At 70.9% G+C, this 56292-nt stretch carries 54 protein-coding genes and 1 pseudogene; 34 read left to right on the forward strand and 21 right to left on the reverse strand.

Features of this window, described 5'->3' with window-relative positions:
- Nucleotides 1-122: 122 nt before the first annotated feature.
- The 7 genes from M3E84_RS04425 to M3E84_RS04455 form a co-directional block, all read right to left on the reverse strand.
- Nucleotides 123-1175, reverse strand: a complete 1053-nt coding sequence (locus M3E84_RS04425) for an intradiol ring-cleavage dioxygenase (RefSeq protein WP_259894808.1) — start codon at nucleotides 1173-1175, stop codon at nucleotides 123-125.
- Between the two features lie 147 nt (nucleotides 1176-1322).
- Complete coding sequence (locus M3E84_RS04430) at nucleotides 1323-1862, reverse strand: TspO/MBR family protein (RefSeq protein ID WP_259894809.1); 540 nt, start codon at nucleotides 1860-1862, stop codon at nucleotides 1323-1325.
- 78 nt (nucleotides 1863-1940) lie between these two features.
- The gene (locus tag M3E84_RS04435; protein WP_259894810.1) at nucleotides 1941-2807 is read right to left on the reverse strand and encodes an SMP-30/gluconolactonase/LRE family protein; all 867 of its coding nucleotides are present in this window, start codon (nucleotides 2805-2807) and stop codon (nucleotides 1941-1943) included.
- A 76-nt stretch (nucleotides 2808-2883) separates the two neighbouring features.
- Nucleotides 2884-3792: an SDR family oxidoreductase gene (locus M3E84_RS04440; RefSeq protein ID WP_259894811.1), complete on the reverse strand. Its 909-nt coding sequence runs from the start codon at nucleotides 3790-3792 to the stop codon at nucleotides 2884-2886.
- Between the two features lie 96 nt (nucleotides 3793-3888).
- Nucleotides 3889-5007 (reverse strand): alkene reductase, encoded by a 1119-nt coding sequence (locus tag M3E84_RS04445; RefSeq protein ID WP_259894812.1) that lies wholly within the window; start codon nucleotides 5005-5007, stop codon nucleotides 3889-3891.
- A gap of 71 nt (nucleotides 5008-5078) precedes the next feature.
- Entirely contained in the window at nucleotides 5079-7052 is a 1974-nt protein-coding gene (locus M3E84_RS04450; protein ID WP_259894813.1) for a VWA domain-containing protein, read from the reverse strand.
- Nucleotides 7053-7121: 69 nt separating this feature from the next.
- Nucleotides 7122-8516, reverse strand: a complete 1395-nt coding sequence (locus tag M3E84_RS04455) for a sigma 54-interacting transcriptional regulator (protein ID WP_259894814.1) — start codon at nucleotides 8514-8516, stop codon at nucleotides 7122-7124.
- A 130-nt stretch (nucleotides 8517-8646) separates the two neighbouring features.
- On the opposite strand from M3E84_RS04455, the gene M3E84_RS04460 reads away from it, so the two are divergent.
- From M3E84_RS04460 to M3E84_RS04470, 3 genes are all read left to right on the forward strand, one after another.
- On the forward strand, nucleotides 8647-9300 hold the full coding sequence (locus M3E84_RS04460) for an MSMEG_4193 family putative phosphomutase (protein ID WP_259894815.1): 654 nt from the start codon (nucleotides 8647-8649) through the stop codon (nucleotides 9298-9300).
- Nucleotides 9301-9310: 10 nt separating this feature from the next.
- Complete coding sequence (locus M3E84_RS04465) at nucleotides 9311-10015, forward strand: SCO1664 family protein (protein ID WP_259894816.1); 705 nt, start codon at nucleotides 9311-9313, stop codon at nucleotides 10013-10015.
- Nucleotides 10016-10088: 73 nt separating this feature from the next.
- Nucleotides 10089-10967 (forward strand): Cof-type HAD-IIB family hydrolase, encoded by an 879-nt coding sequence (locus M3E84_RS04470; protein WP_259894817.1) that lies wholly within the window; start codon nucleotides 10089-10091, stop codon nucleotides 10965-10967.
- Between the two features lie 69 nt (nucleotides 10968-11036).
- Here M3E84_RS04470 and M3E84_RS04475 read toward each other — a convergent pair whose 3' ends face one another.
- On the reverse strand, nucleotides 11037-11261 hold the full coding sequence (locus M3E84_RS04475; RefSeq protein ID WP_259894818.1) for a substrate-binding domain-containing protein: 225 nt from the start codon (nucleotides 11259-11261) through the stop codon (nucleotides 11037-11039).
- Between the two features lie 19 nt (nucleotides 11262-11280).
- Here M3E84_RS04475 and M3E84_RS04480 point away from each other — a divergent pair, with 19 nt between their 5' ends.
- The 7 genes and pseudogenes from M3E84_RS04480 to M3E84_RS12390 all read left to right on the forward strand — a co-directional run bounded on the left by M3E84_RS04480 (nucleotide 11281) and on the right by M3E84_RS12390 (nucleotide 16010).
- Nucleotides 11281-11925 (forward strand): TIGR00366 family protein, encoded by a 645-nt coding sequence (locus tag M3E84_RS04480; RefSeq protein WP_259894819.1) that lies wholly within the window; start codon nucleotides 11281-11283, stop codon nucleotides 11923-11925.
- Nucleotides 11926-12043: 118 nt separating this feature from the next.
- Nucleotides 12044-12370, forward strand: coding sequence for a CHY zinc finger protein (locus tag M3E84_RS04485; protein WP_259894820.1), 327 nt, complete (start codon nucleotides 12044-12046; stop codon nucleotides 12368-12370).
- 13 nt (nucleotides 12371-12383) lie between these two features.
- Nucleotides 12384-13136, forward strand: coding sequence for an energy-coupling factor ABC transporter ATP-binding protein (locus M3E84_RS04490; protein WP_259894821.1), 753 nt, complete (start codon nucleotides 12384-12386; stop codon nucleotides 13134-13136).
- Nucleotides 13133-13762, forward strand: coding sequence for an energy-coupling factor transporter transmembrane protein EcfT (locus M3E84_RS04495; protein WP_259894822.1), 630 nt, complete (start codon nucleotides 13133-13135; stop codon nucleotides 13760-13762). The genes M3E84_RS04490 and M3E84_RS04495 overlap by 4 nt, the downstream gene beginning before the upstream one ends.
- A 79-nt stretch (nucleotides 13763-13841) precedes the next feature.
- Nucleotides 13842-14456 carry a biotin transporter BioY gene (locus M3E84_RS04500; protein ID WP_259894823.1) on the forward strand — a complete coding sequence of 205 codons (615 nt, stop codon included), beginning with the start codon at nucleotides 13842-13844 and terminating at the stop codon, nucleotides 14454-14456.
- Nucleotides 14457-14781: 325 nt separating this feature from the next.
- Nucleotides 14782-15441 (forward strand): annotated as a pseudogene (locus M3E84_RS12385) (AMP-binding protein); the annotation flags it as partial.
- 236 nt (nucleotides 15442-15677) lie between these two features.
- Nucleotides 15678-16010 carry an AMP-binding enzyme gene (locus M3E84_RS12390; protein WP_311200432.1) on the forward strand — a complete coding sequence of 111 codons (333 nt, stop codon included), beginning with the start codon at nucleotides 15678-15680 and terminating at the stop codon, nucleotides 16008-16010.
- Here the strand turns inward: M3E84_RS12390 and M3E84_RS04510 are convergent.
- Nucleotides 15976-18039 carry an NADPH-dependent 2,4-dienoyl-CoA reductase gene (locus tag M3E84_RS04510; RefSeq protein WP_259894824.1) on the reverse strand — a complete coding sequence of 688 codons (2064 nt, stop codon included), beginning with the start codon at nucleotides 18037-18039 and terminating at the stop codon, nucleotides 15976-15978. The two genes, M3E84_RS12390 and M3E84_RS04510, sit on opposite strands and share 35 nt — an antisense overlap.
- 165 nt (nucleotides 18040-18204) lie before the next feature.
- Here M3E84_RS04510 and M3E84_RS04515 point away from each other — a divergent pair, with 165 nt between their 5' ends.
- From M3E84_RS04515 to M3E84_RS04545, 7 genes are all read left to right on the forward strand, one after another.
- Nucleotides 18205-18987 carry a LamB/YcsF family protein gene (locus M3E84_RS04515; RefSeq protein WP_259894825.1) on the forward strand — a complete coding sequence of 261 codons (783 nt, stop codon included), beginning with the start codon at nucleotides 18205-18207 and terminating at the stop codon, nucleotides 18985-18987.
- Nucleotides 18984-20699, forward strand: a complete 1716-nt coding sequence (locus tag M3E84_RS04520) for an urea amidolyase family protein (RefSeq protein ID WP_259894827.1) — start codon at nucleotides 18984-18986, stop codon at nucleotides 20697-20699. Before M3E84_RS04515 ends, M3E84_RS04520 begins: the two co-directional genes overlap by 4 nt.
- Before the next feature lie 10 nt (nucleotides 20700-20709).
- A complete protein-coding gene (locus tag M3E84_RS04525; protein ID WP_259894828.1) occupies nucleotides 20710-22452 on the forward strand; it encodes a biotin carboxylase N-terminal domain-containing protein in 1743 nt (580 codons plus the stop codon).
- A gap of 40 nt (nucleotides 22453-22492) precedes the next feature.
- Nucleotides 22493-23224 (forward strand): GntR family transcriptional regulator, encoded by a 732-nt coding sequence (locus M3E84_RS04530; protein ID WP_259894830.1) that lies wholly within the window; start codon nucleotides 22493-22495, stop codon nucleotides 23222-23224.
- An 82-nt stretch (nucleotides 23225-23306) separates the two neighbouring features.
- Nucleotides 23307-23564, forward strand: a complete 258-nt coding sequence (locus M3E84_RS04535; protein WP_259894832.1) for a type II toxin-antitoxin system Phd/YefM family antitoxin — start codon at nucleotides 23307-23309, stop codon at nucleotides 23562-23564.
- A gap of 2 nt (nucleotides 23565-23566) precedes the next feature.
- Nucleotides 23567-23827: a Txe/YoeB family addiction module toxin gene (locus M3E84_RS04540; RefSeq protein ID WP_259894834.1), complete on the forward strand. Its 261-nt coding sequence runs from the start codon at nucleotides 23567-23569 to the stop codon at nucleotides 23825-23827.
- An 86-nt stretch (nucleotides 23828-23913) separates the two neighbouring features.
- A complete protein-coding gene (locus M3E84_RS04545) occupies nucleotides 23914-24501 on the forward strand; it encodes a phospholipase (RefSeq protein ID WP_259894835.1) in 588 nt (195 codons plus the stop codon).
- Nucleotides 24502-24537: 36 nt separating this feature from the next.
- Here the strand turns inward: M3E84_RS04545 and M3E84_RS04550 are convergent, their stop codons facing one another.
- Nucleotides 24538-25287, reverse strand: coding sequence for a DUF3852 domain-containing protein (locus M3E84_RS04550; RefSeq protein ID WP_259894837.1), 750 nt, complete (start codon nucleotides 25285-25287; stop codon nucleotides 24538-24540).
- Nucleotides 25288-25469: 182 nt separating this feature from the next.
- Between M3E84_RS04550 and M3E84_RS04555 the strand changes: the two genes are divergently transcribed.
- From M3E84_RS04555 to M3E84_RS04565, 3 genes are all read left to right on the forward strand, one after another.
- Complete coding sequence (locus M3E84_RS04555; protein ID WP_259894838.1) at nucleotides 25470-26573, forward strand: DUF1524 domain-containing protein; 1104 nt, start codon at nucleotides 25470-25472, stop codon at nucleotides 26571-26573.
- Between the two features lie 161 nt (nucleotides 26574-26734).
- Nucleotides 26735-28030: an MFS transporter gene (locus tag M3E84_RS04560; protein WP_259894840.1), complete on the forward strand. Its 1296-nt coding sequence runs from the start codon at nucleotides 26735-26737 to the stop codon at nucleotides 28028-28030.
- Nucleotides 28031-28162: 132 nt separating this feature from the next.
- A complete protein-coding gene (locus M3E84_RS04565) occupies nucleotides 28163-28582 on the forward strand; it encodes an organic hydroperoxide resistance protein (protein ID WP_061712560.1) in 420 nt (139 codons plus the stop codon).
- A 9-nt stretch (nucleotides 28583-28591) separates the two neighbouring features.
- On the opposite strand, the gene M3E84_RS04570 is transcribed toward M3E84_RS04565, so the two are convergent.
- Both M3E84_RS04570 and M3E84_RS04575 read right to left on the reverse strand, forming a co-directional pair.
- Nucleotides 28592-29386 (reverse strand): putative hydro-lyase, encoded by a 795-nt coding sequence (locus tag M3E84_RS04570; RefSeq protein WP_259894843.1) that lies wholly within the window; start codon nucleotides 29384-29386, stop codon nucleotides 28592-28594.
- A gap of 49 nt (nucleotides 29387-29435) precedes the next feature.
- Complete coding sequence (locus M3E84_RS04575) at nucleotides 29436-30707, reverse strand: NRAMP family divalent metal transporter (RefSeq protein ID WP_396415562.1); 1272 nt, start codon at nucleotides 30705-30707, stop codon at nucleotides 29436-29438.
- A gap of 243 nt (nucleotides 30708-30950) precedes the next feature.
- Between M3E84_RS04575 and M3E84_RS04580 the strand changes: the two genes are divergently transcribed.
- From M3E84_RS04580 to M3E84_RS04590, 3 genes are all read left to right on the forward strand, one after another.
- Nucleotides 30951-32759, forward strand: a complete 1809-nt coding sequence (locus M3E84_RS04580) for a long-chain fatty acid--CoA ligase (RefSeq protein WP_259894844.1) — start codon at nucleotides 30951-30953, stop codon at nucleotides 32757-32759.
- Nucleotides 32760-32850: 91 nt separating this feature from the next.
- Entirely contained in the window at nucleotides 32851-33831 is a 981-nt protein-coding gene (locus M3E84_RS04585; protein ID WP_259894846.1) for an LLM class flavin-dependent oxidoreductase, read from the forward strand.
- Nucleotides 33832-34083: 252 nt separating this feature from the next.
- Nucleotides 34084-34410: a hypothetical protein gene (locus M3E84_RS04590; RefSeq protein WP_259894879.1), complete on the forward strand. Its 327-nt coding sequence runs from the start codon at nucleotides 34084-34086 to the stop codon at nucleotides 34408-34410.
- Nucleotides 34411-34457: 47 nt separating this feature from the next.
- Here M3E84_RS04590 and M3E84_RS04595 read toward each other — a convergent pair whose 3' ends face one another.
- Complete coding sequence (locus tag M3E84_RS04595) at nucleotides 34458-36392, reverse strand: BCCT family transporter (protein WP_259894847.1); 1935 nt, start codon at nucleotides 36390-36392, stop codon at nucleotides 34458-34460.
- Between the two features lie 195 nt (nucleotides 36393-36587).
- On the opposite strand from M3E84_RS04595, the gene M3E84_RS04600 reads away from it, so the two are divergent.
- On the forward strand, nucleotides 36588-37937 hold the full coding sequence (locus tag M3E84_RS04600) for a sensor histidine kinase (RefSeq protein WP_259894848.1): 1350 nt from the start codon (nucleotides 36588-36590) through the stop codon (nucleotides 37935-37937).
- Entirely contained in the window at nucleotides 37925-38665 is a 741-nt protein-coding gene (locus tag M3E84_RS04605) for a response regulator transcription factor (protein ID WP_259894850.1), read from the forward strand. Before M3E84_RS04600 ends, M3E84_RS04605 begins: the two co-directional genes overlap by 13 nt.
- A 14-nt stretch (nucleotides 38666-38679) precedes the next feature.
- On the opposite strand, the gene M3E84_RS04610 is transcribed toward M3E84_RS04605, so the two are convergent.
- Nucleotides 38680-38988, reverse strand: coding sequence for a 4a-hydroxytetrahydrobiopterin dehydratase (locus M3E84_RS04610; RefSeq protein WP_259894852.1), 309 nt, complete (start codon nucleotides 38986-38988; stop codon nucleotides 38680-38682).
- Between the two features lie 149 nt (nucleotides 38989-39137).
- Here M3E84_RS04610 and M3E84_RS04615 point away from each other — a divergent pair, with 149 nt between their 5' ends.
- Nucleotides 39138-40199 carry a hypothetical protein gene (locus tag M3E84_RS04615; RefSeq protein WP_259894853.1) on the forward strand — a complete coding sequence of 354 codons (1062 nt, stop codon included), beginning with the start codon at nucleotides 39138-39140 and terminating at the stop codon, nucleotides 40197-40199.
- On the opposite strand, the gene M3E84_RS04620 is transcribed toward M3E84_RS04615, so the two are convergent.
- From M3E84_RS04620 to M3E84_RS04635, 4 genes are all read right to left on the reverse strand, one after another.
- Complete coding sequence (locus M3E84_RS04620) at nucleotides 40130-41080, reverse strand: VOC family protein (RefSeq protein WP_259894855.1); 951 nt, start codon at nucleotides 41078-41080, stop codon at nucleotides 40130-40132. The two genes, M3E84_RS04615 and M3E84_RS04620, sit on opposite strands and share 70 nt — an antisense overlap.
- Before the next feature lie 69 nt (nucleotides 41081-41149).
- On the reverse strand, nucleotides 41150-41278 hold the full coding sequence (locus M3E84_RS04625; protein ID WP_259894856.1) for a hypothetical protein: 129 nt from the start codon (nucleotides 41276-41278) through the stop codon (nucleotides 41150-41152).
- Entirely contained in the window at nucleotides 41275-41889 is a 615-nt protein-coding gene (locus M3E84_RS04630) for a DinB family protein (protein WP_259894858.1), read from the reverse strand. Before M3E84_RS04630 ends, M3E84_RS04625 begins: the two co-directional genes overlap by 4 nt.
- Nucleotides 41890-42015: 126 nt before the next feature.
- Nucleotides 42016-42636, reverse strand: coding sequence for a LysM domain-containing protein (locus M3E84_RS04635; protein WP_259894860.1), 621 nt, complete (start codon nucleotides 42634-42636; stop codon nucleotides 42016-42018).
- A gap of 303 nt (nucleotides 42637-42939) precedes the next feature.
- Between M3E84_RS04635 and M3E84_RS04640 the strand changes: the two genes are divergently transcribed.
- The 3 genes from M3E84_RS04640 (at nucleotide 42940) to M3E84_RS04650 (ending at nucleotide 46644) form a co-directional block, all read left to right on the forward strand.
- The gene (locus M3E84_RS04640; RefSeq protein WP_259894861.1) at nucleotides 42940-44670 is read left to right on the forward strand and encodes a glycoside hydrolase family 13 protein; all 1731 of its coding nucleotides are present in this window, start codon (nucleotides 42940-42942) and stop codon (nucleotides 44668-44670) included.
- A 70-nt stretch (nucleotides 44671-44740) separates the two neighbouring features.
- Nucleotides 44741-45103, forward strand: a complete 363-nt coding sequence (locus M3E84_RS04645; RefSeq protein ID WP_259894863.1) for a 5-carboxymethyl-2-hydroxymuconate Delta-isomerase — start codon at nucleotides 44741-44743, stop codon at nucleotides 45101-45103.
- 80 nt (nucleotides 45104-45183) lie between these two features.
- A complete protein-coding gene (locus M3E84_RS04650; RefSeq protein ID WP_259894880.1) occupies nucleotides 45184-46644 on the forward strand; it encodes an NYN domain-containing protein in 1461 nt (486 codons plus the stop codon).
- Between the two features lie 43 nt (nucleotides 46645-46687).
- On the opposite strand, the gene M3E84_RS04655 is transcribed toward M3E84_RS04650, so the two are convergent.
- Nucleotides 46688-47002, reverse strand: a complete 315-nt coding sequence (locus M3E84_RS04655) for a hypothetical protein (RefSeq protein WP_259894864.1) — start codon at nucleotides 47000-47002, stop codon at nucleotides 46688-46690.
- Between the two features lie 34 nt (nucleotides 47003-47036).
- Entirely contained in the window at nucleotides 47037-47606 is a 570-nt protein-coding gene (locus M3E84_RS04660) for a hypothetical protein (protein ID WP_259894865.1), read from the reverse strand.
- 281 nt (nucleotides 47607-47887) lie between these two features.
- Between M3E84_RS04660 and M3E84_RS04665 the strand changes: the two genes are divergently transcribed.
- Nucleotides 47888-48886 carry a PRC and DUF2382 domain-containing protein gene (locus M3E84_RS04665; protein ID WP_259894866.1) on the forward strand — a complete coding sequence of 333 codons (999 nt, stop codon included), beginning with the start codon at nucleotides 47888-47890 and terminating at the stop codon, nucleotides 48884-48886.
- A gap of 163 nt (nucleotides 48887-49049) precedes the next feature.
- Here M3E84_RS04665 and M3E84_RS04670 read toward each other — a convergent pair whose 3' ends face one another.
- Nucleotides 49050-50468, reverse strand: a complete 1419-nt coding sequence (locus M3E84_RS04670) for an amino acid permease (RefSeq protein ID WP_259894868.1) — start codon at nucleotides 50466-50468, stop codon at nucleotides 49050-49052.
- A gap of 111 nt (nucleotides 50469-50579) precedes the next feature.
- Here M3E84_RS04670 and M3E84_RS04675 point away from each other — a divergent pair, with 111 nt between their 5' ends.
- From M3E84_RS04675 to M3E84_RS04690, 4 genes are all read left to right on the forward strand, one after another.
- A complete protein-coding gene (locus M3E84_RS04675) occupies nucleotides 50580-51254 on the forward strand; it encodes a TetR/AcrR family transcriptional regulator (RefSeq protein ID WP_259894870.1) in 675 nt (224 codons plus the stop codon).
- An 83-nt stretch (nucleotides 51255-51337) separates the two neighbouring features.
- Complete coding sequence (locus tag M3E84_RS04680; protein ID WP_259894872.1) at nucleotides 51338-53800, forward strand: MMPL family transporter; 2463 nt, start codon at nucleotides 51338-51340, stop codon at nucleotides 53798-53800.
- A gap of 207 nt (nucleotides 53801-54007) precedes the next feature.
- Complete coding sequence (locus M3E84_RS04685; protein WP_259894874.1) at nucleotides 54008-54577, forward strand: Dps family protein; 570 nt, start codon at nucleotides 54008-54010, stop codon at nucleotides 54575-54577.
- Nucleotides 54578-54853: 276 nt separating this feature from the next.
- A partial coding sequence (locus tag M3E84_RS04690; protein ID WP_259894875.1) for an MDR family MFS transporter occupies nucleotides 54854-56292 on the forward strand: 1439 nt, incomplete at its 3' end.

The raw sequence follows: 56292 nt of genomic DNA on the forward strand, positions 1-56292 counted from the left end.
GCCCGGCTGCGGACCCTGGCATCCTGGCTGGCCGAGAACCAGCCGGGAGCAGGCAGTATGCTGGTCTCGGAATCCATGAGCTGAGGCCGCGGGAGCCGATGGGGCGGGACCTCGCCGGAGGCTCAGGCCGCAGGTGCAGCGCCGGGGGCGTCGGCCCCGCCGCCCATCCCGCCCATCGACGGCTCAGTGTTGGTGTCCACGCCCACGGTGATCGACAGGGTGTATCCGCTCTCGGCATCACCGGTCACGGTCGCCAGCTGGGTCTGGCCGCCGTCGTCGCTGAACACGTTGTCCGTGTCCCGGGACAGCGAGGCCATGTTGGTCACCGAGGACTCGTAGCCCCCGGTCGCGTAGGCCTCATCGCAGGTGGCCTGCGGGATCGCGATCTGCGAGATCGACGCCGCGTTGGACTGATCGGTGATCGATGCCTCATCCGGGAAGACCTCGAAGTGGATGTGCGGCCACCGACCCGTGTAGCAGGCGGGGAAGATGCTGGTGAAGGTGACCTTGCCGCTCGAGTCGGCGATCTGCACGCCGCGCAGGTAGTTCTCATCCTCGATGCCCTCGGAGTACATGGAGTACTCGCCATCGCGGTCGCAGTGCCAGACGTAGACAGCAGCTCCGGCCCAGGGCTTGTAGCTGTCGGCCATGTTCACGATGGTCATCTCCAGGGTCATGGGGATGCCCTCGGCCGTGGCGGAGCCGGAGCCGAAGCTCGAGCGGATGTCGCTGCGCACCACGCCGGACTCCTCCAGGACGTCGGGCCCGTTCGAGCCGTCGCCGGGGTAGGGGCCGGCGGTCTCATCGGGGATCTCGGAGGCCACGTCGATCGAGGCGTCATCGGTGGGGGTCGCCGAGCTCGTGGCGGAGGCCGACGAGGACGCCGAGGAGGAGCTCGAGGTGGGCGCGCAGGCCGCCAGCCCGAAGGCGGTGGCACCCAGGCCCAGCGCCGAGAGCGCGCTGCGACGGGAGACGAGCGTCTGCAGGTCGAAGGACAGCCCCTGGTCCTGGACCTCGTCCTCGGGCCGCTCGAGCGGGCGCCCCTGGTAGTGCGGCATCCCGTCGATCATCTCGACCCGAGGGTCGTTCTCATTGTCGGCGGGCGGCTCGGCAGTGGGCTCCCGAGAGGCGGAGTCCTGGGAAGCGGTGTCGCGGCTGCGGCGCAGGAAGAGCACGGCTGCTCCTTCGTGATCGGGGTCCGCCCGGCGCTGCTGCCGGGCTGTCTGATCACGAAGCTACGAGCGGCCCTTGTGCCGAGGTTCGCCTGGACCTGTGCTGGGGCTGTGAGGTGGCGACGGCAGAGAATTCTTCGATCGAGCGGCTCACCGGCGGGGATTGCGCCGCGCGATCGAAGTGCTCAGCGCCGTTGCGAAGCCGCACCACAGGACGTAGGGGACCAGGGTTGCCCCCGCTCCTCGATGGGCGGAGCCCGCACGGCGGCTCAGGTCTGCGCAGCTGAGGGTCAGCACGGCGGCGTGCACCGAGGCCAGTTCGAACTCGCGGGCCCGGAAGAAGGTCCAGCACCAGCCGGCGTTCAGCGCGAGATTCACGCCCAGAGATCGGCGCAGCCCGGCGCTGCGGCGACGCAGCTGCCGGGACAGCGGGCGGGAGCGTCGTGCGGGGACCCGCGGCCGCTGCGGCGGCACGAGCTCGTGCTCCTCGGTCTGCGCTCGCTCGCGGTGCCGGGCGAGGTTCGTCAGCGCCAGCGCCGACGAGCACGCGATGACCGTGTAGAGGCCCGTCCACACGATCGGGAACGCGACTCCCGGCGGCTGCCATGAGGGCTTGTCCAGCTGGGTGTACTCGGGGGAGCGCACCGCCGGACCCGTGGCGAGCGAGCCGAGCACTGCCGTAGTGGTCACGGCGGCGCCGGTGGCCAGCAGTCGAGGTGCCAGGCGCGGTGCGCGCCTGGAGCGGCTTCTGCGCAGGATCTGCACGACTCAGCCTCCGAAGGCCAGCGGCTGCATACCGCGCACGCCCGGCTCGACGGCGTAGATCGATCCGGCCGCCGGCTCCTCGTCGTCGGGGAGGTTCTCCCGCGACGTCGTGATGAACAGCCGGTCCAGGTCCGGGCCGCCGAAGGTGCAGGCGGTGATCTGGCGGACGGGCAGCTCGATCACCTCGGTGAGCTCGCCCTCGGGGGAGTAGCGGTGCACGGCGCTGCCGCCGTTGAGCGCTGTCCATATGCCGCCCTCGGCATCCACGGTGAGGCCGTCGGGGTGGCCCGCGTCCTCCGGGATCCGCACGAAGGCGCGGGGGTCGACGGGGCCGCGCTCCGGGTCGTGGTCGAAGACCGTGATCTGCCCCGTGGGGGTGTCGTTCCAGTAGGCGAGGTCCCCGTCCGGGCTCCAGCCGATGCCGTTGGCGATGGTCGCGCCATCCCAGGCCGTCTGCGGCTCGCTGCCGGGCCCGTCCCAGCGGTAGACGCTCGAGGCGCCCTCGGTCTTCTCATAGGCCATGTCGCCCAGCCAGAGCCGGCCCTGGGGATCGCAGCCACCCTCGTTCGTGCGCAGCCCGGAGTCCTCGAACAGGGTCACGATCTGCTCGAGATCCGAGAGGTCCTCCTGGCGGGCCAGGCCGATGCCGTTCTCCAGACCGACGACGGCGCCGCCGCCCACCCGCGGGCGCAGCATCGAGGCGATGCGGGAGGGGACCTCGAGGCGCTGGTGGCCGCCGTCGTCGTCGATCTCGATGATCGCCCCGTGGAGCATGTCCACGAACCTCATGCGCCCGGTGGCCGCCCACCAGACAGGGCCCTCGGCGTGATGGGCGATCGAATCGGTGATGCGCTGTGCCTTGATGGTCATGCTCCTCAGCGTAGGACGCCGGGCCGGAGCCTGGGGAGGCTCCGACCCGGCGTGGTCGTGCGGTGGCGTGTGCCGATCAGGCGACGGGCGAGCCTCCGTTGACGTTGAGGACGTCGCCGGTGACGTAGCTGGACTCGGGGGAGGCCAGGTAGACGTAGGCCGGGGCGAGCTCGGTGGGCTGACCGGCGCGCCCGATCGTGGCCTGGCGGCCGAACGAGGTCAGCTGCTCCTCGTTCTTGTTGTCCGTGACCTGCAGCGGCGTCCAGATGGGGCCCGGAGCCACGGCGTTGACGCGGATGCCGCGCTCGACGAGCTGCTGGGCCAGGGCCTGGGTGAAGGCGTTGATGGCGCCGTTCGAGGACGCGTAGTCCACCAGGGTCTCCGAGGGCTTGTAGGCCTGCACGGAGGTGGTGTTGATGATCGACGAGCCCGCCGGCATCACGTTCAGCGCCGCCTGCGTGACGCGGAACATCGAGAACAGCTTGATGTCGAAGGTGTTCTCGAACTGCTCGTCCGTGATCGCCTCGAGGCTCTCCCAGTGGTACTGGCGCCCGGCGTTGTTGACCAGGATATCCAGGGCGCCGAGCTCATCGGCGACCTTGCCGGGCAGCTTGCGGGCGAAGTCCTTGTCGCGCAGATCGCCGGGCAGCAGCAGGGCCTTGCGGCCGGCGCCCTCGATGACCTCCTTGACGTGCTGGGCGTCCTGCTCCTCCTCCGGGAGGTAGCTGATGGCCACGTTCGCTCCCTCGCGGGCGAAGGCGATCGCCACGGCGGCGCCGATGCCGGAGTCGCCGCCGGTGATCAGGGCCGTGCGGCCCTCCAGGCGCCCGGTGCCGCGGTAGGTCTCCTCGCCCAGATCGGCGCGGGGATCCAGGTCGCGGTCCAGGCCGGGGGCCTCCTGGGACTGCACCGGCGGGTCGATCTGCACGTAGCGGGTCGCGGGGTTCTGGAAGGTGAGCTGATCGTGCTTCTCGTTGTTCGTCATGCTTCGAGCCTAGAACATCAGCACGCTGACTGTCTGTGCTGGCCCTGATCCTGACCTGGCTGTTCGCTGACGGCGCGAACCCCCTTTGTGGTTGGCTCAGGGCCGCGTCATGGCGGGGCCTTCCGGTGCGGCGGATCCGCTCACGGCCAGCGGGTAGTCGGTGTAGCCGGCGGCGTCGTGCGTGTAGAAGGTGGAGGGGTCCGGTTCGTTGACCGGCAGGCCCTCGCGCCAGCGCTGCACCAGGTCGGGGTTGGCGATCATGCTGCGGCCCACCACGGCGGCATCGCCGGCGCCGCTGTCCACGATCGCGCGCGAAGCCTCCAGATCGGTGATCTGCGCCCACCCGGTGTTCAGCAGGAGCGGGCCGTCGAACAGCTCGCGGACCAGGGCGACCGAGGGGTCCTGCGGATCCGCTACGAGCAGCGAGACATAGGACAGGCCCAGCCCGCCGATCTCCTGCAGCAGCGCGCGGTAGGTGGCCTCGGTCTCCTGCGGGTCGGTCTCCGCCGTGCCCTGCGCTCCGTTGCCCGGGGACAGGCGAATCGCGGTGCGATCGGCTCCGACCTCCTGGGCCACGGCGCGCACGACCTCCGCCACGAACGACGCCCGCGCCGCAGGCGTCCCGCCGTACTGGTCCGTGCGCTGATTCGACGCCGGAGCCAGGAACTGGTGCAGGAGATAGCCGTTGGCGCTGTGCAGCTCGATCAGATCCACCCCGGCGTCGACGGCCCGGCGTGCGGCGGCCGCGAAGCCGTCGCGGACCTCAGCCAGCTCCTCGGTGCTCAGCTCGCGCGGCACGGGGATCTCGTCCTTGCGCCCGTCCTGCAGGTGCAGGGAGGTGCCGGGGGCGATCGCGCTGGGAGCCACGGGCTGCTCGCCGCCGTTGATCTCCGGATGCGAGATGCGGCCACCGTGCATGACCTGCATGGACAGCCGCCCGCCCTCGGCATGCACCGCCTCGGCCACGCGCTTCCACCCGGCGGCGTGGGCGTCGTCGGCGATGCCGGCCTGGCCCGGGTAAGACCGCCCGACGGCTGCGGGGAAGGTGCCCTCCGTGGTGACCAGGCCCGCCGAGGCGCGCTGGGCGTAGTACTCGACGTTCAGGTCCGACGGCGTGCCGTCGGCCTGAGCGCGCAGGCGGGTCAGGGGTGCCATGACCACGCGGTTGGGGATCTCGAGAGCTCCCAGGGTCAGCTGGTCGAACAGATCGGGCATGAGCGGCCTCCTCGGCGGCGGGACGGAACTGTTCGGTTCAAGACAGGACGAGCCAGACATATTCCGTCGCTTCATTCCTCGCCTTTGGACGAGAGGTACTCGTCCAGTACCGCCGAGCCGAGCTCCTCGGGATCCACGGCCACCACGCGGCCGTCGGCCCGGCGGGCCATGGCGTTGAGGAAGCGGCTCAGGCCGGGGTCGTCGCCGAGTTGGAAGAACGTGGTGTGCGCCCCGGTGCGGGTGACCCGGTCCAGCTCGGAGACGGTCGCCTGCAGCGTGGGGGTGGAGGTGGGCCAGTCGAAGTGAGCGTCGCCGCTGGGCAGCAGATGCGCGGTGGGCTCACCGTCGGTGACGATCAGCAGGATCGGCTGCATCGACGGGTGCCGGCGGAAGAACCTCCCTGCCAGCAGCAGGCCGTGATGCAGATTGGTGCCCTGCTCGTGCACCGGCGGCATGGCGGTCAGCTCGTTCTCGTCCAGGCTGCGCGCCCAGCGTCCGAAGGAGATCAGCTCGAGGGAATCGCCCCGGAACCGGGTGCTGATCAGGTGATGCAGGGCCAGGGCGGTCTGCTTCATGGGCAGCCACCGGCCCTCGGCGGCCATGGAGAACGACGTGTCCACGAGCAGCGCCACCGCCGCCTGCGTGCGGTCCTCGGTCTCCTGGACCTCGACATCCTCCACGCGCAGTCGCATGCCGCGGGACGGATCGCCGCCCTCCCCGACGGTGCGCTGGATCGCGTTGGTGATCGTGCGGGTCACATCCCAGGACTCCAGGTCCCCGAACTGCCAGGCCCGGGTGGAGCCGGTGAGCTCTCCCGAGGTTCCGGTGCGGCGGGTGTCCCGTGAGCCGGGGCGGCCGGAGAGCTGCTCGGCGGTGTCGCGCAGCAGCGCCCGCCCGAGCTGGCGCACCGCGCGCGGGGAGAGCCGCAGCGCGCCGTCCGATCCGCGGTGCAGCAGCCCGGAGTCGCGCAGGGCCTTCTCGAGCTCGCTGAGCGTGCGGGCATCCACGGCGGCGTCCTGGCCGAGCTGCCGGCCCAGGGCGTCGAGGTCGATGTCATCCAGGGCCGCGCCCTGATGGCTCTGGGAGAGCTGATCGGCCAGGGCATCCAAGTCCGCGATGTCCTGCAGCACCCCGGTGCCGTCGCCGAGTCCCAGGCCCTCCTGGCCCTCGAAGCGCTCGGAGCCGCTCCAGTCCTCGCCGGGGCGCAGGGCCTGGAGGTTGGCGTCGAGCTGACTGAGCTGCTCCATGAGCTGCGGGGAGCCGAAGGCCTGGGCCGACAGCTCCATGAGCTCCTGGCGCTGCTCCGGCGTCATGGAGTTCATCATGCGGGCGGCTGCCGCCGAGCGCTGGGCCAGGGCGTCGATCAGCTCGTCGATGTCCTGCGGATCCTCCGGGAAGTGCTCCCCGTGCTCCTCCATGAACTGCTCGAAATCCTCAGGGGTGTCCTCCCCGCGGGCGTGCTTGGCCAGCAGCTCGTTGAGATCGGCGAGCATCTGCGAGATCGCCTGGCGGTCCTCCTCCGTGGCGCCCTCCAGGGCCTGCTTCATGCCGGCGAAGCGCTGATCCAGCACCTCGCGGCCGAGCTTGTCCTTGATCTGCTCATAGGTCTGCCGGGCCTGCTGAGAGGCCCAGTCGTAGTCCGCCAGCTCGGACACGGCCGCGGCCGTGGACGACGGCAGCGCACCGAGCTGCATCTCCCGCAGCTGCCGGTCCGTGGGATCCATCCGGGCATCGCGCAGCAGCTGCTCGCGCTCCAGCCGCACGGCCTGCTCGAGCAGGCTCTTCACCTCATCGAGCGTGCCGCCCAGGCTGTGCTTGCCGAGCAGCTCGCGGCGGCGCTGGTTCACCCGCCGGGAGAGGTCGTCCAGGCCGCGCTGGCCGCGACCGCCGCGGCGCAGGAACTCGCGCAGCGCATCCTGCGGCGAGTACCCCTCCATGACATCGCGGCCGATCGCGTCCAGGGCCTCCGTGAGGTCCGGCGGCGGCGCCAGGGGATCGGGCCCCCCGCGGTAGCGGCCGTAGCGGCTGTTGCGATACGCAGGCACTGCGCACCTTCTTTCCGTGGTGCAGGGACGACGAGCGCGGACCCGGTCAGCGGCGCCGGGAGCCCTTGCTCAGCCGTAGATGGTGCCGTCGTCGTCGGCGTCCTTGGAGATCTTCTGGGCCAGGAACAGCCACTCGAGGGCCAGCTCGACGGCCGCGGCGCGCTCGCCGGCGGACTCGGCGCCGAAGGCCTGGGCGATCCGGTCGTAGAGCCCCTGGCTCTCCTCCGGCAGCTCGGGCAGCTCCTCCAGCAGCTCGTGGGCGGGGATGTCCGCGCCGGTGGTCACGGTGACGGTGCCGTCCAGGGCCTCGATCAGCGGGTCCAGGTCCACCCCGCGCAGCCGTGCCGCCAGGGTCTCGGCGGTGGCCCGGCGCAGAAGGTGGTCCAGGACGGCCTGCTCGCGGCCCTCCTCCCCGGCCTCGAACTCGATCTTGCCTGCCAGCACATCCACGGCGGCGTCGATGTCCACGAGCCGCGCGACGGCGGCGTCCTCCCGGTAGACCGTGGCCCGGCGCAGGGCCGCCGCGGCCGTGGTCTCGGCACCGGCGATCGAGAAGCGGGCCGAGACGCCGGAGCGCTGATCCACCGCAGGGGACTCGCGCAGCAGCCGGGTGTAGCGGGCCAGGATCTCCAGCAGGGCCTCCGGGACCTGCGCGGTCAGCTCCGCCTCCTGCGAGATCACGGCCATCTCATCCGCGAGCTCGATCGGGTAGTGGGTGCGGATCTCCGCGCCGAAGCGGTCCTGCAGCGGCGTGATGATCCGACCGCGGTTGGTGTAGTCCTCCGGGTTGGCCGAGGCCACCACGAGCACGTCCAGGGGCAGGCGCAGCACGTAGCCGCGGATCTGGACGTCGCGCTCCTCCATGACGTTGAGCATGGCCACCTGGATGCGCTCGGCCAGATCGGGGAGCTCGTTGATGGCCACGATCCCGCGGTGCGCGCGGGGGATGAGGCCGTAGTGGATGGTCTCCGGGTCGCCCAGGCGGCGGCCCTCGGCCACGCGAACGGGGTCGACGTCGCCGATGAGATCCGCGACCGACGTGTCCGGGGTGGCCAGCTTCTCCACATAGCGCTCGTCCCGGTGCCGCCAGGTGATGGGCAGCGAGTCGCCCTCTGCGGCGATGCGGGCCCGGGAGGCGTCGGTGATCGGATCCAGGGGGTGCTCGTGCAACTCGGAGCCCTCGATCTCCGGGGACCATTCGTCCAGCAGGCCCACCATGGTGCGCAGCAGACGGGTCTTGCCCTGCCCGCGCTCGCCGAGCAGGACGATGTCGTGCCCGGCGATCAGGGCGCGCTCGACCTGCGGCAGGACCGTGCGGGTCAGACCGTGCAGACCGGGCCAGGGGTCGCGGCCCTCCGCCAGGGCGTCGAGCAGGTTGGCCCGCAGCTCCTCACGGAGGGTGCGGACGGGGAGATCGGCGGCGCGCAGCTCGCCCAGGGTGCTGATGTCAGGGTGATCGGTCACACCTTCACGCTAGCCCTGCACCGCGACAGCACAAGTGGCCTGGCAGTACCCGGCTGGGGGTTTTCGCGGTGAGCGCACTCGGTGCCTCCGCCCCTCTTCCGCAGTCGGCCGCGGGCGGTACGGTGAGCGCGTGAGCGACAGACAGACCGAGACCACTGACCGCCCCACGCTGATCCTGCTGGTCCGCCACGGACTCACCCCCACCACGGGCAAGGTCCTGCCGGGCCGCGCGCCGGGGCTGCACCTGTCCGAGAAGGGCCTGGCCCAGGCCGAGCGGCTGGCCGAGCGCTTCCAGGGCCTGGCCGTCGACGCCCTGTACACCTCCCCGCTGGAGCGCACGCGAGAGACCGCCGAGCCGATCGAGAAGGCCACGGGTCTCACCGCAGAGGCGCAGACCGACCTGCTCGAGTGCGACTTCGGCGAGTGGACCGGCGAGAAGCTCGAGCACCTGACCAAGCTGCCCGAGTGGAACGCCGTGCAGCAGGCACCTTCGACCTTTCGCTTCCCGGATGGGGAGAGCTTCGCGGAGATGCAGTACCGGATGGTCGAGGGCATCCAGCGACTCCGCGACCGGCACCCGGGTCAGACGGTCGTGTGCTTCTCCCACGCGGATCCGATCAAGGTGCTGCTCAATCACGCGCTGGGCTCGCATCTGGATCACTTCCAGAGGATCTCCGTGGACCCCTGCTCCGTCTCGGCGATCTCGTATATGCCGCAGCGGGCACCTTCGGTCCTGCGGATGAACACCACCGACGGCTTCCTGGCCGACCTGCTCGAGGACTGAGCCTGCGCCCATGACCGCTGACGAGCACGTCCTTCAGCACGGGGAGATCCAGCTCGTGGGGCTGTTCCGCGAGTCCTCCAACTCCGCCCTGCTGGTGGATGTGACCGACGACGACGGCTGCACCGTCCGCGGCGTCTACAAGGCGGAGGAGGGGGAGAGGCCCCTGCGGGACTTCCCGCCGCGGATCTACCGCCGGGAGCGGGCCGCCTACGTGCTGTCCGAGACCCTGGGGTGGGGGCTGATCCCCACCACGGTGCTGCGCGAGGAGGGGCCGTTCGGCCCCGGGTCGATCCAGCGCTTCGTGGACCACGATCCGCAGGAGCACTACTTCACGCTCTACGACTCCCACCCCGAGACCCACGACGACCTGCGCCGGATGGCGGTCTTCGATCTTCTGGCCAACAACACCGACCGCAAGGGAGGCCATGTCCTGCGCGGGACGGACGGCCGCATCTGGGGGATCGATCAGGGCCTGTGCTTCTCCGCACCGGACAAGCTGCGCACCGTGATCTGGGAGTTCGCGGGGGAGCCGGTGCCCTCGGAGCTGCTCGGCGCCGTGGAGCAGCTGGCCGAACAGCTGCCTGACGAGCTGGCGGAGCTGCTCTTCCCGGTCGAGCAGATGGCGCTGCAACTGCGCGCACAGATGCTGCTGGCCGAACCGTACCTGCCGCACGATGAGACCGGCGGTTACCGAATCCCCTGGCCGCCGCTGTAAGGCCCGTCGTCCCGGTCGCTGAGCTGGCATGCTGGGGGCAGGAATGCTTGCCCGCCCCAGCACAGGAGACCCCATGACCTTCCGCCTCGTCGCCTTCGACATCGACGGCACCCTGCTGGGCAGCGACCGCCAGCTCCAGCCCGGCACCCGCCTGGGGCTGCAGGCCATCCGGGAGGCCGGCGCTCAGATCATGCTGGCCTCCGGCCGTCCGATCCCCGGGCTGAAGCAGCTGGCCGAGAAGCTGGAGATCGGCGGGGATCTGATCCTGGCCGGCATGAACGGGTCGATCATCGTGGACCAGGCCTCCGGGGAGGTCATCGCCCGCCGGGAGATCGACGCCCAGACCGCGCAGGAGATCATCGACCACGTGCTCTCGCGCGGCCTGATCGTGATGATCCCGCTGGGGGAGGAGCTCTTCGCCTCGGAGCCCGAGCACCCTCAGGTCCGCCATGAGGCCGAGGGCAACGCGCTGAGCATCCGCCCGCTGCCGCAGGCCGCCGATCTGCCGGAGCCGGCCACCAAGCTGCTGTTCACCGGGGAGCGACCCGAGCTGCTCGAGCTGCAGAAGGAGCTCGACCGGGATTTCGCCGACCGCGCCGAGTGCACGTTCTCCTCGCCGATCTACTTCGAGGCCACCGCCCGCGGTGTGGACAAGTCCTCGGCCATCACCGACTACTGCGCGGCCAAGGGCATCCCGCTGGAGGCCGTCATGGCCTTCGGCGACAACGGCAACGACATCACCATGCTCTCCGCGGCAGGTCTGGGCGTGGCCATGGGCAACGGCATCCCGGAGGCCAAGGAGGCCGCCGATGTCGTCACCGCCACGAACGACGACGAGGGCATCGCGCGGATCCTGGAGCAGCACTTCCCGTTCTCGCTGTCCGAGGTCGACGCCGCCGACGAGCGCCGCGAGGACCGCACCGAGACCCCGGAGCCGACGGCCCGCGATTGAGCCGCCTCGACCCCGGCGCGGTGGGGAGCACCCCGATCAGCGCAGGGGCGTGCAGGCGACCGGCGGCGTTCACGTCGGGCTGTCGCCTGTGGAGCCCCGGAGGGTCAGCTTGGTCGGGAAGCGCTTCTGCACGACCTCGGCGTCGGGATCCTCGATCCGGGCGCGGAGGATCTCGAGCGCCAGCCGGGCCATCTCGTCTATGGGCTGGCGCACCGACGAGAGTCCCAGGAGCTTCCATGACGACATCGGGATGTCGTCGTAGCCGACGACCCACAGATCCTCGGGCACGCGCATGCCGCGCTCCTGGGCTGCCTTGATCACGCCGAAGACCCCGACCGAGCGCGTGGAGCAGCTGCGGATCTTCACCCTGACCCTGGGTGTGCTGCTGGGCCTCTATCTGGTGCTCTACTTCGGCAAGAACGGCTTCGATCTGACCCTGGACATCGTCAACTGGACGTTTCTGTGCCTGATCATGCTCCTGGTCGGCAACGCTCGCGAGCTGGCCGGGCTGATCTCCCGCGGCGGGCGGACCGTGGGCGAGGTGCTGCTGCAGTACCCGCTCTACGCGGGGATCATCGGCATGCTGAGCGTCAGCGGGCTGGTGGACACCTTCAGCCAGTTCTTCATCGACATCTCCACGCCCGGGACCCTGGGCCTGTGGACGTTCCTGGCCGCCGGCTTCCTCAGCATCTTCGTGCCCTCCGGCGGCGGGCAGTTCGCCGTGATGGCGCCGATGTTCGCCAACGCGGCGGACGCGCTGCATGTCGATCAGTCCGTGGTGATCATGGCGATCGCCTACGGCGACCAGTGGACCAACATGATCCAGCCGTTCTGGGCGATCCCGCTGCTGGCCGTGGCCGGGCTGAAGATCTGTGACATCCTCGGGTACACGTTCGTCACCCTGGTTCTGAGCGGCATCACCTTCGGCGGGACGATGCTCATCGTCGGCGCTGGCTGAGCCAGGAGCACCGGGCGGGTCCCTGTCCTCGCGGAGGACAGGGACCGGCCCGGCCCGCGATCGACGCCCCCGACGCGTGCCCGCAGCGGCTGCGTCCCCACCGGAGCGAGGAGAAGACATGGGGCCACGAGTCCTGGGGAGCCCTGTCGACGAGCAGACGCGATGCGTCCACTACCGCACAGCGCTCGATGTGGTCGCCATCAGGTTCCGCTGCTGCGACCAGTACTATCCATGCCACCTCTGCCACCAGGAGAACGCGGGGCACGAGGCCGTGCAGTGGCCGGTTGAGGAGCACGACACCGCGGCCGTCCTCTGCGGGGTCTGCCGCAGCGAGCTCGCGATCCGCGAGTACCTGGGGTCGGACGGCTGCCCGCGCTGCACGGCGCCGTTCAACCCGAGATGCGCCCTGCACTCCCACCTGTACTTCGACCCAGCGACCCGCTAGGAGCCCCCGCACGATGTCGCACAAGACACCTCCCTGGAGCCTGTCGCGCCGCAGTCGGCCGGACGAGGCGCCGGCCTCCCGGATCCCGGGCATCCGGCTCAGCGACGTGGCCGTCACCCGGGAGGGCGTCGACGTCCTGACGGACGTGAATCTCTGCCTGGACGAGCACCGCATCGCGGTGATCGGGCTCAACGGCTCGGGCAAGTCCACGCTGCTGCGCCTGCTCAACGGCCTGCTGCTGCCCACCCGCGGCACGGTCCAGGTGGACGGGATGTCCACCGCGAAGGACCCCAAGCTCATCCGGCGCCAGGTCGGGTTCGTGTTCCAGAACCCGGAGAACCAGATCGTGATGCCCCTGGTGGAGGAGGACCTCGCCTTCGGGGCCAAGAACCTGGGCCTGCGCGGCGCCGAGCTCACGGCCCGGGTGGAGGCGGTCCTCGACCGGCTGGGCATCGGCCAGCTGCGCGAGCGGGAGTCACACGCCCTGTCCGGGGGCGAGAAGCAGATGGTGGCCCTGGCCTCGGTGCTGGTCATGGAGCCGTCCACGATCGTCTTCGACGAGCCCACGACCATGCTCGACCGGCGCAATCGGCGCCGGCTGCAGACCACCATCGACGGCCTGGATCAGCGGGTGATCATGGTCACCCATGACCTCGACATGATCGAGGACTACGAGAGGGTCCTGGTGGTGCACGAGGGCCGGATCGCCTTCGACAGCGCCCCGGGCCCGGCCGTGGAGTTCTACTGCCGGGTCAGCGACCAGTGACCGGCGCGCAGCGCAGGGGGCCGCTGACCCGGATCCCGGCCGGATGGAAGTTCGCGTTCCTGTTCATAGCAAGCCTTGGCATCTACGCCGTGACCCATCTGGGCGTCCTGCTCGCGGTGCTCGCCCTGGCCGTGACCGCCGCGGTGCTCACCCGCACACCGCTGCTGCGCCTGGCCCGGATGCTGGCGGGGCTTATGCTCATCATCGGGATCGTCTTCGTCACCCTGGGCCTCTCCGCGGGCTGGGAGGCCGCGTCGGTCTCGGCCCTGCGGCTGCTGAGCCTCTGCCTGCTGGCCTATTCCGTGAGCCTGTCCACCTCGTTCGCGGAGATGCTCTCCCTGTTCGAGCGGCTCCTGGCTCCCACCTGGCGCCTCGGGCTGAACCCGGCCCAGATGAGCCTGGCCCTGTCCATGACCATCCGCTTCATCCCGCAGATCCGCAGCCAGTACCTGGAGGTCCGCGAGGCGCAGCACGCCCGCGGCCTGCACAACAGCCCGGTCGCCGTGCTGGTGCCCCTGCTCGTGCGCACGCTGGAATCGGCCCAGCAGATCGCAGCGGCTCTGGACGCCCGCTGCTACGACTCGCAGCCGCCGCCGCGCAGCGCACCCCGGACCCCGTCCGACTGAGTCCGCCTCCATCCCCTTCCCGTTCACATCGCTTCCATCCATCCGAGCCCCTCGGCTCCTCACCATTCGAAAGGACACCATGACCAGCAGGACTGCTTCCCGGACCACCGACTCCTCGACTGCCACGGAGAACACCGTTCTCGTGGCGGTCTTCGCCGCCCTCATCGCCGCCCTGGGGCTGGTGCCCCCGATCACGATCGGGATCCTTCCAGTGCCCATCACGCTGCAGACCCTGGGGGTGATGCTCGCCGGCGCGCTGCTCGGGCCGGTGCGCGGCATGCTCTCCGTCGTCGTCCTTGAGGTCCTGGTCCTGGCCGGGCTGCCGCTGCTGGCCGGCGGCCGGGGCGGGCTGGGTGTGTTCCTGGGGCCGACCGGCGGCTACCTGGTGGGATGGATCTTCGCGGCCCTGATTATCGGGGCGCTGGTGAAGAACTGGGCGATCCGCCGCACCGGCAGCGCCGCCCGCTTCGCAGCCGTGCTGCTGAGCGTGGCCCTGGGCGGCATCGTGGTCATCTACCTCTGCGGCGTGCCGTGGACGGCCGTGGTCACCGGCCTGCCCCTGGGCACCTCGGCTCTGGGATCCCTCGTGTTCCTCCCGGGTGACCTCCTGAAGGCGGTCGTGGCGACCCTGGCCGCGATCAACGTGCACCGCAGCTACCGTCGGCTCCTGGGCGGGACGCCCACTGTCTCCTGAGCCCGGGGACGCTGCCCGACGGCGGCGTCGACACCTGACCCGCTGCCGCGCTGAGGCGCGGGAGCACCGCCGAGGACGGTGATATGCCCTTTCTGGACCGATTGAACCGCTGGGCCGCGCAGCGCCCTGGCGAGCTCGCCGTCGCCTGCGGCGACGATCGACTGAGCTGGGGCGAGCTGCGCGCCAGGGCCGCGGCTCTGGCCGCGTCGGGCGAGCCCACGGGGATCCTGCGACACGCCAATGGCACGGACTTCGCCGTCCGGTGGGCCGCCGGGGTGGCCGAGGACCGGGTGTGCGCCGTCCTGGATCGGCCTGGCCGGAGGACATGGTCGAGCAGGTGCGGGAGCGCTGCGCGTCGAGCCTGCCGGCCGATTCCGCCTCTGCGCAGCTGCGTGACGGCGAGCCCGATTCGACCTTCCTGATCGGGCTGACCTCGGGCACCACGGCCCTGCCCAAGGGCTTCCGCCGCAGCCGCGACTCGTGGCGGCGATTCTTCGAGGCGTCCGCCGCGCACTTCGGCCTGGTGCCGCAGGACCGAGTGCTGGCCCCCGGGCCGCTGGCGGGGAGCCTGAACCTCTATGCCCTCTCCGAGTGCCTTCATGCGGGCGCCGGATTCGTGACGCTGCCGGAGTTCGACGTCACCGGCGCCCACGCCACGATCGCCCGGCACGGGATCACGCGCCTGGTGCTCGTGCCCACGATGCTGCGCGTCCTCGCCGAACGCGGCCTGGCCGCCGGCGTCGACGCGAGTGGCGTCACGGCGATCGTGTGCGCCGGGCAGAAGCTGGATCCCACCACGTTCGAGACCGCCCGGCGCTGGGCCCCGCACGCCGCGATCTGGGAGTACTGCGGTGCCGCCGAGCTCGGCTTCATCGCGGCGCAGTGCCACCGCCCCGGCGAGCCCGCCGACGATCCCGGCACCTCTGTGGGCACCGCGTTCCCCGGGGTGGAGCTCGCGGTCCTTGACGACGCCGGGCACCCCGTGCCCGAGGGGGTGCCGGGCACGATCGGCGTCCGCTCGGACCTGGTCTGCGGCGGCTACCTGTGGGGCGATGACGGCCAGGGCTTCGGCCGGCTCGGCGGGATGCACACGGTGAGGGACCGGGGCGTCCTGCGCCGCGGGCGGCTGCACATGATGGGACGGGCCGCGGAGATGATCAACACCGGCGGGCTCACGTGTATCCGCAGGAGATCGAGGCTGTCCTGGCCCTGCTGCCCGGAGTGGCCGACGTCGTCGTCACGGGCGTTCCCGACCCGGTCCGCGGCCAGCGCGTGGTGGCGGGGGTGCTGCCGTCCCCGGAAGGCGTGGACCGGCTCCGGCTCCGGGCCGGACTGGCAGGGCGGCTGGCGCTCGCCAAGCGGCCGCAGCAGTACCTGGAGCTGCAGGAGCTGCCGCTGACCGGCAATGGCAAGCTGAGCCGCCAGCTGCTCTGCAAGTGGATCCTGGAGGGGGACAATCGTGTCCGCGGCCTGGCTGATCCCGCCGCCCCGTGCTGGTGCCGGGCCAGCACCTGCGTGTTCACAGCGCGGCAGCGACCTCCACGCCCTGCTTGATCGCTCGCTTGGCATCGAGCTCAGCGGCCACATCCGCCCCACCGATGATGTGCAGGCTGATGCCGGACTGCTCCAGGGGCTCCACGAGCTCGCGCTGGGAGACCTGGCCAGCGCACAGGATCACCGAGTCCACGGGCAGCACCAGGGGCTCGCACGGGGCGTCGGCGGCATCGGTGTCGGAGGAGTCCTCGGCGGGCACCGTGAGATGCAGGCCGTCGTCGTCGATGCGCACGTACTGTGCGCCGGTGATCTGGTGGACGCCGCGTGCCCGCAGGGCAGCGCGGTGCACCCAGCCGGTGGTGACGCCCAGGTCCTTGCCGATCGAGGACGTGCGGCGCTGGATGAGGTGCACCTGACGCGGCGAGGGCTCCGGGTCGGGCTTGCGCAGCGCGCCGATCTGGGCGTCGGGGCCTGTCAGCGGGGCCACGCCCCACTCCTTCTGCCAGTCCTCCACGGGCGTGGGCTGCGGGCCGGTGTGGGTCAGCAACTCGCACACGTCCACGCCGATGCCGCCGGCGCCGATCACGGCCACGCGCTGGCCGGCCTGGCGACGTCCGCTGACCAGGTCCGGGTAGGTGATGACCGAGGGATGCTCGAGCCCGTCGATCTCGGGGACCCGCGGCTCCACACCCGTGGCCAGGATGACGTGGTCCCAGCCGCCATCGATCAGCTCCTGGGCCCTCACCCGGTGCCCCGTGCGCACCGCCACCCCCAGGTCCTCGAGCCGCTGCGTGAAGTAGCGCAGGGTCTCGGCGAACTCCTCCTTGCCGGGGATGCGCTGGGCCAGGGCGAACTGCCCGCCCAGGTGGTCCTGGGCCTCGAAGAGCTCCACCCGATGACCGCGCTCGGCGGCGGCCACCGCGGTGGACAGGCCTGCCGGGCCGGCGCCGATCACGGCCACCCGCTGCGCGGTGCGCGTGGGCTCGAGCACCAGGGTCGTCTCCCGGCCCGCCCGCGGGTTCACCAGGCAGGAGGCCCGCTTCTGGGAGAACGTGTGGTCCAGGCAGGCCTGGTTGCAGGCGATGCACGTGTTGATCTGCTCGTCGCGGCCCTCGACGGCCTTGCGGACCCAGGCGGGATCGGCCAGGAAGGGCCGCGCCATGGACACCAGATCGGCCTGTCCCTCGGCCAGGATCGTCTCCGCGTCCTCCGGCATGGAGATGCGGTTGGACGCCGCGACCGGCACCGAGACCTCGGCCTTCAGCGCGGCGGTCGCCTCCGTGAAGGCAGCGCGCGGGACGCTCGTGACGATCGTGGGCACGCGGGCCTCGTGCCAGCCGATGCCGGTGTTGAAGACGTCGACGCCTGCGTCCTCGAGCTCATGGGCCAGGACGACGACGTCCTCCCAGGCCTGGCCGCCGTCGACCAGGTCCATCAGGGAGATCCGGTAGATGATCGGCAGCCCCGGGGCCGCGGCGCGCACCGCGCGCACGACCTCCACCGGGAAGCGACGACGGCGCTGGGCGTCGCCGCCCCAGTCGTCCTCGCGCTGATTCGTGCGCTGGGCCAGGAACTGGTTGAGCAGGTAGCCCTCCGAGCCCATGATCTCGACGGCGCCGTAGCCGGCCTCCTGGGCGAGCACGGCGCAGCGGGCGAAGTCCTGGATCGCGGCCCGGACCTGCTCGTCGGTCAGCTCTCGGGCGGGGAAAGGGCTGATGGGGGACTGCGTGGCCGAGGCGGAGACGGCCTTGGGGTGATAGGCGTAGCGCCCCGCGTGCAGGATCTGCAGGGCCAGCAGGCCGCCGGCGTCGTGCACGGCGTCGGTGAGGATCCGGTGATGGGCCGCCTGGGCGGGATCCGAGAGCTGGCCGCCTCCGGGGGTGAGGCGGCCTTCGCCGTTGGGGCTGAATCCGCCGGTGATCATCAGCCCGGCTCCGCCGCGGGCGCGCTCGGCGAAGTACGCGGCGAGCTCGGGGAACTGCTCGGGATCGTCCTCCATGCCGGTGTGCATGGAGCCCATGAGGATGCGGTGGGGCAGCTCCAGTGCGCCGATGCTCAGCGGGGCGGAGAGGCGGGGGTGCTCGGTCATGCTGCTCCTGGGTGCGACGACTCTCAGCAGGTCGATGCAGTGGGGTATGTGATCTGCGCCATCATAGTGACGAAGCGCCAGTAGTAGCGAACATCACATTCGATTGTTGAACAATCGCCCTCGATGGTCCATCCTGTTCCAACCACAGCAAGGAGGCCGACTTCCATGAGCGCCATCACTTCCGGGCAGCCCCGGATCGATCTCAACGCAGACTGCGGGGAGTCGCTGACCTCCTGGTCCATGCCGGACGGAGCCGAGATCCTCGAAGTCGTCTCCAGCGCCAATGTGGCCTGCGGCTTCCACGCCGGCGACCCGACCGTGGCGCGCGAGACCTGTCGCATCGCCGCCCAGCGCGGGGCCGCGATCGGCGCGCACGTCAGCTACGACGACCTCAAGGGCTTCGGCCGCCGCTTCATCGATGTGGTGCCCGCCGAGCTCACGGATCAGGTGATCTACCAGATCGGCGCCCTGCAGGCCTGCGCCCGCTCGGTGGGCGCGCAGGTCCGCTACGTGAAGCCCCACGGCGCGCTCTACAACACGATCGTCCACCACGAGGCCCATGCCGGGGCCGTCGTGCAGGCGCTCGCGGAGCTCGGCGACGAGCTGCCGATCCTGGTCCTGCCGGACTCCGAGATCGAGCGCCAGGGCGCAGCCGCCGGCATCCCCACGGTGCGCGAGGCCTTCGCCGACCGCGCCTACACCCCCGAGGGTCGTCTCGTCTCGCGCCGCGAGGGGGGCTCGGTGCTGCACGACCCGGCCGAGATCTCCGCCCGCGTGGTGCAGATGGCCACCCAGCGCACCGTCACCGCGATCGACGGCTCCACCATCTCCGTGGATGCCGAGTCGATCTGCGTCCACGGCGACACCCCCGGAGCGCTCGAGATCGCCCGGCAGGTCTCGGCGGCGCTGGCCGCGGCCGGCGTCGAGCAGCGGTCGTTCCTCTCATGAGTCCCTCCGCCGCCCCGTTTCGCGCCCTGCGCCCGGTCGCCGATCACTCGCTGCACATCGAGTGCGCCGACCTGGCCGACGCCGTGGCCGTGCACGCCGCGCTGTCCGAGCAGGGCTTCAGCGGGGTGGGCGGGGCCTCGACCGTGCTGATCCGCACGAGCGATCGTCCTGCGCTGGAGGCCGCGCTCGCGCGCATCCCTCGTGGCTCCCTGGCCGATCAGCCGGGCCGGGAGCTGACCCTGGACGTGGTCTACGACGGCGAGGACCTCCAGGAGCTCGCCGAATCGCTGGGGGTCTCGGCCGACGGGCTGATCACCTGGCACACCGCTGAACCGTGGATCGCCGCGTTCGCGGGCTTCGCCCCGGGCTTCCTCTACTGCGCCCGATCGCTGGATGCGGTCGACGGCCTCGAGCTGCCCGATGCCCTGCGCGGCACCCCGGAGATCCCGCGCCGCAGCTCGCCGCGCACCGCCGTGCCGGCAGGCTCCGTGGCGCTGGCCGGGCAGTTCTCGGCCGTCTACCCGCGCAGCTCCCCGGGCGGGTGGCAGCTGCTGGGGCGCACCACGACACCCATGGTCGATCTGAACCAGGATCCGCCGGCGCTGCTGGCCCCGGGCGATCGCCTGACCTATCGAGCGGTGCGCGAGGCCGTGGAGGTCCAGGCCCCCGCGCAGCCCGAGCAGACGGAGGCCGATCCCGGGCATCACCTGGTGGTCGAGACCGCCGGACTGCAGGCGCTGATCCAGGACCGCGGTCGACCGGGTCGCGCCGACGTGGGGATCTCCTCCTCCGGCGCGCTCGATCGCGCCGCCGCCGACCGAGCCGCCCGGCTGGTCGGCAATATGCCGGGCACGGCATGCGTGGAGAGCGTGCTCGGCGGGCTGAGCCTGCGGGCCGCGGGCGATCAGGTCCTTGCCGTGACCGGCGCTGCTGTGGAGCTGGAGGTCGTCCCGGCGCCGATGTCGGACTCGGCTGACAGGTCTGCGATCGAGCAGTCAGAGCCGGCCGAGCAGGCGGTGAGCGCTCCGACGCCCGAGCGGGGCTGGCGCCCGCGCCCCGGTCTGCCCTTCGCCCTCAAGGACGGCCAGACGCTGCGGGTGGGCGCCCCCACCGACGGGCTGCGCGTGTACGTGGCGGTGCGCGGCGGCATCGAGACCCCTGCGGTCATCGGCAGCCGCGCGACCGACACCCTGGCGGGCCTCGGCCCGGCTGCGCTGTCCGACGGCGACCGACTGGCTGTGGGCCGTGACCCCGGCACCGCCGTGGACTGGCCGCTCGAGGTCGCCGGCGCTCCGGTTGCCCAGCCGACTCCGCCGAGCGGGCCGCTGGAGGTCCGCGTGGTCCTGGGCCCGCGCGACGACTGGTTCACGCCTGAGGCCCTGGAGTCCTTCCAGGAGCAGGAGTGGGCTGTCGCGGCGGCCTCCGATCGCGTGGGCGCCCGACTCGAGGGCCGCGAGCTGGCTCGCAGCATCGAGCGCGAGCTGCCCAGCGAGGGCACCGTGCCCGGCAGCATCCAGGTGCCGGCCTCCGGCCTGCCCGTCGTGTTCCTGAGAGACCACCCCGTGACCGGCGGCTACCCGGTCATCGCCTGCGTGCTCGAGGCCGATCTGGACCTCATGGCCCAGGCCGCTCCCGGCAGGACGGTGCGCTTCATCGCCGTCGAGCCCGCCACCACCGACACCGTCGCAGCGCCTGCTGCCGAGAACCACTGAGGAGACCATCGTGCAGAAGGTCCTGATCGCCAACCGCGGCGAGATCGCCGTGCGCATCATCCACGCCTGCGCCGAGGCCGGCCTGAGCTCGGTGGCCGTCTACGCCGACCCGGACGCCGACGCCCCGCATGTCCACCTGGCCGACGAGGCCTATGCGCTCGAGGGCACCAGCCCGACCGAGACGTACCTGGACCAGGAGGCGATCCTGGCGATCGCCCAGCGCGCCGGCGCCGATGCCGTGCACCCCGGCTACGGCTTCCTGTCGGAGAACGCGTCCTTCGCCCGCGGGGTCATCGAGGCGGGCCTGACCTGGATCGGGCCGCGCCCCGAGACCATCGAGAAGCTCGGCGACAAGGTCCAGGCCCGCGACATCGCCCGCACCGTGGGCGCTCCGCTGGTCCCGGGCACCGACGGTCCCGTTGCCTCCGGCGCGGAGGCAACGGCCTTCGCCGAGGAGCACGGGCTGCCCGTGATCATCAAGGCCGCTCACGGCGGCGGCGGGCGAGGCATGCGCGTGGTCCGCGAGCTCTCCGAGGTCGAGGATGCCTTCGCCTCGGCGGCGCGCGAGGCCCAGAGCGCGTTCGGTCGCCCCGAGTGCTTCGTGGAGCGCTTCCTCGATGAGCCGCGCCACGTCGAGGCCCAGGTGGTCTGCGACTCCCACGGCGGCGTGGCCGTGCTCGGCACCCGCGACTGCTCGCTGCAGCGCCGCCACCAGAAGCTCGTGGAGGAGGCCCCGGCGCCGTTCCTCACCGACGAGCAGCGCGAGCGGATCCACACCGCCGCCGCCGAGATCTGCCGCGAGGCCGGGTATGTGGGCGTGGGCACCGCCGAGTTCCTGGTGGGACGCGACGGGCTGATCTCCTTCCTGGAGGTCAACACCCGCCTGCAGGTCGAGCACCCGATCACCGAGGAGGTCTACGGCGCGGATCTGGTCCAGCTGCAGCTGCTCGTGGCGGACGGCGGGCACCTGCCCGAGGGCCTGGGCGCGCAGACGCAGGGCCACGCCTTCGAGTTCCGCATCAACGCGGAGGACCCGGGTCGCGGCTTCCTGCCCGGCGGCGGTCGCATCGAGGCGATCGACGCCCCCACCGGCCCCGGCATCCGCCTGGACTCCGGCGTGCGCGCCGGCCAGGAGGTCGCTACGACCTTCGACTCGATGCTGCTCAAGCTGATCGTGCACGGCGCGGATCGGCAGTCCGCGCTGCGACGGGCCCGTCGTGCCTTGGCCGAGATCCGCATCCACGGCGTGGCCACCACGGTCCCGTTCCACCGGGCCGCGATCGAGGCGCCCGAGTTCACGGCCGAGGAGGCCCAGGACTTCACCGTCCACACGGCCTGGATCGAGACCGAGTTCGCCGAGCGCCTCAGCGCCGACGACGGCTACGCGGCCGACTACCTGCGCGCCGCCGAGCTGGGCCGCTCACGGTTCAGCGTGGACATCGACGGTCGCCGCGTGATGCTCGGCGTGCCCAAGGCGCTGGCTGCGGCGCTCGAGTCCGGCGGGCAGGCGTCGTCGGAGACCGCTGAGGGCGACGACGACGGCGCGGTGAAGGCCGGCGTGGGCGGCACTGTGCTGAAGTGGCTCGTCGAGGAGGGCGCACAGGTCCAGGCCGGTGACGACCTGCTGGTGCTCGAGGTCATGAAGACCGAGTCGAAGGTGGCTGCGCCGTGCGCGGGCACCCTGTCCGAGAGGGGCGTGTCCGAGGGCGATGCCGTGACGGCCGGTCAGGTGCTCGGCCGCATCACGTCATGAAACGGGAGGTCATCCTGACGCCGACTGGCACGATGAACTCATGACCATCGAGATCGAGGTGCCGCTGCCTGACATGACCGTGCTCGGGCCTGTGCGCGAAGCGGTGGACTCGGAGCATGAGGGGTGGGGCGCGGTCGCGCGCGGAGCCGAGGTCCTGCGCCGCGGCGTCGTCACGGGCCTCCTGCGACCGGGCGCCCGGCTGCCCGAGGAACGCCTGGCGGCCGTGCTGGGCATCTCCCGCAACTCCCTGCGCGCGGCTTTCGACGAGGTCGAGCAGGAGCACCTGGTCGAGCGCGAGCGCCACCGCGGCATCCGTGTGTGCCTGCCGGATGAGACCACGGTCCATCAGCTCTTCCGCGCACGGCTGGCCCTGGAGGGGGCGGCGCTGCGCTGGCCGGAGGCGGGGACGCGTGGTCGTGCGGTCGAGCAGATGACCGCCGCTGTGGAGACCGGTCGCTGGGCCGGCGATGCGGGGCAGGTCGCGGCCATGGCCGAGGCCAACGACGCCTTCCATCGGGCCGTCGTCTCGCTGTCCGACTCGCACCGGCAGCTCGAGCTCATGAAGCAGGTGCAGTCCGAGCTGCGCCTGCTCTTCCACACGCTCGATGACACTCCGGCGTTCCACCAGCCGTGGGTCGAGCGCAACGCGGCGCTCGTGGAGCTCGTGGCGCAGGAGCGCGATGCCGAGGCCGCCGACCGGATCGGCGATTACCTCCGCGACTCCCGGCGCACGATCCTGGAGCTGTGGGGCCGCTCCTCCAGTCGCAGCTGACCAGCCCTGCAGGTCGCCAGGTCGTGGCCCGCCTTCCTATGCCTCGTAGCAAGACGTACAATTTGTTGTACAAGGAGGCATCATGAGGACGATGACCTATTCCGAATCGCGCCAGCGGTACGCCGAGGTGCTGGATTCCGTCGTGGATGACCGTGAGGGTGTCGTCATCACCCGCTCGGGTCGCGAGTCCGCCGTCATCCTCTCGCTGGAGGACTACGAGTCTCTGCGGGAGACGGCCTACCTCATGCGCTCGCCCGCCAATGCCCGCCGTCTTCTAGATGCCATGGAGCGGCTGGAAGCTGGTCAGTCGCAGGCTCACGAGCTGCTCCCGGAGGACTGAGAGTGCAGCTGCTCTGGGACGAGGCCGCCTGGGAGGACTACCTGTGGTGGCAGGCCCAGGACCGGAAGATCCTCAAGCGCATCAACAGGCTTCTCGAGGACGTCCAGCGCAACGGGAATGAGGGCATCGGCAAGCCCGAAGCGCTCAAGCACGGCTTCGGCGGCTTCTGGTTGCGGCGGATCACCGACGAGCACCGACTGGTCTACAAGGTCCTCGAGGATCGTGTGCTGATTGCCCAGTGCCGCTACCACTACGGCCGCTGACATGGATCCGCGCGTGGTGACCTGCGCTGCAGTCTGAGACTGTATCCCCTAGTGGGACTGCATATCCTCCTCCGAAGGGGCACGCCATGAAGACTGCTGTGCGCAGGTTGATCACTCTCATCGCAGCCGTGCTGCTGCTGGCGTCGACCACGGCGGGGGCATCCGCCGCCCCGGCCGCATCCCATGCCTCGTCGATAGGCGGGGACATCACCAAGAAGCAGTACGACGTCCTGCTGCGGAACTTCAGCCCCCAGGAGATCCTCGAGCTCGAGGAGATCTCGAGTCAGGCAGAGATCCAGCATCTCGTCAGGATCATCGGAGGAGCCTCACCTCGGCGTGCGGCTCAGGGCTCCGCCATTTCTCGGGCCACCGTCGTCCCACTGGCCGCGGCGGCCGATGAGACCAACGGCTGCAACTATTCCCCGGATCAGTGGGGTCGCGCTGATTTCAAGCCCACCTGCGACGATCACGATCGGTGCTACTCGTCTACGAGCTACGTCAATCGCCTGGACTGCGACACGGTGTTCCTCTCCGGGCTCAGGGCCAGCTGCACCGGGGCCTACCCGACCGAGGCGTTCCGACGCAGCGCCTGCCTCGGAGTGGCCGATCTCTACTACTTCGCGGTGCGAAATGCAGGTGAAGCCTTCTACGAAGGACGAGGTCTGAACAACTAGGCGCAGGCGCGGCGACGTCCGTCGCGCAGATCCAGCTCAGAGCACCGCGATCTTCTGCCAGACCTTGCGGGCCATGTCGGAGGTCAGGGTCTCCAGGCCCTCCACGCCGTCGATGATCTCGCCGTCCGTCGTGTCCTCGGCGAACAGGGCAGCGGTCTTGCCCACGAGCGAGAGCATCTCCGTGCAGTAGTCGAGGTAGTGACGCAGCTGCTCGCGGCTGAGATCCAGGCCGCCGTCGGCGCGCGAGCCCCGCTCCAGGCGCTCGGGCACCTTGGTGAGCTGATGCATGTCGATCACGTGGGCCAGGGAGCGCAGGCGGTGCAGCAGCCGCATCACGCGCGCCCGCTCCATCCGCTCCGGCACGGCGATCAGGAAGAACACCGCCAGCCCCGCGAACACCACGTTGTTGACGACGGTCTCCAGCAGCGGCAGGAAGTCGATCGGGCTGATGGCCTCCGGATCGGCCCAGATATCGGCTGCGGCCAGCACGATCGTCAGCGTCACGAACACGACGATCAGCACCACCGCCAGCCGCGACAGCACACGCGCCGCTCGGATGCGACGAAGGCTGATGCCGCCCTCGGAGCCGACCTCGTCCACCAGGGCCGCCAGCTCGCCGCAGACCTCCCACAGCCCGCGGTCCGGGAAGCGGGAGCGGATGCGCTGCTGCAGCGCGCGCGTGGAATCGCGCACCGCCTCGTGCTTGAGACTCTGGTACCGGCTGCCGTCGGGAGGGCTGTCGTCGTGGTCGTCGGGCCGCTCGGCCAGCTCATCGAGATAGGACACCAGGAGAGGGTACGGCCCTGCCCTCGCTGCGGGGTCTCGTGAGGGGGCTCATCCGCCGGCTTTCGGGCCGCGATGGCCTGCGGAGGCGTCCCCTCGGCGCGCTCCGCGCGGCGCCGTCGTCGCCAGGGTGCTGATCAGTAGGCTGGTGGGCCTCCCCGCGACCCCCCGACGACGAGGCTGATGTGACCCCTGCGCGCTCCCGGATGACGACCCCCGCCAAGATCGGCATCGGCTGCGGAGGCTGCCTGGGGCTGCTGGTGCTGGCCTTCGCGGCCCTGGTGGTCATCGGGCTGATCGTGGGTCCGCTGCCCGAGGGGGCCGACGATCCGCAGACGGCATCCTCCGCATCAGCACCGAGCTCGGCTGCTCCGTCGTCGTCGAGCCCGGCCGCGGCGCAGCCCTCGTCGGAGGCGCCGGCCGTCGAGTCCGATGAGCCGTCGGAGGCCCCGGAGTCGTCTGCGCATCCACAGGCAGCGGAGGCGTCGCAGCCCGAGGGCTCGTCCGTGCCGGTCGACGACGGCGCCAACTCCGACTCCGCCGAGGCCCTGGCCCTGCTGGAGACCCTCGACATCAAGGGCCGGGCGCCGAAGACCGGCTACGGCCGCGACCTCTTCGGCCCCACTTGGGAGGATGTCGACGGCAACGGGTGCAGCACCCGCAATGACATCCTGGCCCGCGACCTCACGGGCATCGCGCGCGAGGACGGCTGCTCCGTGACCTCCGGGCTGCTGCGCGACCCCTACACGGACACCGCGATCGACTTCACCGCGGGGATCGACACCTCCGCCGAGGTGCAGATCGATCACGTGGTGGCGCTGTCCGACGCCTGGCAGAAGGGCGCCCAGCAGCTGTCCGAGCAGCACCGGCTGGCCTTCGCCAACGACCCGCTGAACCTCCTGGCCGTCGACGGTCCGACCAATCAGTCCAAGGGCGACGGCGACGCCGCGACCTGGCTGCCGCCGAACCGCGCCTACTGGTGCCCCTACGTCTCGCGGCAGATCGAGGTGAAGGCCGAGTACGAGCTGTGGGTCACCCAGCCCGAGCACGACCGGATGGAGGACGTGCTGCAGGACTGCGACGGTCCGGCGTCGTCGGATCCGGAGCCAAGCTCGACGCAGGCGCCGGAGGAGAGCGCACCGCAGCCCGCCCCGGCACCGGCAGCCCCGGGCGGATCCTTCGCGAACTGCTCCGAGGCCCGGGCCGCCGGTGCCGCGCCCCTGTACCGCGGCATGCCCGGCTACGCGCCGCGCATGGATGGCGACGGCGACGGGGTCGCCTGCGAGTGACCGGCGTCGCGGGGGTGTGACGCTTCTCGCGGGTCGGATGGCCCCGGAGGCCTGGCAGGCAGAGCGAGCCGGGGTCTAGCGTTGAGGGTTCTGCCGCGAGCGTGAGGCCTCCGCCGCGGTGATGCTGTTCTTCATCGATCCATCATCCCGGGAGGTGTCCTGTGACTGCTGTGCCTGAGACCCAGGGCGGCGCTGCGCTGTCGCCGACGCGCCGCCGCATCGCGCTGATGGCCCTGGCCCTGGGCGGCTTCGGCATCGGCTCCGCCGAGTTCGTCTCCATGGGGCTGCTCCCGCAGATCGCCCAGGGGCTGCTGCCGGAGATGATGGCCGCGAACCCGGATCAGGGTCTGGCCCGCGCCGGATGGGCCATCACCGCCTACGCACTCGGCGTGGTGGTCGGCGCCCCGCTGCTGTCCCTGCTGGCCGTGCGCCTGAGCCGCACCCGCCTGATCGTGGTGTTCGCGGGACTGCTGTGCGTGTCCACCCTGGCCTCCGGGCTGATGCCGAGCTTCGAGCTGACGCTGCTGGCCCGCTTCATCGCAGGGCTGCCGCACGGCGCCTACCTGGGGGTGGCCTCGCTGCTGGCGGCCTCCCTCATGGGCCCCGGTTCGCAGGGCAAGGGCGCGGCCGTCGCCCTATCCGGGCTGACCGTGGCCAATCTGGTGGGCGTGCCCATGCTCACGGCTCTGGGGCAGACGGCCGGATGGCGCGCGGCCTTCCTGACGATCGCCGCGGTCTTCGCGCTGACCGCCGTCCTGGTGGCCACCACGATCCCGTCCCAGCCCGCCCCGCAGGGCCGACGCATCCAGGACGAGCTGCGCGCCTTCTCCCGAGTACAGCTGTGGGTGGTCATGCTGATCGCCGCGGTGGGCTTCGCGGGGTCCTTCGCCGTGTTCAGCTACATCGCCGACATCGGCCAGCAGGTTGCCGGCATGAGCGCCGGATTCATCCCCGTGCTGCTGGCGGTGGCCGGGCTGGGCATGACCATCGGCAACGCGATCGGCGGCTTCACGACGGATCGCTCCCTGGAGCGGACGCTGCTGATCGCCTTCCCGTTCTACATCGCGGCCATGGCGCTGATGATCACCGTGGTGACGAACCCGGTCGGGCTGACCATCGCGTTCTTCCTCACCAACATGGGCCACGCGACGCTGGGCCCGGCCATGCAGACCTGGCTCATGCGCATCGCCGGGCCCTCCGAGATGCTGGGCGCCTCGCTGCACCACGCGGCGTTCAACGTGGCGAACGCGCTGGGCGCGCTGCTGGGCGGCATGGTGATCTCCGCGGGCCTCGGCCTGGCGGCCCCCACAGTGGTCGGGCTGGTCGTGGCGAGCCTGGGCTTCACGATGCTGCTGGGCAGCTTCGCCCTGCTGCGCCTGCGCTCGCGGCGCTTCCGCCGCGAGCTCGACACCGCGCAGGTCCCGGTGCAGTCCCCCGAGGCCGCCTCGGCCCGCTGAGCTCGCCCGGCCCGTCCTGGCCGCGCGGCTCGCAGGTGCTCGCGCAGCCGATGCACCCCCGTCTTGACGGGCGTCCTACGATGAGATCACCGCGCGCCGGAGACGCCGGTCGCGGATCGCGAGGAGGATGACATGGATCCCCTGTACACCACCGAGGCGCTCGCCACCGGAGCAGGACGCAACGGCAGCGTGACCGTCCCCGACGGAGGCCTGGAATTCGATCTGGCTTCACCCCGGGCCATGGGCGGCAGCGGCAACGGGAGCAACCCGGAGCAGCTCTTCGCCGCGGGCTACGCGGCCTGCTTCCACTCCGCGCTGCAGCTCACCGCCAAGCAGCGCGGCAAGGACCTGGGCGACTCCTCCGTGGGCGCCAAGGTCTCCATCGGCAAGGAGGGCGAGGGGTTCGGCCTGGCGGTCGAGCTCGAGGTCGTCATCCCGGGCATGCCGCACGACGAGGCGCAGGAGCTGGCCGATGCGGCGCATCAGGTCTGCCCGTACTCCAATGCCACGCGCGGCAACATCCCGGTGGAGGTCACGGTCTCGGACGACTGATCCGCGGCCTCACGGCACCTGGTACGACGCGTTCGGGGCATCTGTGATGAGCATGTGCCCCGGCGCGTGGCCGATCGCGAAGGGGACGCCGCTGGCCGCGATGGCCGCCTGGGGCGTGACGCCGCAGGCCCAGAAGACCGGCAGCCAGCCATCGGGGATCTCCACGGCGTCGCCATAGTCCGGGCGGGAGAGGTCCCCGATGCCGATCGCGGCCGGATCGCCCACGTGCAGGGGCGCACCGTGCACGGCCGGGTAGCGCGAGGTGATGCGCACGGCGTCGGCGACCATGGAGCCTGGCAGCGGCCGCATGGAGACCACGGTGGGCCCGTGCAGTCGGCCTGCGGAGACGGCCGAGATCGACGTGCGGTACATCGGCACGTTGACGCCCTGGTCCTGATGCGCCAGCGGCAGCCCGGCCTCCAGCAGCGCGGCCTCGAACGTGAAGCTGCACCCGATCAGGAAGGCCACCAGGTCATCGCGCCACAGCTCGGTGACGTCGGCGGGGGAGTCCACGAGCTCGCCGTCTCGGTGGACGGTGTAGCGCGGGATGTCGGTGCGGATGTCGCCGCCGGGCAGCAGGTCGCTGCTGAGCTGACCGGCCTCGAGCACGCCCAGCAGCGGGCAGGACTTGGGGTTGCGGTGGGCGAAGAGCAGGACGTCGTACGCCCAGTCCTGCGGCACAGCGATGAGATTGGCCTGGGCGAAGCCGTCCGACCACCCGGAGGTGAGGACGGCCCGCCCGGCGCGGAACAGCTCCCGCGCGGCGGCAGGGCTCAGCTGGGAGACGGGTGCGTCGTCGTTCATCGGAGCTCCTGTCGTCGCGCGGGTCATGGCCTTCAGGATGCCAGAGGCGTCACGCCCAGAGGGCCGCGATGCCGGACAGGGACTTCCAGCCGAGGATGTAGGTCAGGATCAGCACCAGGGCGCCGATGATGGCCAGCCACTTGGGGTAGCTGTAGCCGTGCAGCAGGTCCCGGCGGAACCAGGCCACGATCATGATCACCGTGAAGCCGATCGGCAGGATCAGCCCGTTGACCGCGCCGGCCACGATCAGCAGGGTCGATGGCGCCTGGCCGAGCAGCAGGAAGATGATGGCCGAGAAGACGATGAACGCGACCGTGAGGATGTTGCGGGCGCCGGCCTTGGTCTTGTCCGAGGTGAGGAACGAGACCGAGGTGTAGGCCGCGCCGATCACCGAGGACACGGCGGCCGCCCAGAGGATGAGGCCGAACAGGCGCAGGCCCACAGCACCGGCGGCCTGCTCGAAAGCCTGAGCCGCGAGGTTGTCGCCGACCAGCTCCGCGCCGCCGGCCACAACGCCCAGGATCGCCAGGAACAGCAGGAAGCGCATGATGCCCGTGATGATGATGCCGACCACGGAGGAGCTGGAGATCCGCTTGGCGTTCTCCGGTCCGGTGATCCCGGAGTCGACCATGCGGTGCGCGCCGGCGTAAGTGATGTAACCGCCGATGGTGCCGCCGATCAGGGTGACGATCACGACGTAGCTGATCTGCTCGGGGAGGACCATGTTCTTCATGGCCTCGCCCACAGGCGGGTCCGAGACGATGGCCACGTAGCCGGTCACCAGGATCATCACGACGCCGAGCGCGACCACGATCTTGTCCAGGGCCATGCCGGCCTTGCGGGACAGGAACACGCCGATGGCCAGCGCGGCGGTGATCAGGCCGCCCCACTTGGCGTCCAGGCCGGTCATGGCGTTGAGGCCCAGGCCGCCGCCGGCGGTGTTGCCGATGTTGAACACCAGGCCGCCCAGCGCCACGAGCGCGGCGACGAGCCAGCCGACGCCGGGAAGCACTGCGTTGCCCAGCTGCTGGGCCTTGAGCCCGGAGACGCCGATGACGCGCCACACGTTCAGCTGCACGGCGATGTCCACCAGGATCGAGACCAGGATCGCGAAGGCGAAGGCCGCGCCCATCTGGACGGTGAAGTTGGCGGTCTGGGTGATGAAGCCCGGTCCGATGGCGCTGGTGGCCATCAGGAAGAGGGCGCCCAGGATGGCCTGACGGGACGAACTCGAGACCATGCCGGGGGCGGCCTTGGGGGTCTGCGCGTCGGTGGAGCCGGCGTCCTGCACGGGAGCCTGCTCGGGGTGCTGCTGGGTCATGGTCTGCCTCGAGACGATCAGCGGGGCGGCGTGGTGCGGCCCCGGGTGGTGCGCGCCGGGCGGTGCGGTTCACCGTCGGCGTGGAGCCCTTCGCAGAGGGGAGTCCGGGTCAGTGGAGGACACAGTACAGATTGTTCAACAAATTGACGAGACCTGCGCCACATCCGGGTCGATCTCCTTTTTGTGACCCGTCTCACGGTCGCCTACCGTAGAGTCACTGACCCCGATCCACCAGGAGCCCCCATGCGCGAGATCAGCATTCCGCCTGCTGTCGAAACCCCCCGAGACACGAACGTGACAGAGCTGCTGCTGCGCAATGAGCGAAAGCCCTCCGACCCGGCGATCTTCGCCCATCGAGAAGGTGAGCAGTGGGTCGATCTGCGGGCCAGCGAGGTGGTGCAGCAGGTCACCGCCCTGGCCAAGGGGCTGGTGGCCGCCGGCATCGAGCCGGGGGACCGTGTGGGGCTGATGTCGCGCAATCGCCTGGAGTGGAGCCTGATCGACTTCGCGATCTGGTTTGCCGGTGCGGTCTCCGTGCCGGTGTACGAGTCGTCGGCACCGTCGCAGCTGCACTGGAACCTGGCGGACTCGGGCGCCACGGCGCTCGTCGTCGAGACCCCGGAGCACAGGTCCGTGTTCGAGCGGGCGGCCCAGGACAAGGATCTCTCCGCCGTGCACAGCGTGTGGTGCCTCGATGAGGGCGCGCTCGATCATCTGCGCGAGGGTGGCAAGGACGTCCCGGAGGAGGAGATCGAGCGCCGCCGCGATCTCGCCGGCCTCGACGATCTCGCCACGATCATCTACACCTCCGGCACCACCGGGAAGCCCAAGGGCTGCGAGATCACCCACGGCAACTTCGTGGAGCTGGCCGAGGCCGCCCGGCTGTCCATCCCGGAGCTCCTGCACGAAGGCTCCCGCACGGTGATGTTCCTGCCGCTGGCGCACGTGTTCGCCCGCTACATCTCGGTGCTGTCGGTGGCCTCGGGGTGCACCATGGCCTACACCGCGGATATGAAGAACCTGCTGCCGGACCTGCAGAGCTTCCATCCCGACTTCCTGCTCGTGGTCCCGCGCGTGTTCGAGAAGGTCTACAACTCCGCGCAGCAGAAGGCCGAAGCCGGCGGCCGCGGGAAGATTTTCGACCGCGCCGCGGCCGTCTCGATCGCCTGGTCGCGCGCCGAGCAGGAGGGGAAGGTGCCGCTGGGGCTGAAGCTCCAACACGCGATCTTCGACCGCCTGGTCTACGCCAAGCTGCGCGAGGCCATGGGCGGGAAGGTCACGCACGCGGTCTCCGGCGGCGGGCCGCTGGGCGAGCGGCTGGCGCACTTCTTCCACGGCGTGGGCCTCACCGTGCTCGAGGGCTACGGCCTGACCGAGACCACCGCCCCGCAGACCGTGAACACCCCGTCCGCGCTGCGCATCGGCAGCGTCGGGCGGCCCCTGCCCGGCAACGCGGTGCGGATCTCGGACATGGGCGAGGTCCAGGTCAAGGGCATCGCCGTGATGCGCGGCTACTGGAACAACCCGGAGAAGACCGAGGAGGCCTTCGAGGACGGCTGGTTCCGCACCGGGGATCTGGGCGAGCTCGACGAGGACGGCTACCTGCGCATCACCGGGCGCATCAAGGAGCTGATCGTGACCGCCGGCGGCAAGAACGTCAGCCCCGTGGTCCTGGAGGATCAGATCCGCGCGCACACGCTGGTCTCGCAGTGCATCGCCGTGGGCGACAACCGCCCGTTCATCGCCGCGCTGATCACCTTGGACGAGGAGGCCCTGCCGGGCTGGCTCGAGGCTCACGGCCTGGATCCCCAGATGTCGATCGACGATGCCCGCCAGAACGACAAGGTGCGCGCAGCGATCGCCGAGGCCATCGACAAGGCGAATCAGGCGGTCTCGCGCGTCGAACAGATCAAGGAGCACCGGATCCTGTCCTCGGACTTCTCGGAGAACGATGGCACCCTGACCCCCTCGCTGAAGCTCAAGCGGGCGCAGGTGCTGCGCACCTACGAGGAGGTCGTGGACGAGATCTACGGAGGCCCGCGCCAGGACTGAGGGGGTCGGCGTCGCGGGGGAATCAAGCAGGGCCGGATTCCGCTGTACGGGGCAGAGACCTCTGCACCTGCGATCCCGAAAGGCCCGCGCCATGCCCCTTCCCCTGTCCGTCCTCGACTTCGCCTCCGTCCGCAGCGGCAAGACGGTGGGGGAGGCGTTCCAGGAGTCCGTCGAGCTTGCCCAGGCCGCCGAGCGGCTGGGCTACGAGCGCGTCTGGTACACCGAGCACCACAACATGGGCTCGATCGCCTCGGCCGCCCCGGCGGTGCTCATCGCGCACATCGCCGCCCAGACCGAGTCCATCCGGCTCGGCTCGGGCGGCGTGATGCTGCCCAACCACGCGCCGCTGATCATCGCCGAGCAGTTCGGCACGCTCGCCGAGCTGCACCCCGGACGCATCGATCTGGGCCTGGGCCGCGCGCCCGGCACGGATCAGGCGGCCGTGCGTGCCATGCGCCGCGATCCCCGCGCCGCCGAGGAGTTCCCGCAGGACGTCAAGGAGCTGCAGGCCTTCCTTCGCGACGAGTCCGTGGTGCCCGGCCTGCGTGCGGTCCCCGGTGCCGGCACGAACGTGCCGCTCTACATCCTGGGCTCGTCGATGTTCGGCGCCACCCTGGCGGCCGCCTACGGGCTGCCGTACTCGTTCGCCTCGCACTTCGCCCCTGAGGCGCTCGAGCAGGCCACCCAGGCCTACCGCGCCCAGTTCCAGCCGTCCGAGGTGCTGGACGAGCCCTACGTGATCGCCGCGGTCAATGTGGTGGGTCGCGAGAACCCCGACGACGCCGCGCAGGAGCTCGAGTGGTACCGCCGCTCGCGGGTGCGTCAGATGGCCGGACGCGGCCGGGAGCTCTCCGAGGAGGAGCTCGACCTGGTCATGCACTCCCCGGCCGGGCAGCAGATCCTCAACATGATCCGCTACACGGCCGTGGGCGACGGCGCCCAGGTCAAGCAGTACGTGGAGGACTTCGCGGCCCGCGCCAGCGCCGACGAGATCATGGTCGCTCCGGTGGGCTCCACCTCCGAGGGTGCCATCGACTCCCTGCGCGTGCTGCGCGAGGCCTGGGGCCGCTGAGGCTCGTCGCGCACGGATCACGCGGTGCTCGAGCGCAACTGATCGCCGCAGACGCCGTCGTGCGCGTCGAGGGGACGCACCCGACGCCCTCCAGCGGCAGGAGCGCGTCGGACGGGTCCCCTCGACGACGGATGCGGCGGCGCTGTCCGAGCCGTGAGTCAGGATGGATCCATGACGAGATCCGATCAGCCGAAGGCCACCCCCGCGCAGCGCCGGCGCCGCGCCGACGCCCTGGCCCGCCGCCAGGCGCGCATGTATGCCGTCACGGGCATGCTGCATCTGGCAGTTCCCGGGGTCTACGAGCGGATCATCCCCGAGGCTCTGCCCGGCACACCGCGGCAGTGGGCGGTGTGGTCGGGCGTCGCCGAGCTCGGCGTCGCCGGGCTGCTGGCCATGCCGCGCACACGACGGCTCGGCGGGGCCGCTTCCGCCGCCCTGCTCGTGGGCGTCTGGCCGGGCAACCTCAAGATGGCGCTCGACTGGCGGGACAAGCCCTGGCCGGCGCAGGCCGTCGCGATCGGGCGGCTCCCGCTGCAGATCCCGCTGATCCGCTCGGCGGTGGCCATCGCCCGCGACTGAAGCGGCGCGGCGCGTCCAGCAGGCATCCTCGTGCGGGAGACGCAGGCTCAGCGCGTCCAGGGAGCCGGGTCGCGACCAGGCTCGTCGTGCTCGGCCTCGGACCGCGTCTCGGAGCCGGACTCGGCGGAGGCCTCCACGGAGGACATCTCGCCGGTGGCCTCGTCGGCCCAGCGGTCCTTCTCGTAGTCGTAGTCGGCCGGCTCGCCGTTCTCATCCGTGCGCCGGTACCACTCGGTGTACTCGGGGGAGGCCGAGTCGAAGTCGCGCCCGGCCGAGGAGCCCTCGGTCTCGTGCTTGACGGCCAGCGCGAAGTCGTCGCCGTGCTCGGACATGCCGGCGCGCATGGCGTCGTCGATCGCCACGCGCGCGTACTGGACGCGCAGCATCATGGGATCGGTCGACAGCAGCCGGAAGAACGCGGGCATGATGCACACCAGGATCACGGCGAACGGGAGCGCCGCCACCGTCACGAGATCCTGCAGACCCTGCAGCGCATCGGCTCCGCCCACGAGCAGCATTACGGAGGACACCCCGGCCAGGGCCAGCGCCCAGAAGGCCACGACGGGCTTGGTGGGCACCGGATTGCCGCGCTGGGACATCGAGGCCATGACCACGGAGGCCGAGTCGGCCGAGGTGATGAAGAAGATCGCGAGCAGGATCATCACAGCAGCCGAGCTGATCTGCGTCATCGGCAGGGCGTCGAGCATCTGGAAGAGCATGTTCTCCGGGGAGCCCGCTCCGGCGATGTCCGTCCCCGACCGCTGCAGCCAGATCGCGGTGCCTCCGAAGATCGAGAAGGCCAGCACGCAGATGGCCGTGGGCGCCAGCAGGACCACGGTCACGTACTGCCGCAGGGTGCGCCCGCGCGAGATCTGGGCGACGAACGCGCCCACGAACGGCGCCCACGAGACCCACCAGGCCCAGTAGAACAGGGTCCAGTAGCGCATGAACTCCTCGGCGTCCTCGCCCTTGGAGGCGGACATCGCGAGCATGTCGAACATCTCGCCGAAGTACGTGGCCACCACGGAGGGTATGAAGTTCAGCAGGAAGACCGTGGGTCCGACCACGAACAGGAAGAACGCCACGGCGGCGGCCAGGACCATGTTGACGTTCGACAGCACTCGGATGCCCTTGGCGATCCCGGAGACTGCCGAGATGAGGAAGCACGCGGTGAGCACGGCGATGATCCCGATCAGGGCGGCGTTGGACACCGGGCCGATGCCCGCCACGACCTCCATGCCGCGGCCGATCTGCAGGGTGCCCAGGCCCAGGGAAGCTGCCGTCGCGAAGAGGATGCCGATCACGGCGAACGCGTCGATCAGCCGTCCCCAGACGCTGCCCGGCGCGCTCTGGCCGAAGATCGCCGAGATCAGCAGCGGACGCCCGCGGCGGTAGGCGGCATAGCCCATGGCCGCGCCGACCATGGCGTAGATCGCCCAGGCCTGCAGCCCCCAGTGGAAGATCGTCTGCGCCATGGCCGAGTGCATGGCCTGCAGCGACTCGGGTTCCGCGCGCCCCGGAGGCGGCGTCATGTAGTACGTCACCGGCTCGTAGGCGCCGAAGAAGATCAGGCCCACGCCCATGCCGGCCGCGAAGAGCATCGCGATCCAGGAGCGCATGGAGTAGGCGGGGGCCTCCCCGTCCTTGCCGAGCGGGATGCGCCCGAAGCGCGAGAAGCCGATGAACAGCAGGAACAGCAGGACGACGGCCGCCAGCGCGGTGAAGATCCAGCCGCCGTAGGTCACGGTGAAGCTCAGGGCGCTTGTGGAGGCCGTGGTCAGGGAATCCGTGGACAGCGCGCCCCACAGGATGAACGCCACGATGAGCCCCCCGGCCACGCCGAAGGTGATCTTGTCGGTGCGGTAGCGCACCCGCTGCTCGTCGACGGCCACACCGGGGACGAGCCCCGGGTGGGTGCCGTGGGGGTACTCGGCATCGCCGGAATCGGGAGCCTGTTCGGAAGCCGGACGGGAGGAGGGCATAGGAGAGCTCGGGTTTCGGTGGAAGGAGTGGCCCGAGGGGGCCGGTGAGCGCTCCACCGTATACCGACGACGGAGCGTCCCCGGTGTGATTCCGCTCGCGAGCAGCCTCCGGTGGGACCCTCATCGGAAGGTACGAGCCGTGATTCATGCTCCGGGACGGCGACCCGACGGGTGCCCGCTCCTACGCTGAGACGCATGTCAGACGTGCCGTCCCCGATCACCTCCCCGTGGGCCTCTCCAGCGCACGAGCAGCCCCGTCGCCTCCGTGGATCGCGCAGGCTGCAGCGCCCGTGGTTCACCTCGATCCTCACGCTGCTGGCCTTCGTGCTCGGGCCGTTGGCCTGGGGACTGATCCTGCTCGTGGTGCTGACCCAGGGTGATCCGCTCGATGTCTTCGACGTGTACGGCCCCGGGCGGCCGGTGGTCCTGCTGTCGATCCTGGACGTGGTCCTGGGGCTGGTCGCCGTGGGCCTGCTTCCTGCGGCACTGCGCCACGGCGTGGCCGACACGCAGGCGTTCGCCGACTCCACGGCCGATCCCTCCGAGCTGGTGGACCGGCCCGAACCCCGTTCCGCGCTGATCGCTGCCCTGGTCATCGGGGGGCTCGTGTCCATCTCGGCCTCGGCCTGGGCGGCTTCGCTGGTCAGCATGATCTCGATCGCCTCACGCGGGCGCCGATCGTGGGCGGTGCTGATCTATGCAGTCACCGTGGTCTCGAGCATCGTCGGGTACTTCGTCCTGGACTCGGCCGAGACCTGGATCGACGCGCTGCTGGTGTGCGGGATCTCGGCCGTGATGCTGCTGGTGCCCGTGCTGATCGGCATGTACCGCTGGTCCCGCCGCCGTCGCATCCGCGCGCTGGAGGCGGAGGCCCTGACGGCCCGCCGCGAGGCGGCCGCCCTGGTGCGCGAGGAGCACGCCCGTTCCGAGCAGTCCCGGGCCCAGGAGCGCACGCGGATCGCCCGCGAGATGCACGACACCCTCTCCCACCGCCTGGCGCTGATCAGCACGTACGCAGGCGCGCTGGACTACCGCGAGGACCTGGACCGCGAGACGGTCCGCTCGACCGCCCGGCTGGTGCAGCAGACCGCGGCCACCGCCTCCGCGGAGCTGCGCACCGTGCTCGACATCCTGCGCGACGATCCCGGGGACACCCGCCCCGAGCCGGGTCTGCGCTCCGTGTCGGAGCTGCTCGAGCAGTTCCGCGCGGCAGGTGCCCGCATCGAGGTGATCGGCCAGGAGGATTTCGACGCGCACGACCTCCCCGACACCGCCGCGCGCACGCTCTACCGGATCCTGCAGGAGGCGCTGACCAACGCGGTGAAGCACGCGCCCGGGGCTCCGTTGACCGTGCGGTGGTGGCGGCTTCCTCAGGCGGTGTCGCTGGTCGTCAGCAATCCGCTGGTGGCTCACGCGCATCCGGAGCCCAGCGGCTTCGGCCTGGTGGGCCTCGACGAGCGCGCTCGCGGCCTGGGTGGCACCATCAGCACTGAGCGCACCGAGACCCTGTTCCGATTGGAGGCGTGCATCCCATGCCGCAGCTAGACCGCGATCCCGTCCGCATCCTGCTGGTCGACGACGAGTCCCTCATGCGGGCCGGTCTGAAGCTGCTGCTGGACGGCGCTGAGAACCTCCAGGTCGTGGGCGAGGCCGGCGACGGCGGGGAGGCCGCCGAGCTGGCTGCTGAGCTGGCCCCGGACGTGGTCCTCATGGACATCCGCATGCCCCGCGTCGACGGGATCGACGGCTGCCGGCTCGTGCGCGCACTGCCGCAGCCGCCGGAGGTTCTGATGCTCACGGCCTTCGACACCGACTCGTTCATCCTGGACGCCCTCGAGGCCGGAGCACTTGGCTTCATGCTCAAGGACACCCCGCCGCGCCAGCTCGTGGAAGCCGTCCAGGCGACGGCCGCCGGCCGCTCCACGGTCTCTTCGCAGGTGCTCTCGCGGCTGATCGCCGTGGCCACGGCGCAGGGCAGGCAGCTCGGCGCCCCTGAGGCGAGGCCGGGCTCCGTGTCCGTCTCGGACGGGGAGCAGTCCTCGTCGCAGGGCGCTGCATCCCGTCCCGAGGTCGGGTCCGGACCGGGGCTGGACGTCCTGAGCGCCCGGGAGCGCGAGATCGCCGAGGCCGTGGCCCGGGGGCTGACGAACTCGGAGATCGCCGAGGAGATGTTCCTGTCGATCACCACGGTCAAGACGCACGTGGCCAGCATCTTCGCCAAGCTCGAGGTCACCAATCGCGTGCAGGTGGCCATTCGCGTGCTGGGCGCCTGAGGCGACCGGGGGTCTCAGGCGGCGGAGACGCCGAGCTGCTCGGCGAGCTCCGAGAGCCGCCGCGCCATGTTGACGTCCTTCTGCGTGATGGCCTCGACGTCGTGGCTGATCAGCGAGAGCTGCACGGAGGGGTAGGTCAGCAGGACGTCGGGGTGATGTCCGGCCTCCTCCGCGATCTCCGCCAGCGCGGTGACGAACTTGAGGCCGCTGAGGAAGTCGCCGGTGTCGAACGACGCGCGCAGCACGCCGTCCTCCACGCTCCAGTCGGCGAGCTGAGCCTCGGCGATCTCCTGGTCGGTGAGCTGTCCGGTGCTGTGATCCATGCGCCCAGCGTAGGACGGCGAGGAGCATTCGGACAGGGGCTGATGATCCGCGGCGAAGAGAGGCCCAGGACCCCTCCGGAAGGATGAGCGCCCGAAGTCGTCCTGGGGGCCGATGACCGGAGATGGTCGTCCTCAGTAGCTTCTGGAGCATGACGAGAGAGCAGCAGAACCAGGACGGGACTCAGGCCCCGCAGGACGTCGTGCAGCCTGCGCCGGGGCGGCCTCAGCCGGAGATCTGGCGCCTGCAGCACCCGCAGCTCGGGCCGTTCAGCGTGGCGGTGGGCAATCGGGCTCAGCTCACCGAGGTCGATCCGCAGTTCCGCAGCGACGACATGGAGGGCCCTCGGAAGGGCTGCGTGTTCTTCCGCGGGACCCGCGTGCTCGCACGGGCCTCGCAGCTCGGATCGCATCGCGTGGCCGTGCACCCGGAGGTCGACGACGCCCGCACCGGATCCTCCGACGAGCAGCCCGACCAGGCGCCGGCCCCGGAGGCCGAGTCCCTGCTGCACTCGTTCGCCGACCCCCGCATCGTGGTCAAGGCGGTCGGCGGCGGGACCCGGGTCGCCCACATCCGCTTCAAGGACGGCAGCCAGGTGGCCGGGTTCGCACCGCCGGAAGGATCGTGGGCCGCTCGTCGCCAGGCGGCCATGGACGCCTCGCCCTGGAAGCGCGCGGTCTACCCGCTCATGGAGGGGCTGGGGCGAGCGGGGGCGGCGATCGCGGGCATCGTGCTGCTGCCGCTGATCCTTCGTCTGCTCGATCCGGTGTGGAGCTTCCTGGGCCGGCTGCTGCCCGACCTCGGCATCCCGTGGCCGCAGATCAGCCTGCCCCGCATCCCCTGGCCGGAGATCGACCTCCCGTCGATCCGCTGGCCCAGCCTCGAGCTGCCCGAGTGGGTCGGCTTCCTGCTGGAGTACTCCAAGGTGTGGGTGCCGCTGCTGATCGGCATCGCGGTGGCCGTGGGAGCGCTGCGCACAGCTCGGTGGACTCGGCGCACGCGCCGCGACTGGCAGGCTCAGCCGTCGTCACCTGCGACGGCCGCAGACCACCGGACGCCGTCCTCCGGCGACGAGGCGACGACGGAGGCCGACCGCCCCTCTGCGCTGCCGGGCGCCGACGCCGCGTCAGCGCCGACCGAGGATCAGGAGCCGTCGAGGGCCGAGCGCAGCGCTCGCAGCTCCAGGCACCAGCCGCCTGCCTGGTCGTCGTAGGTCGGCCGCAGCGCGGCTTCGGAGGCCCCGCCGTCGCGGAAGCCGGATTCCAGCATCCGGACCATGCACGAACCGTCGTCCAGGGGGTCGACCCAGAACTGCGTGAGGGTGCGGGGATCGTCGGAGCCCTCGAAGCCCTCCCAGCGGTAGGCGATGAACTCGCCGTCGAGCCTGTCCTCGACCGTGAGCGCGAAGGTGCCGTGCACGGGGTCGGTCACCGTGTGGCGGTCGCCGTCCGAGGTGATCTCGTGATCGCGGATCCGGCCGTCGTTGACCCACCACCCCGGGCGTGAGATCAGCTCCCAGAGCTTGTCCGCCGGAGCCCCGATGCGCACGGCGCCCTCGAGGTGGTTCGGCACCCGTCCCTGCTCGGGTGCCGGTGCGGGCATCCGGTCCTCGTCCTCGGTGCGCAGCGCGATGCGGCGCAGAGTCTCCACGTCCAGTCGGTGCATGGCCAGCATGGCCTGCGTAGAGCGCCGCGCGGCGACGGGGTCGGAGTCGGCCTGCAGGCGCATCATCTCCCGCGGGACGATCTGCCAGCTCATGCCGTAGCGGTCCTTGCACCACCCGCACATGGACTCGCTGCCCTCGCGGGTCAGCTCCTCCCAGTACCGGTCGACCTCGGCCTGGTCATCGCACATCAGCGAGATGGAGACGGTCTCGTCGAGCTCGAAGTGCGGGCCGCCGTTGACGGCGCCGTAGCGCTGGCCGCCCAGTTCGAAGACCACGTAGAGGACGGAGCCGTCGCCTGCGCTGTACGGGTTGCCGCCGTGGTCGTGGAACACCTCCAGGATCCGCGAGCCGGGGACCAGTGAGGTCCAGTACTCGGCGGCCTCGAGGGCCTGGGTGTCGAACCAGAGATCGGTCTGCACGGCGGGCATGGGGTCCTCGTTCCACGACGACGGGCGCGCACCGGCGGTGCCGGTGACGGCGCGGGCGCCGGGGCGTCCTCAGCTCAGGGTGCCCGGGACGGCGCGGAAGCCGCCCATGGGCGGCTGCTCGGGCACGGAGGCGCCCGCGCGTTCGAGCGTACCGGCGTCCAGCAGCGCGCGCACGAGCTCGCGCAGGGGCGCGGTCACTGCGACGCTCCTGCGTCCTGATCGTGGGCCTGCTCGGCGGCCTCCGCAGCGGCCTCCTGGACGCCCTCGCGAGGCGCCTGGATACCGACGTCGTGCAGGTGGTGGCGCACCTCGTGCAGGAGGTAGTCGATCAGCCCGGCCACGGTGAAGGGGCGGCCGTCGGCCCGGGAGCCCGTGCGGGTGAGCTGCTGATCGTCCAGGCCGTCCAGCAGGGCTGCCGTCTCATCGGCGGCCCGCGCGTACTCGGCCGCGACGACGGCCGGGTCCTGGGCTGCATAGTCGGAGTCCACGGCAGTCTGCTCCCCGTCCCAGGAGCCGAACTGCGGATCGTCCTGCTCGAGCAGCAGCGAGATCCGCTCGTGGAACAGCCCCACCACATCGCGGGTGTGCGCGGCGTACTCCAGCGGCGACCAGACCTCCGGCGACGGGCGCTCGCGGACGTCGCCGCGCTCGATCGTCTCCTGCCACGAGGCGGCGGAGGCGCGCAGGGTCTCGGCGGCGGAGAGATCGCGCCGTCCCGGGGCGAAGCCGCACTCGGCGCAGGGGCCCTCGGTCACGAAGGCCCAGTCGACGGTGTCGGGAGGGGTCGGGGTGGTGCTGTGAGTGCTCATGTCCTGACCGTAGGCAGGCTGGAACCGTGATGACCAGGAGATGCCGTGGGTTCGGCGCACCAGCAGAAGGACGGGCCTCCCACTCGTGAGAGGGAGGCCCGTCGAACGAGTCGGCTCAGCTGGTGATCAGCCGGCCTCGGGGATGGTGATCGTCTGACCGACCTCGAGCTGGTCGACGTTCGAGAGGCCGTTGGCCGCCGCGATGTCAGCGACCGTGATGCCCGACAGGGTCGAGATGTAGCCCAGCGTGTCGCCCTGGGCGACCGTGTACGGGCCGGGCTGGATCGACGGGGCCGCACCGGGGGGGACGCCGACGGACTCCGGCACGCCGCCGTTGTACGGATCGGCCGCACCCGCCGCGGCACCGCCCTCAGCGCCTGCGCCGCCCTCGGCGCCGGCAGCGCCTCCGGCTGCAGCGTCGCCCTCAGCGCCGGCACCCTCACCGGCAGCCGCGTCGCCGCCAGCGGCACCTTCGCCGCTGGCCGCCGCGTCGCCGCCGCCTTCAGCGCCTGCGGCCCCGCCGGCGGCTGCATCGCCCTCGGCGCCGGCGGAGGCGCCGCTCGACGCGCTGTCGGAGGCCCCGCCCGAGGCCGCCGAGCCGGACTCGGAGGAGCCGGACTCGGAGGCGGACGAGTCGGAGGAGGCATCGTCACCGCCGCCGCAGGCGGACAGCGTGAGCCCGGTGGCCAGCAGGAGGCCCAGGGGAGCGAGGCGCAGATGCTTCTTCTCGGGGAACTGGAGAGCCATGGGGGTGCCTTTCGATGAGATCGTGCCTGTCGCCACCCGCAAGAGCACCGTGGCCTGCGCTGATGGCGGCACGCGGCTCTCCAGGCGTCGGACTGTCGGTCCGAGGTCCAGAGTAGGCCTGATCGGTGATGGGGGCCACACCATGGTTTCCCGGGCATGTTCCTCTGCCCGTGCGCGTCGCTGTTCCCGGACAGTCGTGGAGCCTCGATAGCCTGGTGGGATTGCGCCTCGGGTCCGCGTGCGGGCCCGTCGTCGTCCGATCTCAGCGCATCCGCGCGCGTCCCCTGCAGAAGGAGATATCCCGTGAGCATCCCCGCCTCCGAGGCGCCGCAGCCGAACCCCCTCTGGAGCTCGCCGGACTGGTGGCGGCAGGCGGTCGTCTACCAGGTCTATCCGCGCAGCTTCCAGGACGCCGACGGCGACGGCCTGGGGGACCTGCGCGGTGTGACCCGCCGCGCGGACTACCTGCGGGATCTGGGCGTGGACGCCGTGTGGCTGAGCCCGTTCTATCCCTCGGAGCTGGCCGACGGCGGCTACGACGTCGCCGACTACCGCGACGTCGACCCCCGCCTGGGCACCCTCGAGGACTTCGACGAGCTCGTGGCGGCTCTGCACGAGCGGCAGATCAAGGTCGTCGTCGACATCGTGCCCAACCACAGCTCGGATCAGCACGTGTGGTTCCAGGAGGCGCTGGCCGCGGAACCGGGCAGTCCCGAGCGCGCCCGCTACATCTTCCGGGAGGGCCGCGGCGAGCACGGCGAGCTGCCGCCGGCGGACTGGACCTCCATTTTCGGCGGCCCGGCCTGGACGCGCGTCACCGAGCCGGACGGCACACCGGGGCAGTGGTACCTGCACCTGTTCGCCAGCGAGCAGCCGGACTTCGACTGGTCCAACCCGGAGGTGCACCAGGAGTTCCTGACCACGCTGCGCTTCTGGTCGGACCGCGGGGTGGACGGCTTCCGGATCGACGTTGCCCACGGACTGGCCAAGGACCTGCCGGAGCAGCTGCCGGCCAGCGCCGAGCTGCCGGACGAGTTCGAGTCCCTGGGGGCCCACCCCTTCTGGGACCGCGACGAGGTCCACGAGATCTACCGCGAGTGGCGCCAGGTCTTCGACGAGTACGACCCTCCCCGCACCGCCGTGGCCGAGGCCTGGGTCCACCCGGACCGTCTGGCCCGCTACGCCAGCTCGGAGGGGCTCGGTCAGGCCTTCAGCTTCGACCTGCTGGAGGTCCCGTTCGACGCCTCCGAGTTCCGCCGCGCCATCCGCAAGAACCTGGCGGAGGCCGCACGTTCGGGGGCCTCGAGCACCTGGGTGCTGTCCAACCACGACGTCGTCCGCCACGCCACGCGCTACGGGCTGGACCTCGACGGGCTGCGTCAGGCCCTGGGCGAGTTCCCGCGCAACTCCGCAGGCGGCGAGAACCTCAAGGTCGCCTCGCAGCAGTGGCTGCTGCTGGAGGACGGCGTGCCGCTGCTCGACCGCGAGCTCGGGGAGCGCCGGGCGCGTGCGGCTGTCATGCTCCTGCTGGCCCTGCCCGGATCGGCCTACCTCTACCAGGGCGAGGAGCTCGGACTGCACGAGGTCGTGGAGATCGCCGAGCACGAGCGCCAGGACCCCTCCTTCTTCCGCAACCCCGGGGTGGACCAGGGCCGCGACGGCTGCCGGGTCCCGCTGCCGTGGGATGCCGAGCAGCCGCACTACGGCTTCGGCGGCACGCCCCACCTGCCGCAGCCGGAGTGGTTCTCCCGGTACGCGGCCGCCCAGGAGGCTCAGGACCCGGAGTCGTTCCTGTCGCTGTACCGCCAGGCGCTGAGCCTGCGCAGGCAGCTGCAGGGCGATGAGGTGCTCGAGTGGGGCGGCCAGGACGCCGACGACGTCCTTCACCTGGCGCGCCCCGGCGGCTGGGAGTCCGTGACGAACTTCGGTTCCGAGCCCGTGGACCTGCCCGAGGGCGAGGTCCTGCTGACCAGCGCCCCGCTGGAGGACGGTCGCCTGGGCGGGAGGTCCACCGCCTGGATCCGCCGCGGCTGAGCACCTGCCGGGCGCCGCACCGGCGCGGCAGCTCTGGTCCGGCGCCGGGCCCCGGTGGCATGCTCACCTCATGCCGCACCTGATCATCGAGACCACCGCAGACATCGCCGCCGCACCGGGCTACGACGCCCAGGAGCTGATCCGGGCGGGGCTCGGCGCCCTGCAGGTGATCGGCGAGTACGACATGACCGCCGCCAAGGCCCGGGCGCGCGTGCTCGAGGACTTCGCCGTGGACCACCCCCACGACGGCACGGGCTTCGTGGCCGTCCAGCTGCGCATCCTGCCCGGCCGCAGCCAGGAGCTGAAGACGCGCACCGCGGAGGCGATCCTGGAGGCGATCGCCGGGGCCGTGCCGGAGGGGCCGGCGGGCAGCGTCTCCGTCGAGGTCGTGGAGATGGTGCGCGAGAGCTACGTGAAGCAGAGTCTGGGCTGAGGTCGCAGGCCCGCATGCCCTCCCTCCGGGACGGCATGCGGGCCTGCGCCGTCGTCGTCGCCGCGTAGGGTGCTCGAGTGATGACCAACCCCCCGGAGGCACCTGTGGACCAGCGCCGCTCTGCCCTGTACATCGACTTCGACAACTTCTTCGGCGGGCTCCTGCGCTCCGACCCGCAGGCCGCCGTGCGCATCGCCGAGCGCCCGCAGGTGTGGATCGAGGGGCTGACGCATCCGGATGGCGCCCCCTCGCGGCGCTGGCTGCAGCTGCGCTGCTACCTGAACCCGGGCGGCAGCGTCCCGCATCCCACCGAACCCGGGCAGCGCATCCGCTTCGATGCTTTCCGCCCGTACTTCACCCAGGCCGGCATCGAGGTCGTGGACTGCCCCGCGCTGACCAAGCAGGCCAAGAACGGCGCGGACATCCGCATCGTCGTGGACGTCATGGCCGCGCTGAACCAGGGGGCCCTGTTCGAGGAGTTCGTCCTGGCGTCGTCGGATTCGGACTTCACGCCGCTGCTGCAGGTCCTGCGCGCCGCCGATCTGCGCACCTGCGTGATCGCCACCGGCTCGACCGCGATCGCCTACGAGGCCCTGGCGGACGAGTACCTCGACGAGCAGGACATCTTCGATCTGCTCGCGGCCACGGAGGGCGCCGAGCAGGCCGAGGAGGAGGCGGACGCAGAGACCCCGCAGGATGACGACTCCGAGGACTGGGACGGCGATGACCCCGCAGTGCTCGACGAGGACGACGACCTTGAGGTCGACTACGACGACGAGGACGACGACGAGCCCCGCCTGCTCCCGGAGCGCGAGGCGCGCGATTCCGGCGGCGAGAGGTCGCAGGGCGCGGACTGGGAGGACTTCCGCACGTTCGTGACGCGGGCCTACCGCCGTTCGACCGCGCCGCTGACCTACACGCACCTGTCCCGACTGGCGCTGGAGGAGCTCGGCGACGGCCTCAAGGCCAGCCGCTGGTTCGGCGCGGGCTCCTTCAAGAAGGCACTGGAGCGGGTCGGGCTGCCGCACGCGCGCTTCGATGACCGCTGCGTCTGGGACGACACTCGGCACAAAGCGCCCAAGGGCGAGTCGTCGTCCTCCAGCGGGCGCCGCGGCGACGAGACCGTGAACTCGACCGTGGAGTCCAAGGCGCAGCACCAGGTGCGCGTCCCGGAGCCGGTCGGCCGGTTCTGCACGGTGGCCAAGGCGCCGCGGCTGTCGCGCAAGCAGTGGAACGCCGTGTTCACCGTGCTGGAGGAGTACTCGCGCACCGCCGAGGGCTTCAGCCTCTCCGAGGCCACCACGTGGTGCCAGCAGCGGGCCAAGCAGCTCGGCCATCATCAGATCTCCCGCGAGGACCTGCTCTACGCGATCCGCGGCTGCACCGACGCCGGCATCGATCTGGCCGGCGACGACCAGCCGAGCAAGGACGTGATGCGCAGCGCCGTGCATGCCTCGATCGTGGAGCAGGCCCGCCGCGTGGGCTTCAACGCCAGCGTCAAGGACACCCGGGCGCTGGCCGACTGGATCGGCCTGGACTGAGCCCTTCCCCCTCCGATGCCCTGTGAGGCATCGGAGCGGGGTCTCACCAGAGGCCGGTGCGGCTCAGGACCGGAAGCAGGACCACCAGCAGCACGCCGGCGGCCGTGACACCCAGCAGGATCCGCAGGGCCGCCCTGTCCTTGGGCAGCGAGCCGCGCAGGGGCGGGTCCAGGAGCAGCCCGATGCCCGCGCCGAAGGCCGCCGCGCAGCCGATGAGCAGGAGCAGGTTCGCGGCGGGGCTGAGGATCGTCGCGATGCCCAGGACCACCGCCAGGACGGCCGCGATCGCCGCGGACCCGGGGCGGGATCCCGACGCCCGGGAGCGGCTGCTGCGGTTCTCGGATGCTGGTTCGTGCATGTGCTCTCCTTCTTGACGGCCGGCTGCCGTGGACTCATAGGCCGGCGAGCTGGTCCTTCCAGACCGTCCGCCAGCGCTCGAGCTGCTCGGCGGAGGGCAGCTTGGTGTGTGTGGCTGTCAGGAACGCCCTGCCCTCGCCCTTGCCCTCCGCGGACACGACGGCGCGCGTGCCGTCGGCAAGGCCGATCCGCCAGTGGCGCCGCTTGGGCGTGCCGGTCTCCCGGGGGCCGTCGACGATCTCCGTGCCATCGATCTCGGTGAGCTCCTGGGCTCGGGCCAGCCAGGCATCGAAGACCTCATCCATGGTCCCGGGAAGCGTGCGGGTCGCGGAGACCTGGAAGCTGCCGTCCGAGGCCTGGCCCTTCACACGGCGGCCCGTGTCCTGCTCGTAGGCCACGGCCACGGACTGCGCCCACCAGCCCGGATTCTCCAGGCGCTCGTCCATGGCATCGTGCGCGATCCGGGCCAGGCCGGCGTGATCGGCGTCCGCGGCACCGCCGTCCGCCATGATCCGCCGCCACTCCGGCCACGAGGTCCCCGTGGCTCGCTCGATGGCGCCTGCCTTCTCCGGCTCGCCGCCATGCGGGGCATCTGTCCGACTCATGGCACCAGGGTAGCCATCGGCCTTTACTCGGGTCGGTCGGAGCCGTCCAGATCTGTGACGCGGCTCTCAGCAGATCATCAGCGAACTTCGTGACGGTGCGAAGCGAATTCCTCGGAAAAATCGATGCACACGGATGACAACCCTGCTTAGGGTTTACGCAGGCAGGCTGCCCCCGGGCCGATGGAGACCTTTCGACAAGGGATGATCCGCCGGCCGGGCCCTGCATCGATTCAGGAGATCGATGCGGGGACGTGCACGACACTTGACTTAAGGAGCACGGCATGGCGAACAGCATCAGCATCGAGGACCTGCAGCGCAGCACCGTCGTCGATCAGGACGGCGACAAGGTCGGCAAGGTCGGTCAGGTCTACCTGGACGACGCCACCGGTCAGCCGAACTGGGTCACGGTCAATACCGGTCTCTTCGGCGGCAGCGAGACCTTCATCCCGCTGGATGAGGCCACGCTCGACGGCGAGGACCTGCGCGTCCCGTACACCAAGGCCTTCATCAAGGACGCTCCGAACCTCGACGCGGACTCCCACGTGGATGAGTCCCAGGAGGACGATCTCTACCGCTACTACGGCCTCCAGGCAGGCGGCGGCGACCAGGTGCGCGACGGCCGCGAGGGCAGCGTCGACGGCCGTGATGCCGCCGCTGCGGGCGCCGCCGGCACCGCCGCCGGTGCCGCTGGCACTGCGAACACCGGCGACCGCCGCGACGACCTTCGCGACGGCGATGCCCGCCACCGCGATGACGCGGCCGACGGCCCCCTCGCCGACGATCGCCGTGACGGCGACCTCCGCGACGGCGATGCCCGTCACCGCGAGGATGGCGCAGCTGCGGGTACCGCCCGCGGCCATGAGGCCGACTCCGTGGTCCGCCACGAGGAGGAGGTCAATGTCGGCACCGAGCGCGTCCAGACCGGCCGTGCCCGCCTGCGCAAGCACATCGTGCACGACACCGAGACGGTGACCGTCCCCGTGGAGCGCGAGGAGGTCGAGATCGTCCGCGAGCCGATCGCCGACGGCGAGCACGGCGGCCGCCTGTCCGACGAGGACGTCGAGGTGAGCCTCTCCGAGGAGCGCCCGGTCGTCGAGAAGGACGTTGTGGCCAAGGAGCGCGTGGGCCTGGACAAGAACGTCGTCCAGGATCAGGAGCAGGTCCAGACGGATGTCGCCCGTGAAGAGGTCGACATCGAGCGCGACGCCGACGCCCGTGGCGCCGACGGCCGCGATGTCGACGGCCGCAACGGCGCGGACGGTCGCGACGACCGCGTCTGATCCGGTCCGGGTCCGCTGACCCGGATCACCTCTGCCGCGGGATCCTCCGGTGACGCGGCCGAGCCGAAGGGGCGTCTCGCACCATGGGTGGGCGAGGCGCCCCTTTCACATGCCCGAGCCACGGTGCGCCTTGCGCTGGTGGTGCTCTCGGGCGGGAGGGCCCTCAGACCCGGTCTGCGGTGGCCAGCTCGGGATTGCGGCGAGCCAGGGCCGCGCCGATGACCCACAGCACGACTACGAGGGCGCCGGTGGCCAGCAGCTGGAAGCGCACATCCGGCACACCCATGCCCAGCACGACGATGGCCGCGATGATGGCCAGCGCCAGGTAGTTGACGAAGGGGAAGCCGCGGCCCTTCACAGGCATGGGGGTCCCGTCGCGCTCGGCGCGGCGGCGCAGGATCAGGTGCGAGACGATCGTGGCCACCCACGTGACGATCAGCGTGGAGCCCACGATGTTGAGCAGGATGCCCAGCACGGCCTCGGCCCACAGGTAGTTCAGCAGCACGCCCACGAAGCCCAGGGCTACCGAGGCGAGTACGGCCAGCAGGGGGACGCGGCGGCCGTCGACCTGGTGCAGGGCCGCCGGCGCCAGGCCGCGCTCGGACAGCGAGTAGACCATGCGGGAGGCGCCGTAGAGGTTCGCGTTCAGCGACGACAGCAGGGCGACCACGATGATCACGCCCAGCACGGCGCCCAGCCCCGGCAGCCCGGCGGCGTCCAGGGTGGCCACGAACGGCGAGGCCAGCAGTTCCTCCGAGTCCCACGGCAGAGCCATCACCATGAGCGCGACCGAGCCCATGTAGAAGATCAGGATGCGCCACACGATGGTGCGCACCGCGCGGCGGATGTTCTGCGCGGGGTTCTCGGTCTCGGCGGCGGCCACGGCCACGATCTCGATGCCGCCGAAGGCGAAGGCCACCACGAGCAGGCCCGCGGCCACCCCGCCCAGGCCCATGGGGAAGAAGCCGCCGTGGTCGCTCAGATTGCTCAGGCCCGGGGAATCCGCCGGTGTGCCGCCGAGCAGGAAGACGATGCCCACGATCAGGAAGGCCACCACGGCGCCGACCTTGACCATGGAGAACCAGAACTCGAACTCGCCGAACTTGCCCACGCCGAGCATGTTGACCGCCGTGAAGGCGATCATGAACACGAGGGCCAGCACCCACTGGGGGAAGACGGGCCACAGGCCGTTGAGCAGCTGGGCGGCGGCCGTGGACTCGGCGGCGATCACCAGGCACAGCTGCAGCCACCACAGCCATCCGACCGTGAACCCGGCGGCCGGGCCGAGCGCTCGGGCCGTGTAGACGGAGAAGGCACCCGAGGAGGGCTGCGCTGCCGAGAGCTCCCCCAGGCTGCGCATCATGACGATCACCACGAGTCCGGCGATCACGTAGGACAGCAGCACGGCAGGCCCGGCGGTGTTGATGCCTGCGCCCGAGCCCACGAACAGCCCGGCGCCGATGGCCGAGCCGAGGCTCATCATCACCAGATGACGGCCCTTCATCCCGGCGCCGAGGCTCGAGGATCCGGCGGGAGCGGTGGGGCTGTCCGGCGCGTCCGCGCGGGGGGAGGGAGAGCTCATGCGGGTGAACCTAGCATCGGCGCGGGGCCGTGGCGGACGGGGCGCACCGGGTGACTCATTGCACAGCGTGCAACGTTGCACGGTGTGCAAATACCGTCCTATGCTGACGGCGTGAATCTGAACTGCCTGACTCCCCCGAGCGACAAGCGCGAGGCGACCAAGTGGCGCAACCGCCGCGCCGTCGTCGATGCTGCCGCGCAGCTCACGGCGGAGCACGGGATCAACGGATTCACGGTCGAGGCGCTCGCCGAACGCGCGGGCGTCTCTCGGCGCACCATCTTCAACCACTTCTCCTCCGTGGACGAGGCGATCTTCGCGTCGTTCGCGGGCAACCTCGATCAGCTCTACGAGCAGGTCCGGAGCGCTCTGGGCACCGAGCCGTTCGCATCGCTGTCGGAGGCCTGCGCTGCCTTCACCGCCGCGCTGCGCTCGGTCGACATCCTCACGCCCGTGCATCCGTCCATCGTGCTGCTGGCCTCCATGGAGCGGGACCGGCAGCAGTCGAGTCCTGAGCGGCTGCGCAGCGACGAGGTCTGGATGATCGGGCTCATGGAGGGCATCGTGCGCGAATGCATCGAGTCCCTCCGAGAGCGGATGGAGAGCGGTGAGCTCTGGGAGGTGCGCCTGCTCGTGGAGATGGCCGTGGCCGCGATGTCCGCGAGCATGAAGCAGTGGACGGAGACCACCGATCAGACGCTCACCGACGAGAATCGCCGGGCCTGGGCCTTCCTGCTCGACCGCTCGCTGACGCGGCTCGAGACCGGGTTCGCCCGTTCCGAGCACTGACCTGCACCGAATCTCCTCGCATTCCTCGAATCCCCGGGTGGCTCCAGCTGCTCGGAACCGACCTCCTGAAGGGAGCCACGCCAGTGGCCAAGTTCCTCTACCGCCTGGGACGCGGGGCAGCCACCCGCGCCTGGGTGGCGATCATCACCTGGCTCGTCCTGCTGGGCCTCGCCGGCGGGGCCTTCGCCGCGTTCAGCGGGACCCTGTCCAACTCCTTCGAGATCCCGGGCACCGAGACCCAGCAGCTGGCCGACCGTCTGGCCGACGAGCTGCCCGAGGCCAATCAGGGCATGGGAACGGTCGTCTACAGCACCGAGGACGGCTCGGAGTTCACGGATGAGCAGAAGACCGAGATCGGCGAGGCTCTGGATGCCGCGGCGGACGTGGACGGCATGGCCTCGGCCATGAACCCGTTCGACGCCCAGGCGGATCTCGACGAACAGCGCGACCAGGTCGAGCAGGGCGCCGAGCAGCTGCCCCAGCTGATCGAGCTGCGTGACAGCGGCCGTCTCGATGCTGCCGTGCAGGCCGGCATGCTGCCCGAGGGCACCACCGCCGAGTCGGTCACGCAGCAGGAGCAGCAGCTGCAGGTCGGCCAGGACACCATGGACATGATGGGCGACTACGGCTTCGTGTCGCCCGAGGGGTCCACCGCGGTCGCCACCGTGAACTTCGACGAGGACCAGATGTCCATCGAGCAGTCCACCAAGGACGATCTGATGGCGGCTCTCGACGACCACCCGGTCGAGGGCGTGCAGATGGACTACTCGACCGAGATCGCCCAGACCACCGAGATCATGGGCGTCGGCGAGATCGTCGGCGTGGTCGTGGCGATCATCGTCCTGCTGATCATGCTGCGCACCGCGGTGGGCGCGGCCCTGCCGGTGCTGACTGCGTTCGTGGGCGTGGGTTTCTCCACCATGCTGGCGCTGTCGCTGTCTGGACAGGTGCAGATGGCCTCCGTGACCCCGATGCTCGGCGTGATGCTGGGCCTGGCCGTGGGCATCGACTACTCCCTGTTCCTGCTCAACCGCTACCGCACCGAGCTGCGTCGGGGCACCGAGGTCATTGAGGCGATCGGCCTGGCCACCGGCACGGCCGGCTCGGCCGTGACCTTCGCAGGCATGACCGTGATGATCGCGCTGATCGGCCTGTCCGTCACCGGCATCCCCTTCCTGGCGCTCATGGGCGGGGTCGCCGCGCTCGCGGTTCTGGTGGCCGTGCTGATCACGCTGACCCTCACGCCCGCCCTGCTGGGCCTGGTGGGCAAGCGCCTGCTGCCCAAGTCGCAGCGCGATGTCATGGTCGATGAGGCCGAGCACGTCAAGACGCCCCTGGCTGTGCGTCGCCCGCTGCCGGTGCTGCTGGCGGCCGTGGCTGCGCTGGCGATCCTGGCGATCCCCATGGGGTCCATGCGCCTGGGCCTGCCCGACGGCTCCACCGAGCCCCAGGACTCGACGCAGTACGCGGCGTACACGACGGTGGCTGAGGAGTTCGGGGCCGGCAAGAACGGCCCCATGACGGTCGTGGCCGATCTGCCCGAGGACGCCACCGAGCAGGAGGCGCAGGAGCTGCAGCTGGCCGTCGGCCAGGAGGTCTCCGAGCTCGACGACGTCGCCTCCGTGGTCCCCACACCGATCGATGTGGACTCCGGAATGGCGCTGCTGCAGGTCGTGCCCGAGAGCGGGCCGTCCGATGAGGCGACCGAGACCCTCGTGGACGACATCCGCGGCCTGTCCGGCAACGTGGAGGCGGCCGGCGATCCGACGATCGGCGTGGCCGGCACGACGGCGGCCAACATCGATGTCTCGCAGGTCCTCTCCGATGCGCTGCCCGTCTACCTGGCGGTCGTCGTGGCGATCTCGATGGTCCTGCTGATCCTGGTGTTCCGCTCGATCCTGGTGCCCGTGATCGCCTCGCTGGGCTTCCTGCTGTCCCTGCTGGCGGCCTTCGGAGCGGTCGTGGCCGTGTACCAGTGGGGCTGGCTGAGCTGGCTGTTCAACGTCACCGAGCCCGGGCCGGTGCTCAGCTTCCTTCCCACGCTGATGGTCGGCATCCTGTTCGGCCTGGCGATGGACTACCAGCTGTTCCTGGTCACCGGCATGCGAGAGGCCCATGTCCACGGCTATCCGGCGCGGACCGCAGTGGTCCGCGGCATGGTGGGCGGCCGGGCCGTGGTGACCGCGGCGGCGATCATCATGACCTCGGTCTTCGCGGGCTTCATCTTCTCCCACATGGCGATGATCCGGCCCATGGGATTCGGTCTGGCCGCGGGCGTGCTGTTCGACGCCTTCCTGGTCCGCATGACGATCATCCCGGCGCTGATGACGCTGCTGGGGGAGAAGGCCTGGTGGTTCCCGCGCTGGCTGGATCGCATCCTGCCGAACGTGGATGTGGAGGGCGAGTCCCTGCAGCAGGGCAAGCCCCAGGCCGAGGCCTCGGCGTCGCGCGACGAGCGGCTGGCCCGGGAGGTGGTCGCCGCCGAGGAGGAGCAGGCGCTGGCCGGATCCTCCCGGTCCTCGCGGGGCAGGCACGCAGCCGAGTGAGCCGGGCCCTCGGATGAGCGGCGCCCCGGGCCCCCGCGAGGGGACCCGGGCGCCGCTCGTCCTGCTTCTCGCTTATCGTGAACAGCTCTGGATAACGCACCCGAAGGGTGCCATCATGAAGGTATGGAGACATCCGCCGACTGATCAGATCGATCGGGCTCCGCCAGACGCGGAGCGCAGGCTGATGGCGACGGAAGGAGCAGAACCATGGCTGAGGCATTCCCGAACAACGCCAAGTACACCCTGCCCGGACTGACCCCCGAGCAGGGCAACCGCATCGCGACGATCCTGCAGGACCGCCTGTGGGCCCTCAACGACCTTCAGCTCGTGCTCAAGCACGCGCACTGGAACGTTGTGGGCCGCAACTTCATCGGAGTCCACGAGATGCTGGATCCCCAGGTCGACGAGGTCCGCGCGGCCGTCGACGCCATCGCCGAGCGCATCGCCGCACTGGGCTACTCCCCGGACGGCCGCGCCAGCTCGCTGGTGCAGGGCCGCACCTGGGACGACTACTCCGTGGGCCGGGCCGGTGTGCTGGAGCACCTCGGCGCCCTCGATCTGGTCTACAGCGGAGTCATCGAGTCCCACCGCAAGGCCATCGACGAGGTCGGCGAGCTCGACCCGATCACCGAGGACCTGCTGATCAGCCAGACCGGCGGCCTCGAGGCCTTCCAGTGGTTCGTGCGCGCCCACCTGGAGAACGACGAGGGCGATCTCGCCACCCGCGGCGCGACCTCCGAGAACGACGCCGCCCAGCGCGCCGTCGGCAACGGCTGAGCGAGCTGATCCGACCCGCCCCCTCGACCCGCTCCCGGCGGTGCTGAGGAGCAGGTCCAGCGCAGGGCCCCGATGACCCCGGTCGTCGGGGCCCTGCTCATGGGTGGGTGGCGCGCATCGGTCCTCGGGCGGCCGGGACGGGCGGCCCGCAGTGGGACGCCCCTCACACTGCGTGCGCACAGCATCCCGGGGCATGTAGCGTGCTCCGGCATCCCTGTGCGCTCTCACCGGCCCGGGACGTCGAGAACCCCCGCCCAGCCGCCTTGGAGGATCCCTGTGCCGCACCCTGTCGAAGAGCCCCGGCCCGCGCAGCCCGACCTCGAGCCCGCGCGCGTGCGCACGCTGCTGGTCATCCTGATCACCGCCGCGTTCGTGGTGATCCTCAACGAGACCGTGCTCTCCGTCGCGCTGCCCGATCTCATGGAGGAGCTCGACATCCCCGCGCCCACCGCGCAGTGGCTGACCACCGGCTTCATGCTCACGATGGCCGTGGTCATCCCCACGACCGGTTTCGTGCTCCAGCGCTTCGCCCACCGCCGGGTGTTCATGGCCGCCATGGTCCTGTTCACCCTGGGCACCCTGCTGGCCATGCTGGCCCCCGGATTCCCCGTGCTCATGGTCGGGCGCGTGATCCAGGCCTGCGGCACCGCGCTGATGCTGCCGCTGCTGATGACCACCGTGCTCAACGTGATCCCGGTCGAGCGCCGCGGCTCCGTGATGGGCCTGATCTCCGTGGTGATCTCGGTGGCCCCGGCCGTGGGGCCCACGATCTCCGGGCTGATCCTGGACTCGCTGAGCTGGCGGTGGCTGTTCGCGATCATGCTCCCGATCGCGCTGGCCGCCCTGGCTCTGGGTGCATGGCTCATGCCCGCCATGGGGGAGCAGCGCCGAGTGGGCCTGGACCTGATCTCGGTGCCGCTGTCCGTGCTGGGCTTCGGCGGGCTGGTCATGGGGCTCAACGGCATCGGCGCCTCGGACGCGGCCATCCCGGCGGTGCCGTCCTTCGTCGTCGGCGTGATCGCGCTGGTGCTGTTCGTGCTGCGCCAGCGCTCGCTGCAGCGCGAGGACCGCGCCCTGCTGGACCTGCGCCCGTTCACCTATCGCGTCTACACGATCTCGCTCGGGCTGATGATCGTGTCCTTCGGCGGCCTGTTCGGGATGATCATCCTCCTGCCCATCTACCTGCAGTCGGTGCAGGGCCACTCCACGCTGACCACTGGGCTGGTCATGCTGCCGGGCGGTCTGATCATGGGCCTGCTCTCCCCGTTCGTCGGACGGCTCTACGACCGCCACGGCGCGCGGGTCCTGGTCATCCCGGGGACGATCCTGCTCAGCCTCGGCATGTTCACGCTGAGCCGGCTCGCGCTGGAGACCCCGCTGTGGACCGTCGTGATGGCCCACGTGATCATCTCCTGCGGCCTGGCCCTGCTGATCACGCCGCTGATGACCTCCGCCCTGGGCAGCCTGCCGCAGCCGCTCTACTCGCACGGCTCGGCGCTGCTGAACACCCTGCAGCAGGTGGCCGGCGCGGCCGGCGGCGCCCTGTTCATCACGCTGATGTCCGTGGGCACCCTGGCCGCCGTCCGGGGAGGGGAGTCGGAGCTGGAGGCCACGGCGCACGGCGTCCATGTGGCCTTCCTGGTGGGCTTCGGGATCGCCCTGGTGGCGCTGGCGCTCTCGTTCGTCGTCCCGCGCAAGCCGGCGAGCCCCGCGGG

It is taken from the genome of Kocuria sp. p3-SID1428, from assembly GCF_025149945.1.
Lineage (GTDB): Bacteria > Actinomycetota > Actinomycetes > Actinomycetales > Micrococcaceae > Kocuria.

Coding starts and splice junctions, on each gene's coding strand:
- M3E84_RS04435 (WP_259894810.1), bottom strand. CDS start 2,807: ATGACCATCAAGGCACAGCGCATCACCGATTCGATCGCCCATCACGCC.
- M3E84_RS04440 (WP_259894811.1), bottom strand. CDS start 3,792: ATGACGAACAACGAGAAGCACGATCAGCTCACCTTCCAGAACCCCGCG.
- M3E84_RS04445 (WP_259894812.1), bottom strand. CDS start 5,007: ATGCCCGATCTGTTCGACCAGCTGACCCTGGGAGCTCTCGAGATCCCC.
- M3E84_RS04465 (WP_259894816.1), top strand. CDS start 9,311: ATGACCGCTGACGAGCACGTCCTTCAGCACGGGGAGATCCAGCTCGTG.
- M3E84_RS04470 (WP_259894817.1), top strand. CDS start 10,089: ATGACCTTCCGCCTCGTCGCCTTCGACATCGACGGCACCCTGCTGGGC.
- M3E84_RS04475 (WP_259894818.1), bottom strand. CDS start 11,261: ATGCGCGTGCCCGAGGATCTGTGGGTCGTCGGCTACGACGACATCCCG.
- M3E84_RS04485 (WP_259894820.1), top strand. CDS start 12,044: ATGGGGCCACGAGTCCTGGGGAGCCCTGTCGACGAGCAGACGCGATGC.
- M3E84_RS04490 (WP_259894821.1), top strand. CDS start 12,384: ATGTCGCACAAGACACCTCCCTGGAGCCTGTCGCGCCGCAGTCGGCCG.
- M3E84_RS04500 (WP_259894823.1), top strand. CDS start 13,842: ATGACCAGCAGGACTGCTTCCCGGACCACCGACTCCTCGACTGCCACG.
- M3E84_RS04510 (WP_259894824.1), bottom strand. CDS start 18,039: ATGACCGAGCACCCCCGCCTCTCCGCCCCGCTGAGCATCGGCGCACTG.
- M3E84_RS04515 (WP_259894825.1), top strand. CDS start 18,205: ATGAGCGCCATCACTTCCGGGCAGCCCCGGATCGATCTCAACGCAGAC.
- M3E84_RS04520 (WP_259894827.1), top strand. CDS start 18,984: ATGAGTCCCTCCGCCGCCCCGTTTCGCGCCCTGCGCCCGGTCGCCGAT.
- M3E84_RS04530 (WP_259894830.1), top strand. CDS start 22,493: ATGACCATCGAGATCGAGGTGCCGCTGCCTGACATGACCGTGCTCGGG.
- M3E84_RS04535 (WP_259894832.1), top strand. CDS start 23,307: ATGAGGACGATGACCTATTCCGAATCGCGCCAGCGGTACGCCGAGGTG.
- M3E84_RS04545 (WP_259894835.1), top strand. CDS start 23,914: ATGAAGACTGCTGTGCGCAGGTTGATCACTCTCATCGCAGCCGTGCTG.
- M3E84_RS04565 (WP_061712560.1), top strand. CDS start 28,163: ATGGATCCCCTGTACACCACCGAGGCGCTCGCCACCGGAGCAGGACGC.
- M3E84_RS04570 (WP_259894843.1), bottom strand. CDS start 29,386: ATGAACGACGACGCACCCGTCTCCCAGCTGAGCCCTGCCGCCGCGCGG.
- M3E84_RS04575 (WP_396415562.1), bottom strand. CDS start 30,707: ATGACCCAGCAGCACCCCGAGCAGGCTCCCGTGCAGGACGCCGGCTCC.
- M3E84_RS04580 (WP_259894844.1), top strand. CDS start 30,951: ATGCGCGAGATCAGCATTCCGCCTGCTGTCGAAACCCCCCGAGACACG.
- M3E84_RS04585 (WP_259894846.1), top strand. CDS start 32,851: ATGCCCCTTCCCCTGTCCGTCCTCGACTTCGCCTCCGTCCGCAGCGGC.
- M3E84_RS04590 (WP_259894879.1), top strand. CDS start 34,084: ATGTATGCCGTCACGGGCATGCTGCATCTGGCAGTTCCCGGGGTCTAC.
- M3E84_RS04595 (WP_259894847.1), bottom strand. CDS start 36,392: ATGCCCTCCTCCCGTCCGGCTTCCGAACAGGCTCCCGATTCCGGCGAT.
- M3E84_RS04600 (WP_259894848.1), top strand. CDS start 36,588: ATGTCAGACGTGCCGTCCCCGATCACCTCCCCGTGGGCCTCTCCAGCG.
- M3E84_RS04605 (WP_259894850.1), top strand. CDS start 37,925: ATGCCGCAGCTAGACCGCGATCCCGTCCGCATCCTGCTGGTCGACGAC.
- M3E84_RS04610 (WP_259894852.1), bottom strand. CDS start 38,988: ATGGATCACAGCACCGGACAGCTCACCGACCAGGAGATCGCCGAGGCT.
- M3E84_RS04615 (WP_259894853.1), top strand. CDS start 39,138: ATGACGAGAGAGCAGCAGAACCAGGACGGGACTCAGGCCCCGCAGGAC.
- M3E84_RS04620 (WP_259894855.1), bottom strand. CDS start 41,080: ATGCCCGCCGTGCAGACCGATCTCTGGTTCGACACCCAGGCCCTCGAG.
- M3E84_RS04630 (WP_259894858.1), bottom strand. CDS start 41,889: ATGAGCACTCACAGCACCACCCCGACCCCTCCCGACACCGTCGACTGG.
- M3E84_RS04635 (WP_259894860.1), bottom strand. CDS start 42,636: ATGGCTCTCCAGTTCCCCGAGAAGAAGCATCTGCGCCTCGCTCCCCTG.
- M3E84_RS04645 (WP_259894863.1), top strand. CDS start 44,741: ATGCCGCACCTGATCATCGAGACCACCGCAGACATCGCCGCCGCACCG.
- M3E84_RS04650 (WP_259894880.1), top strand. CDS start 45,184: ATGACCAACCCCCCGGAGGCACCTGTGGACCAGCGCCGCTCTGCCCTG.
- M3E84_RS04655 (WP_259894864.1), bottom strand. CDS start 47,002: ATGCACGAACCAGCATCCGAGAACCGCAGCAGCCGCTCCCGGGCGTCG.
- M3E84_RS04660 (WP_259894865.1), bottom strand. CDS start 47,606: ATGAGTCGGACAGATGCCCCGCATGGCGGCGAGCCGGAGAAGGCAGGC.
- M3E84_RS04665 (WP_259894866.1), top strand. CDS start 47,888: ATGGCGAACAGCATCAGCATCGAGGACCTGCAGCGCAGCACCGTCGTC.
- M3E84_RS04670 (WP_259894868.1), bottom strand. CDS start 50,468: ATGAGCTCTCCCTCCCCCCGCGCGGACGCGCCGGACAGCCCCACCGCT.
- M3E84_RS04685 (WP_259894874.1), top strand. CDS start 54,008: ATGGCTGAGGCATTCCCGAACAACGCCAAGTACACCCTGCCCGGACTG.